General features: G+C 63.1%; 54 protein-coding genes and 1 pseudogene (1 of these 55 running past the window's edge). 20 read left to right on the forward strand and 35 right to left on the reverse strand.

Annotated features, from left to right (window positions below; all coding sequences use genetic code 11):
• On the forward strand, nt 1–2803 hold the 3' portion of the coding sequence (locus HNQ60_RS20665; RefSeq protein ID WP_184334682.1) for an efflux RND transporter permease subunit. It extends 359 nt beyond the left edge of the window; the window shows 2803 of its 3162 coding nt (coding positions 360–3162); its start codon lies beyond the left edge, outside the window; the stop codon is at nt 2801–2803.
• A 26-nt stretch (nt 2804–2829) separates the two neighbouring features.
• On the forward strand, nt 2830–4251 hold the full coding sequence (locus HNQ60_RS20670; protein ID WP_184334683.1) for an efflux transporter outer membrane subunit: 1422 nt from the start codon (nt 2830–2832) through the stop codon (nt 4249–4251).
• Between the two features lie 87 nt (nt 4252–4338).
• Here the strand turns inward: HNQ60_RS20670 and HNQ60_RS20675 are convergent, their stop codons facing one another.
• From HNQ60_RS20675 to HNQ60_RS20695, 5 genes are all read right to left on the reverse strand, one after another.
• Nucleotides 4339–5604, reverse strand: coding sequence for a serine hydrolase domain-containing protein (locus HNQ60_RS20675; RefSeq protein WP_221304342.1), 1266 nt, complete (start codon nt 5602–5604; stop codon nt 4339–4341).
• A gap of 12 nt (nt 5605–5616) precedes the next feature.
• Nucleotides 5617–7008 (reverse strand): GntP family permease, encoded by a 1392-nt coding sequence (locus HNQ60_RS20680; protein ID WP_184334684.1) that lies wholly within the window; start codon nt 7006–7008, stop codon nt 5617–5619.
• 128 nt (nt 7009–7136) lie between these two features.
• Nucleotides 7137–7964, reverse strand: a complete 828-nt coding sequence (locus tag HNQ60_RS20685) for a metallophosphoesterase family protein (RefSeq protein ID WP_184334685.1) — start codon at nt 7962–7964, stop codon at nt 7137–7139.
• On the reverse strand, nt 7964–8899 hold the full coding sequence (locus HNQ60_RS20690; RefSeq protein ID WP_184334686.1) for a diacylglycerol/lipid kinase family protein: 936 nt from the start codon (nt 8897–8899) through the stop codon (nt 7964–7966). Before HNQ60_RS20690 ends, HNQ60_RS20685 begins: the two co-directional genes overlap by 1 nt.
• Nucleotides 8900–8966: 67 nt before the next feature.
• On the reverse strand, nt 8967–9419 hold the full coding sequence (locus tag HNQ60_RS20695) for a DUF3465 domain-containing protein (RefSeq protein ID WP_221304343.1): 453 nt from the start codon (nt 9417–9419) through the stop codon (nt 8967–8969).
• Nucleotides 9420–9475: 56 nt separating this feature from the next.
• Here HNQ60_RS20695 and HNQ60_RS20700 point away from each other — a divergent pair, with 56 nt between their 5' ends.
• Nucleotides 9476–10024 (forward strand): DUF924 family protein, encoded by a 549-nt coding sequence (locus HNQ60_RS20700; protein ID WP_221304344.1) that lies wholly within the window; start codon nt 9476–9478, stop codon nt 10022–10024.
• 170 nt (nt 10025–10194) lie between these two features.
• On the opposite strand, the gene HNQ60_RS27965 is transcribed toward HNQ60_RS20700, so the two are convergent.
• From HNQ60_RS27965 to HNQ60_RS20715, 3 genes are all read right to left on the reverse strand, one after another.
• Nucleotides 10195–10527: an RNA recognition motif domain-containing protein gene (locus tag HNQ60_RS27965; RefSeq protein WP_184334687.1), complete on the reverse strand. Its 333-nt coding sequence runs from the start codon at nt 10525–10527 to the stop codon at nt 10195–10197.
• Between the two features lie 463 nt (nt 10528–10990).
• Nucleotides 10991–11530, reverse strand: a complete 540-nt coding sequence (locus tag HNQ60_RS20710) for a Spy/CpxP family protein refolding chaperone (RefSeq protein ID WP_184334688.1) — start codon at nt 11528–11530, stop codon at nt 10991–10993.
• Between the two features lie 132 nt (nt 11531–11662).
• Nucleotides 11663–12133: an RcnB family protein gene (locus tag HNQ60_RS20715; RefSeq protein ID WP_221304345.1), complete on the reverse strand. Its 471-nt coding sequence runs from the start codon at nt 12131–12133 to the stop codon at nt 11663–11665.
• 223 nt (nt 12134–12356) lie between these two features.
• On the opposite strand from HNQ60_RS20715, the gene HNQ60_RS20720 reads away from it, so the two are divergent.
• On the forward strand, nt 12357–12896 hold the full coding sequence (locus HNQ60_RS20720; RefSeq protein WP_184334689.1) for a hypothetical protein: 540 nt from the start codon (nt 12357–12359) through the stop codon (nt 12894–12896).
• Nucleotides 12897–12994: 98 nt separating this feature from the next.
• On the opposite strand, the gene HNQ60_RS20725 is transcribed toward HNQ60_RS20720, so the two are convergent.
• The gene (locus tag HNQ60_RS20725; protein ID WP_184334690.1) at nt 12995–14944 is read right to left on the reverse strand and encodes a S9 family peptidase; all 1950 of its coding nucleotides are present in this window, start codon (nt 14942–14944) and stop codon (nt 12995–12997) included.
• A gap of 219 nt (nt 14945–15163) precedes the next feature.
• Between HNQ60_RS20725 and HNQ60_RS20730 the strand changes: the two are divergent.
• Nucleotides 15164–15418, forward strand: a pseudogene (locus HNQ60_RS20730) (DJ-1/PfpI family protein); the annotation flags it as partial.
• 46 nt (nt 15419–15464) lie between these two features.
• Entirely contained in the window at nt 15465–16193 is a 729-nt protein-coding gene (locus HNQ60_RS20735; RefSeq protein WP_221304346.1) for a glutathione S-transferase, read from the forward strand.
• A 33-nt stretch (nt 16194–16226) separates the two neighbouring features.
• Here HNQ60_RS20735 and HNQ60_RS20740 read toward each other — a convergent pair whose 3' ends face one another.
• The 4 genes from HNQ60_RS20740 to HNQ60_RS20755 are packed head-to-tail and all read right to left on the reverse strand — an operon-like array spanning nt 16227 to nt 19400.
• Nucleotides 16227–17453: a type II toxin-antitoxin system HipA family toxin gene (locus HNQ60_RS20740; RefSeq protein WP_221304347.1), complete on the reverse strand. Its 1227-nt coding sequence runs from the start codon at nt 17451–17453 to the stop codon at nt 16227–16229.
• A 3-nt stretch (nt 17454–17456) separates the two neighbouring features.
• Nucleotides 17457–17831, reverse strand: a complete 375-nt coding sequence (locus tag HNQ60_RS20745) for a helix-turn-helix domain-containing protein (protein ID WP_184334692.1) — start codon at nt 17829–17831, stop codon at nt 17457–17459.
• Between the two features lie 41 nt (nt 17832–17872).
• Complete coding sequence (locus HNQ60_RS20750) at nt 17873–18829, reverse strand: cation diffusion facilitator family transporter (protein WP_184334693.1); 957 nt, start codon at nt 18827–18829, stop codon at nt 17873–17875.
• Nucleotides 18830–18839: 10 nt separating this feature from the next.
• Nucleotides 18840–19400: an NADPH-dependent FMN reductase gene (locus HNQ60_RS20755; RefSeq protein WP_184334694.1), complete on the reverse strand. Its 561-nt coding sequence runs from the start codon at nt 19398–19400 to the stop codon at nt 18840–18842.
• A 177-nt stretch (nt 19401–19577) separates the two neighbouring features.
• On the opposite strand from HNQ60_RS20755, the gene HNQ60_RS20760 reads away from it, so the two are divergent.
• Complete coding sequence (locus HNQ60_RS20760; protein ID WP_184334695.1) at nt 19578–20954, forward strand: alpha/beta fold hydrolase; 1377 nt, start codon at nt 19578–19580, stop codon at nt 20952–20954.
• 164 nt (nt 20955–21118) lie between these two features.
• On the opposite strand, the gene HNQ60_RS20765 is transcribed toward HNQ60_RS20760, so the two are convergent.
• From HNQ60_RS20765 to alkB, 5 genes are all read right to left on the reverse strand, one after another.
• Nucleotides 21119–21664 (reverse strand): glutathione peroxidase, encoded by a 546-nt coding sequence (locus tag HNQ60_RS20765; RefSeq protein WP_184334696.1) that lies wholly within the window; start codon nt 21662–21664, stop codon nt 21119–21121.
• 16 nt (nt 21665–21680) lie between these two features.
• Complete coding sequence (locus HNQ60_RS20770) at nt 21681–23489, reverse strand: carboxylesterase/lipase family protein (protein WP_184334697.1); 1809 nt, start codon at nt 23487–23489, stop codon at nt 21681–21683.
• A gap of 266 nt (nt 23490–23755) precedes the next feature.
• Complete coding sequence (locus tag HNQ60_RS20775; protein WP_407676462.1) at nt 23756–25006, reverse strand: hypothetical protein; 1251 nt, start codon at nt 25004–25006, stop codon at nt 23756–23758.
• Nucleotides 25007–25103: 97 nt separating this feature from the next.
• Nucleotides 25104–25799, reverse strand: coding sequence for an RNA polymerase sigma factor (locus HNQ60_RS20780; RefSeq protein WP_184334698.1), 696 nt, complete (start codon nt 25797–25799; stop codon nt 25104–25106).
• A gap of 117 nt (nt 25800–25916) precedes the next feature.
• Complete coding sequence (gene alkB / locus HNQ60_RS20785) at nt 25917–26585, reverse strand: DNA oxidative demethylase AlkB (protein WP_184334699.1); 669 nt, start codon at nt 26583–26585, stop codon at nt 25917–25919.
• Between the two features lie 135 nt (nt 26586–26720).
• On the opposite strand from alkB, the gene HNQ60_RS20790 reads away from it, so the two are divergent.
• Nucleotides 26721–27110: a DUF6152 family protein gene (locus HNQ60_RS20790; protein WP_221304349.1), complete on the forward strand. Its 390-nt coding sequence runs from the start codon at nt 26721–26723 to the stop codon at nt 27108–27110.
• Between the two features lie 56 nt (nt 27111–27166).
• Here HNQ60_RS20790 and HNQ60_RS20795 read toward each other — a convergent pair whose 3' ends face one another.
• The 4 genes from HNQ60_RS20795 to HNQ60_RS20810 form a co-directional block, all read right to left on the reverse strand.
• A complete protein-coding gene (locus tag HNQ60_RS20795; protein ID WP_184334700.1) occupies nt 27167–28663 on the reverse strand; it encodes a DHA2 family efflux MFS transporter permease subunit in 1497 nt (498 codons plus the stop codon).
• A gap of 53 nt (nt 28664–28716) precedes the next feature.
• Nucleotides 28717–29154: a universal stress protein gene (locus HNQ60_RS20800; RefSeq protein ID WP_184334701.1), complete on the reverse strand. Its 438-nt coding sequence runs from the start codon at nt 29152–29154 to the stop codon at nt 28717–28719.
• Nucleotides 29155–29156: 2 nt separating this feature from the next.
• Nucleotides 29157–30197, reverse strand: a complete 1041-nt coding sequence (locus tag HNQ60_RS20805; RefSeq protein ID WP_184334702.1) for an HlyD family secretion protein — start codon at nt 30195–30197, stop codon at nt 29157–29159.
• A 110-nt stretch (nt 30198–30307) separates the two neighbouring features.
• Complete coding sequence (locus HNQ60_RS20810) at nt 30308–31222, reverse strand: aspartyl/asparaginyl beta-hydroxylase domain-containing protein (protein ID WP_184334703.1); 915 nt, start codon at nt 31220–31222, stop codon at nt 30308–30310.
• 68 nt (nt 31223–31290) lie between these two features.
• On the opposite strand from HNQ60_RS20810, the gene HNQ60_RS20815 reads away from it, so the two are divergent.
• Together HNQ60_RS20815 and HNQ60_RS20820 are read left to right on the forward strand one after the other, a co-directional pair.
• Complete coding sequence (locus tag HNQ60_RS20815; RefSeq protein ID WP_184334704.1) at nt 31291–32940, forward strand: M3 family metallopeptidase; 1650 nt, start codon at nt 31291–31293, stop codon at nt 32938–32940.
• A 16-nt stretch (nt 32941–32956) separates the two neighbouring features.
• Nucleotides 32957–33631 carry a lysoplasmalogenase gene (locus HNQ60_RS20820; protein ID WP_184334705.1) on the forward strand — a complete coding sequence of 225 codons (675 nt, stop codon included), beginning with the start codon at nt 32957–32959 and terminating at the stop codon, nt 33629–33631.
• On the opposite strand, the gene HNQ60_RS20825 is transcribed toward HNQ60_RS20820, so the two are convergent.
• Genes HNQ60_RS20825 through HNQ60_RS20840 form a run of 4 tightly spaced genes read right to left on the reverse strand, consistent with a single transcriptional unit; the run spans nt 33565 to nt 37805 of the window.
• Complete coding sequence (locus HNQ60_RS20825; RefSeq protein WP_184334706.1) at nt 33565–34725, reverse strand: HupE/UreJ family protein; 1161 nt, start codon at nt 34723–34725, stop codon at nt 33565–33567. The genes HNQ60_RS20820 and HNQ60_RS20825 overlap by 67 nt on opposite strands.
• Nucleotides 34722–36014, reverse strand: coding sequence for a tetratricopeptide repeat protein (locus tag HNQ60_RS20830; RefSeq protein ID WP_184334707.1), 1293 nt, complete (start codon nt 36012–36014; stop codon nt 34722–34724). Before HNQ60_RS20830 ends, HNQ60_RS20825 begins: the two co-directional genes overlap by 4 nt.
• On the reverse strand, nt 35989–36282 hold the full coding sequence (locus tag HNQ60_RS20835) for a hypothetical protein (protein WP_184334708.1): 294 nt from the start codon (nt 36280–36282) through the stop codon (nt 35989–35991). Before HNQ60_RS20835 ends, HNQ60_RS20830 begins: the two co-directional genes overlap by 26 nt.
• Nucleotides 36283–36296: 14 nt before the next feature.
• Entirely contained in the window at nt 36297–37805 is a 1509-nt protein-coding gene (locus HNQ60_RS20840; RefSeq protein WP_184334709.1) for a DUF4331 domain-containing protein, read from the reverse strand.
• Between the two features lie 206 nt (nt 37806–38011).
• On the opposite strand from HNQ60_RS20840, the gene HNQ60_RS20845 reads away from it, so the two are divergent.
• The 9 genes from HNQ60_RS20845 (at nt 38012) to HNQ60_RS20885 (ending at nt 46354) form a co-directional block, all read left to right on the forward strand.
• On the forward strand, nt 38012–40066 hold the full coding sequence (locus tag HNQ60_RS20845; RefSeq protein ID WP_184334710.1) for a TonB-dependent receptor: 2055 nt from the start codon (nt 38012–38014) through the stop codon (nt 40064–40066).
• A gap of 67 nt (nt 40067–40133) precedes the next feature.
• Nucleotides 40134–40730 (forward strand): sigma-70 family RNA polymerase sigma factor, encoded by a 597-nt coding sequence (locus tag HNQ60_RS20850; RefSeq protein ID WP_184334711.1) that lies wholly within the window; start codon nt 40134–40136, stop codon nt 40728–40730.
• Complete coding sequence (locus tag HNQ60_RS20855) at nt 40727–41401, forward strand: anti-sigma factor (protein WP_184334712.1); 675 nt, start codon at nt 40727–40729, stop codon at nt 41399–41401. The genes HNQ60_RS20850 and HNQ60_RS20855 overlap by 4 nt, the downstream gene beginning before the upstream one ends.
• Nucleotides 41402–41525: 124 nt before the next feature.
• Nucleotides 41526–42113: an RNA polymerase sigma factor gene (locus tag HNQ60_RS20860; protein ID WP_184334713.1), complete on the forward strand. Its 588-nt coding sequence runs from the start codon at nt 41526–41528 to the stop codon at nt 42111–42113.
• Nucleotides 42110–42598, forward strand: a complete 489-nt coding sequence (locus HNQ60_RS20865; protein ID WP_184334714.1) for a cupin domain-containing protein — start codon at nt 42110–42112, stop codon at nt 42596–42598. Before HNQ60_RS20860 ends, HNQ60_RS20865 begins: the two co-directional genes overlap by 4 nt.
• A 128-nt stretch (nt 42599–42726) precedes the next feature.
• A complete protein-coding gene (locus tag HNQ60_RS20870; RefSeq protein ID WP_184334715.1) occupies nt 42727–43557 on the forward strand; it encodes a DUF3750 domain-containing protein in 831 nt (276 codons plus the stop codon).
• 12 nt (nt 43558–43569) lie between these two features.
• Complete coding sequence (locus tag HNQ60_RS20875; RefSeq protein ID WP_184334716.1) at nt 43570–44493, forward strand: acyltransferase; 924 nt, start codon at nt 43570–43572, stop codon at nt 44491–44493.
• Between the two features lie 205 nt (nt 44494–44698).
• Nucleotides 44699–45052 carry a YciI family protein gene (locus HNQ60_RS20880; protein ID WP_184334717.1) on the forward strand — a complete coding sequence of 118 codons (354 nt, stop codon included), beginning with the start codon at nt 44699–44701 and terminating at the stop codon, nt 45050–45052.
• 54 nt (nt 45053–45106) lie between these two features.
• A complete protein-coding gene (locus HNQ60_RS20885; RefSeq protein ID WP_184334718.1) occupies nt 45107–46354 on the forward strand; it encodes an RNA polymerase sigma factor in 1248 nt (415 codons plus the stop codon).
• 58 nt (nt 46355–46412) lie between these two features.
• On the opposite strand, the gene HNQ60_RS20890 is transcribed toward HNQ60_RS20885, so the two are convergent.
• Both HNQ60_RS20890 and HNQ60_RS20895 read right to left on the reverse strand, forming a co-directional pair.
• Nucleotides 46413–48443, reverse strand: coding sequence for an amidohydrolase family protein (locus tag HNQ60_RS20890; protein WP_184334719.1), 2031 nt, complete (start codon nt 48441–48443; stop codon nt 46413–46415).
• A gap of 195 nt (nt 48444–48638) precedes the next feature.
• Nucleotides 48639–49004 carry a DUF805 domain-containing protein gene (locus tag HNQ60_RS20895; protein WP_184334720.1) on the reverse strand — a complete coding sequence of 122 codons (366 nt, stop codon included), beginning with the start codon at nt 49002–49004 and terminating at the stop codon, nt 48639–48641.
• A 215-nt stretch (nt 49005–49219) separates the two neighbouring features.
• On the opposite strand from HNQ60_RS20895, the gene HNQ60_RS20900 reads away from it, so the two are divergent.
• Nucleotides 49220–50416: an MFS transporter gene (locus tag HNQ60_RS20900; protein ID WP_184334721.1), complete on the forward strand. Its 1197-nt coding sequence runs from the start codon at nt 49220–49222 to the stop codon at nt 50414–50416.
• A gap of 72 nt (nt 50417–50488) precedes the next feature.
• Here the strand turns inward: HNQ60_RS20900 and HNQ60_RS20905 are convergent, their stop codons facing one another.
• From HNQ60_RS20905 to HNQ60_RS20935, 7 genes are all read right to left on the reverse strand, one after another.
• Complete coding sequence (locus HNQ60_RS20905) at nt 50489–51364, reverse strand: MmcQ/YjbR family DNA-binding protein (RefSeq protein WP_184334722.1); 876 nt, start codon at nt 51362–51364, stop codon at nt 50489–50491.
• Between the two features lie 238 nt (nt 51365–51602).
• Nucleotides 51603–52091: a nuclear transport factor 2 family protein gene (locus HNQ60_RS20910; RefSeq protein WP_184334723.1), complete on the reverse strand. Its 489-nt coding sequence runs from the start codon at nt 52089–52091 to the stop codon at nt 51603–51605.
• A gap of 288 nt (nt 52092–52379) precedes the next feature.
• Nucleotides 52380–52856: a DUF6644 family protein gene (locus HNQ60_RS20915; RefSeq protein WP_184334724.1), complete on the reverse strand. Its 477-nt coding sequence runs from the start codon at nt 52854–52856 to the stop codon at nt 52380–52382.
• Nucleotides 52857–52865: 9 nt separating this feature from the next.
• On the reverse strand, nt 52866–53438 hold the full coding sequence (locus tag HNQ60_RS20920; RefSeq protein WP_184334725.1) for a DUF6644 family protein: 573 nt from the start codon (nt 53436–53438) through the stop codon (nt 52866–52868).
• Nucleotides 53439–53682: 244 nt separating this feature from the next.
• A complete protein-coding gene (locus tag HNQ60_RS20925; protein ID WP_221304350.1) occupies nt 53683–54141 on the reverse strand; it encodes a DUF6152 family protein in 459 nt (152 codons plus the stop codon).
• A gap of 13 nt (nt 54142–54154) precedes the next feature.
• Nucleotides 54155–55219: a hypothetical protein gene (locus HNQ60_RS20930; protein WP_184334726.1), complete on the reverse strand. Its 1065-nt coding sequence runs from the start codon at nt 55217–55219 to the stop codon at nt 54155–54157.
• A gap of 12 nt (nt 55220–55231) precedes the next feature.
• Nucleotides 55232–56110: a hypothetical protein gene (locus HNQ60_RS20935; protein ID WP_184334727.1), complete on the reverse strand. Its 879-nt coding sequence runs from the start codon at nt 56108–56110 to the stop codon at nt 55232–55234.
• Nucleotides 56111–56193 lie beyond the last annotated feature (83 nt).

Below are 56193 nucleotides of genomic sequence, written 5' to 3' on the forward strand. Positions count from 1 at the left end.
GGAAGAAGTGCGACGGCAGGGCGTCGTCGTCCGCAAGGCGTCGATGAACTTCCTGCAGATTATCGGCATCACCTCGCCGGACGGCTCGATGAGCATGCTGGAGCTCAGCAGCTACACGGCGCTGAACATCATCGATGAGCTGCGCCGCATCCCGGGTGTCGGCGATGTGCAGTTGTGGGGGCAGAACTATTCCATCCGCATCTGGATGCAGCCCGACAAGCTCGCGAAGCTCGGCATCACTCCGGGCGAGGTGGCCGCGGCGGTACGCCAGCAGAACTCACAGTTCGCGGCGGGACGCATCGGTGTCGAACCGATCGACGAGCACGTGGACTTCACTTACGCAGTGACCGCGCAGGGCCGTCTCGAAACGCCGGAAGAGTTCGAGCAGATCGTCATCCACACCGGGGAGAACGGTTCGATCGTGCGCCTGCGCGATGTCGCCCGCGTCGAACTCGGTGCGCAGAGCTATAGCTTCGACGCGAAGGTCGGCGGCAAGGAGTCGATCGCGATGGGCGTGCTGCTGCAGCCGGGCGCCAACGCGCTCGAAACGGGCGATGCGATCCGTGCGCGGCTCGAGGAGCTGCAGGCTGATTTCCCGAACGGCATGTCGTACGAGATTCCGTACGACACGAACCTGTACGTGGAGATCTCGATCAAGGAAGTCGTCAAGACGCTGATCGAAGCGATGATCCTGGTGTTCCTGGTCGTCCTGCTGTTCCTGCAGAACTGGCGCGCGACCATCATTCCGATGCTGGCCGTGCCGGTATCGCTCATCGGCACCTTTGCGGCGATGTACGCGTTCGGCTTCTCCATCAACATGCTGACATTGTTCGGCATGGTGCTTTCGATCGGCATCGTCGTCGACGACGCGATCGTCGTGCTCGAGAACGTCGAGCGCATCATGACCACCGAGAAGCTCTCGCCGATCGCCGCGACCATGAAGGCCATGGAAGAAGTCACCCGTCCGGTGATCGCGATCGTGCTCGTGCTCACCGCGGTCTTCCTGCCGGTCGCCTTCATGGGCGGACTCGTGGGCGAGATGTACCGGCAGTTCGCCGTCACCATTTCGGTGTCGGTGGCGATCTCGGGCTTCGTCGCGCTGACGCTCACTCCTGCGTTGTGCGCGCTGCTGCTCAAGCCGGGCCACACCGTGCAGTTCGGTTTCCTCAATCGCTTCAACGAATGGTTCGCCCGGGTGACGGCGCGCTACTCGCAGGGTGTGCAGTTCGTGATGCGTCGCGGCGCCATCGCCACCGGCGTGTTCGCGGCGATGGTGCTGGCCACGGTCGGCCTCTTCATGGCGCTGCCGAGTTCGCTGGCGCCGGCTGAGGATCAGGGCTACGTGTTCGTCATCGGCCAGCTGCAGGATGCGGCATCGCTCAGCCGCACGCAGGAAGCGATCGGTACGGTCGAATCAGCAGTGCGCGGCAATCCGGCGGTCAAGACTGCGGTCGCGATCTCGGGCATGGACGCGCTTACGCAGGCCTACAAGACGAACGGCGGCATCATCTGGCTGCCGCTCACGCCTTGGGATGAGCGCACGGGCGATGAATCGAAATCGCCTGGCGCTGTGGTTGGCTCGGTGTTCGCGGAAGGCAGCAAGGTCAAGGATGCGTTCTTCTTCGCCGTCGAACCGCCGCCCATCGAAGGGCTCGCAATGACGGGTGGCTTCGAGGCGTACATCCAGTCACGCGGCCGCGGATCGGCGAAGGATCTCGAGGCTGCTGCACAGAAGTTCGTCGCGGCTGCGTCGCAGCGCAAGGAACTTGCGGGCGTGCTGACGACCTTCAGCGCGAGCGTGCCGCAGATGCGCGTCGATCTCGACCGCGAGAAGGCGCTGACGCTGGGTGTGCCGGTCAGCGAAGTGTTCGAGACGTTGCAGAGCACGTTCGGCGCGATGTACGTCAACGACTTCAATCGCAACGGCCGCGTCTACCAGGTGCAGCTGCAGTCGGAGCCGCGCTTCCGTGCGTATCCGGAAGATATCCGCAACGTGTACGTGCGTGCACGCTCCGGCGAACTCGTGCCGCTCACTGCGGTGGCGAGCATCCGGCAGGTGACGGGCCCTGAGATCGTCGAGCGCTTCAATGTGTTCAACGCCGCGAAGGTGATGGGCAATGCCGCGGAGGGCTACAGCTCGGGTGATGCGATCCGCGTCGCCGAGGAAGTGGCGAAGGAAGCGTTGCCTTCGGGCTATCAGCTCGCGTGGACGGGTACGGCTTATCAGGAGAAAGTCAGCGGCGGCGCGTCCAACAGCGTCTATCTGCTCGGCGTTCTGATGGTCTTCCTCATTCTCGCGGCGCAGTTCGAGCGCTGGACGCTGCCGCTCGCCGTGATTCTCGCCGTGCCGTTCGCCGCGTTCGGGGCGTTCCTGGCGGCGACGTCCCGCGGGCTCGAGAACGACATCTATTTCCAGATCGGCATGCTGACGCTGGTCGGTCTGGCGGCGAAGAACGCGATCCTGATCGTGGAGTTCGCATTGATGAAGCTGCAGGAAGGCATGCCGCTGAAGGAAGCGGCGATCGAGGGTGCGAAGCTGCGTTTCCGTCCGATCATCATGACGTCGCTGGCGCTGATCTTCGGCGTGTTGCCGCTCGCACTCAGCACGGGTGCGGGTGCGGCCAGCCGCCATTCGCTCGGTACGAGCGTGATCGGCGGCATGCTGGCGGCCACGTTCGTGGCGACATTCTTCATACCGATGTTCTTCCGCTGGGTGGCAAGTCATACACGGGACGTGTCGCACGCGCACTCCGCGCCGACCGATGAGTCCGAGGCCGAGCCTCAGCCGAAGCCGTTGTCCTGATCGATTCTGGAAGACTGGAAATGTGCATGCGTAATGTTCTGATCGTTGCTGTTGTCTCGACGGTGCTGAGTGGATGCATCGTGTCCCGTGTCGACCCGCAGAAGCCGGAACTGCCGTTGCCTGCGGCGCTTCCGGAGCAAACCCAGACGACGACCCAGCTGCCTGATCCGTGGTGGACGATCTTCGGCGACGAGCGGCTCAACCAGCTCGTCGACGAAGCGCTGACCAACAATCCGGATGTGCAGGTTGCGGCGGCACGCGTCGCGCAGGCTCGTGCGATCCTCGGTATCACCAATGCCGATCGTCTGCCGTCGGTCGATCTGCAGGGCAATGTCACGCGGTCGAAAGACAGCGCGTACGTGAACACGACGCCGGGTATCGATCGTCACCGCACGATCTACACCGTGCAGGGCGGCGCCGCGTTCGAGCTCGATATCTGGGGCAAGTACTTGCGTGCCTCGCAGTCAGCTCGCGAACAACTGCTCAACTCGGAGTACGGTCGCGAAGCAACCAAGCTCAGCCTGACCGGCGATGTGGCGCGCAGCTACTTCGGCCTGATTGCCTCTGCGCAGCAGCTTGCTCGCGGGCGCGACACGCTGTCGACCCGCGAAGAGTCGTTGCGTATCGAGAAGGTGCGTTTCGATGCGGGTGAGAGCGACGAGTTCACGTTCAAGCGCGCTGAAGCGGATGCGGCCGCGACACGGGTTTCGGTCCACCAGCTCGAGCTCGATCTCACGCGCCGAACCAATGCGTTCGGCATTCTGCTGGGCCGCTCGCCACAGGATCTCGTGGATCGCGCAATCAAGGCCGAGCGCGACGAACTTCCATCCGTCGTGGCCTTGCCCGCGGCGCTGCCGTCGAGCGTGATGGAGCGGCGTCCGGATATCGGCGCGGCCGAAGCGGCGTTGAATTCATCCGCGTACGACATCGGCGTTGCCCGTGCGCAGATGTTCCCGAGTATCAGCCTCACCGGTGCGTTCGGTTCGGTCAGCCCGGAGCTCGACAACCTGTTCAAGCCAGCATCGGAAGCGTGGTCCGCGGCGGGCGGCATCTTTCAGCCCATCTTCCAGGGCGGACGCCTGCGTGCGAACGTGAAGCGGGCGGAAGCAGTCCGTGAGGAGCGCAAGGCTCAGTATGCTCAGACCGTGCAGAACGCCTTCCGCGAAGTGCTCGATGGCCTGCAGGGCCAGTCGCTCATAGCTGGCGTCGCGTCAGCGAATGCCGATCAGGTTGCCTCGCTCTCGCGAGCGACCGAACTGGCAGAACTGCGTTACGACCAGGGCGATATCGCCTACATCGACCTGCTCGACGTGCGTCGTGGATTGTTCCAGGCACAGATCGATCTGGTCGCTGCGCAACGCGATGCGTTGCTCAATACGGTTGATCTCGCGCTCGCATTGGGCGGGGGAATGGGAGCGAGGGCGGAAACGCTGTCGGCGGCCAGATAGGCATTCGTCATTCCCGCGAAAGCGGGAATCCATCGGATCAAGGCATGGATCCCCGCGTGCGCGGGGATGACGGATGCAGTCGCTTCTTCACTCCATCGCCTGATACACCAGGTTCCTCATGATCGAGCGGTAATACGTGCGCCGCTCGATGTTCAATTCCTGCAGCATCATGATCGCAATGAGCTGTTCCTTCGGATCGATCCAGAAGTACGGGCCGGTCGCGCCGCCCCAGAAATAATCTCCGACAGAACCTGGAACCGTGCCGCGGCCCGGTTCCAGTCGAACGCCAACTCCCAGTCCGTAGCCTTGTCCCAGTTGCGGCAGCGGCGCGGTCAATCCCAGTTCCTGCACGAAGCCGCCGTACGCCACGCCGGGCGGCAGGTGGTTGCTCGTCATGAGCTCGACGCTCTTGCGAGACAGCAGTCGCACGCCGTCGAGTTCGCCGCCATTCAGCAGCATCTGGCTGAAGCGTGCGTAGTCGTGAGCGGTCGAGACGAGGCCGCCGCCGCCTGAGAACCACTTCGGCGGACGAGCGGGATTGTAGCCGATCACGGGCGCTTTCGGATCGCGCAGCGGCTCGGCGAGTCTCGCGGCCTGCTGCGGCGAAAGCTGGAACGCGGTGTCGTTCATGCCGAGCGGCTTCGCGATTCGCTCGACCACGAAGCGATTCAGATCCATGCCGGAAACGACTTCGACCACACGGCCCAGCACGTCGGTCGACATGCCGTACTCGAACGTGGTGCCCGGCTGATAGGCGAGCGGCAGCTTCGCGAGCTTGTCGATCAGTTCGGCGTTGGTCTGCTGATCGTCCATCGTGTTCGCCGCGCGATTGGCGCGCTGGACGAGTGAGTCGCCGAAAATTCCGTAGGTGAAGCCGGAGGTGTGACGCATCAGGTCCTGAATGGTCATCTCCCTGCGAGACGGTTCAAGTGCGAGCGTCCGCTCGGAGCCCTCGGCCTTCTCCACGCCGACCTGCATCTGTTTGAGTTGCGGCAGGTACTTCGACACAGGATCGCCGAGCTGCAGCTTGCCTTCTTCCATCAGCATCAGCGCGGCGACAGAGGTCACGGGCTTGGTCATCGATGCGATCCGGAAGAGTGCGTCCGGCTGCATCGGCGCCTTCGCAGGCCTGTCGCGATCACCGAAGTGCTGGAAGTACGCGACCTTGCCGTTGCGCACGACGAGCACGACTGCGCCGGGGATCGTGCCGGCCTTCACATCGCCCTCGAACTTCTCCGTGAGGCGCTGCAGCTTCGAGGCTGAGAATCCCGCGGCTTCAGGCGACGGTGTGTCGGTTGCGGACAAGGCATTCATGGCGAACAGGGTCGCCAGCAGGGAAGGAACGACTTTCATCGACGACTCCGACTACACGAAACCGGTGAGGTAGTAGATCGCGATCACGACGAAGACCGCGAGCGTCTTGATGCAGGTGATCGCGAAGATGTCTTTGTACGACTGACGGTGAGTCAGTCCCGTCACGGCGAGGAGCGTGATGACCGCGCCGTTGTGAGGCAGCGTATCCATGCCGCCGCTCGCCATCGAAGCCACGCGGTGCAGGACTTCCGGTGAAATTCCCGCGACCTGTGCCGCCGCGATGAACTGCTCCGACATTGCCGCGAGTGCAATGCTCAGGCCGCCCGATGCAGAGCCGGTGATACCCGCGAGAGTCGTCACGGTGATCGCTTCGTTGACGAGGGGATCGGGAATCGCCGCGAGCGCATTCTTGACGAGAATGAAGCCGGGCAGGGCAGCGATCACCGCGCCGAATCCGTATTCGGAAGCCGTGTTCATCGATGCGAGCAATGCGCCACCGATCGCAGCCTTCGTGCCTTCCGCGAAACGCACGATGATCGGTTTGAACGCGAGGATCAGCACAGTGAGGATGCCAGCGATCAGCGCGCCCATCACCGCCCAGATCGCAACTACCGACGTGAGCTGCATGCTCAAGGGTTGCGCCATGCCGGCGAGCTGCGTCTGCACGCTCGGCTCGTACACGAGCGGAATCGTTCGCGTGAAAGCGAGATTCGCGATCCCGACGATCAGCAGCGGCAGTACCGCAACGAGCGGATGCGTCGCGGTCGTGACGGGCACGCTCTCTGGTTCGTTGATGTGGTCCGTGCCATATCCCTCGCCGTTGCGGAGAGCAACGCGACGTCGCCAGTCGAGATACGTAAGCCCGGAGATCAGCACGACCAGTCCGCCCGAGACGCCGAGAATCGGCGCGGCCCAGGCGTCGGTGCCGAAGAAAGTCGTGGGAATGATGTTCTGGATCTGTGGCGTGCCGGGCAACGCGTCCATGGTGAACGTGAACGCACCGAGCGCGATCGTGCCGGGGATGAGGCGCTTCGGGATGTTGCCGCGGCGGAAGATCTCCGCGGCGAACGGATAGACCGCGAACACGACAACGAACAGCGAGACGCCGCCATACGTGAGCAGCGCGCAGATGAGCACGATCGAGAGAATCGCGCGCTCCTGTCCAACCATGCGGATGACGGCGGCCGCGATGGATTGAGAGAAGCCCGACAGTTCGATCAGCTTGCCGAACACCGCGCCCAGCATGAACACCGGGAAATAGAGCTTCAGGAAGCCGACCATCCGCTCCATGAAGAGGCCGGTGAAGATCGACGGGACAGCCGCGGGCTCCGTCAGCAGTACGGCGAGCAACGCAGCCAGCGGCGCGAATAGGATGACGCTGTAGCCGCGGTAAGCCGCGAGCATGAGCAGCACCAGCGCGCCCAGCACGATCACAAAACTCATGCGATCCCCCCGCGTAGGCCCGACCCGGTCACCCTGCGCGGCCTTTTGCAGCGCAATCGAAGTGCACCGGGCATTAATTCATCAGTTGATGAGTTTCCGGTCAGCTTGCCCCGGCGGGGTGCGGGCTGTCAATTCAGGGCTTCTCTGCGCGGGCGGTCGAGCGGCAGATGCTGGCTGTCGACGGGCTCGAACCGGGTTCGGGCGGCCGAGAAATCCCAGCGTTCGGCGATACACGCGAGATAGGGTTCGTTCGCGCGCCGCAGCAGGTTGATAGAGTTCGGCGCGCTATGGCGCACGCGCCATGAAAGTGCCGTGCCAGCCTGCACAGCCCAGATGGCTCGCGGCAGATCCGGAAACCGCTCAGCGAGCGGACGCACATACGGCAGGTGGATGTGCCCACCCATCACGATGTCGGCACCTGCTGCAGCCCATCGACGTACTGCGTGTTCGTTGCCGTGAACCACGTTCTTCTCGTCCTTGCCCTTGATCACATGCACGGGCTGATGGGTGACGACGATGCGGACCCGATCGGGGGTGCTCGCATCGAGTTGCCGGGCAATCCGCTGCGCCTGGTCCGGTGATATCTCGCCGTCGACGTGTCGATACCAGCGCGTCGTGTTGACGCAGAGGATGTGGAAGTCCGCCGATTCGTAGCGCGGTTCCAGCGCTTCTCCGAACACGCGTCGATACCCGGCGTACGGAAAAAACAACCGCGCCGGAAGATTGAACAGCGGAATGTCGTGATTACCCGGCAGTGTCACGATCGTTGCCGGTCGGAGCTGCTCGAGAAAGGCTCGCGCCGCCTCGAACTGTCCGCGTCGGGCGCGCTGGGTGATATCCCCCGACCACACGATGACTTCAGGCTTCATCTCGGTCACGAGCCGCAGCAGCGCGTCGACCACCGGCGGTTGCTCCGTGCCGAAGTGCGTATCGGAAATCTGGAGCAGCACACCCATCAGCCACCGTCCGCTGCGGGAGTCATCAGCAGCAACGCTTCCGGCGCGACCTCGAAGCGCAAGGGCAATGCGGCCTGCCAGATCTCGCCGTCCGTTGCGACCCGGATCGAGCCACGCGTCGCGGAAGCGAGCCGCACCGTCATCTGCTTGAAGGAGAAATCGCGCACGTTCTCCGCCTCACCGAGTCGGCCGAGCATCCCACGCACCGCCAGCCACAGCAATGCGGCACTTCCGGTCGGTTTCACGATGAGCGCGGCAAGCCTCCGTCGTCCGATGTCGCTGGCTTCGGGCAGGCCGACCTGCTCGAGCTGCAACGCATTGTTGCCGACGAAGAGCGTCGGTGTGCGCACGAGCTCCGATCGATCGTCGTGCCAGATCTCGAGCGCTAGCTGACGATGATCCTGGAGCAGCGTCGCAAGGCCGGCCCACATCGCGACGAGCCGGTTGCGTCCGTACTGCTGCTTGAAGGCTTCGCGATCCTGCAGCAGCTTCGGGTAGAGACCGACGCTCGCATTCACGAGGAATGCGCGTCCATTGAGCATTCCCACCTGCACTCGCTTGATATTGGCGTTGATGAGCGCCTGCGTCGCTGCTTCCGTTGCGAGCGGAATGTCGTGCGCGCGGCCGGAGTAGTTGAACGTGCCCTGCGGGATGATGCCGAAGGGTCGTCCTGTGGGCAGCGCTGACTGCAGCACTGCGTTGATGGTGCCGTCGCCGCCGGCAACGACGATCGCGCCGCGATGCCGTTGTGCCTCATCAGCGGCATGACGCGCAATCGCATGCAGCTCCTGAGGGTCGGCAACAGCGAGCAGTTCATACGGCTGACCGGCCTCGCGCAACGTCGCCTCGATCCGTTCCTGCTCTTCGCGTGCGTCCGCGGAGCCGGAGGCCGCATTCATCACGATGAAGAAAGTCGAAGTGGCAGTGTCGGACATGAAGCCTCGGGCTCGAAGGCGATTGTTCTCACAATGCCGGCCCGATTCCCGTGGTTCCTCGCGGCTTCTACTCGTAGCGCCTGCCGTCGTGCTCGAGCCAGCCGTGTGCGTGCCTTCCCTGCGGATCGCGATGTGTCCAGTGGAGGACGCCGCCCTTGTTGTTCCACTCGTACTCGCCGAAGAAGGCGACACGATCACCTTCGCGCAACGAATCGATGCGCGGCGCGAGGTCGATGTTGTGCGCGACGAGCAGTGTCTGGCCGGAACCGAGCCGGATCAGGAAACGTTGATGCCGCGAACCCTGATTGTCGTCCGACAGAATTTTCTGCACTGTTCCGTGGCCGCGGACCTGGATGTTGCTGCGCTGGTTTTCATAGGCTTGCGCCAGAATGTCATCGGCGCTGGATTCGACAGCGACAGCCGGACTGGAAGGCTGCGTCGAAGGTTGGGGCAGTCCGCCCCGCATCGTGAACTGATAGGCCGCAGCAACGACGATCAGTGCCAGCAGCAGCTTCTTCATGCGCGCACCCTGCGGATGAGAGGGTGCGACTATCGCAGAAAATCGAGGTGTGTGACGTGCAAACCCTGCCCTGGATCGATGAGGTCATCCGCTTCTGGTTCGAAGAGCTGCGTCCGCAGGACTGGTTCGTCCGCAGCGCCGCGACCGATGAGACGTGCCGGGTGCGGTTCCTGGATCTTTACGAATCCGTCAGCGAGCAGGCAGCGCGAACACCGGTGGCGACGGGTCGGCACGCACTCGCCACAGTGATCGTGCTCGATCAATTTCCCCGCAACATGTTTCGTGGCTCGCCGCGTGCATTCGCTACGGATGCGCAGGCGCTGCGGATCTCGGAGGAGGCGATTGCGGCGAAGCTCGATCGCGAGCTCACACCAGCGCAGCGTACGTTTCTCTACATGCCTTTCCAGCACGCCGAGAATCGCGACGTGCAGGCGCGGTCAGTCGAATTGTTCGCATCGCTCGGCGATGCGCAGTCGCTTTCGTATGCGCACAAGCACAAGGAAGTCGTCGATCGTTTCGGCCGGTTTCCTCATCGCAACGAGGCGCTGGGCCGGGATTCGACGCCGGAAGAGGTCGAGTTCATGAAGAGTCATCCGGGGTTTTGAGGTACCGACGTCACTCCCGCGCAGGCGGGAGTCCATGCCTTGATGACAGATGGATTCCCGCGTACGCGGGAATGACTGCCCCCTCCCCCAGAAATGACTGTGGGCCGGTTTTGAGGCCGGCCCACAGTACTCATCTTCCAATCAGCGCAGCTTTATCAGCTGCGGCGTGATTACCAGCGACCGCCACCGCCGCCGCCGTAACCACCACCGCCGCCACCGCCGCCGCCGAAGCCGCCACGACCGCCGCCGCCACCACCGCGGGGCTTGTCCTGTGCTTCATTGACCTTCAGCGGGCGACCGCCCATGTTGTGGCCATTGAGCGCCTGGATGGCGCGCGCCGCATCGGCGCGGGGCATCTCGACGAAGCCGAAGCCGCGGGGGCGGCCGGTTTCGCGATCGTTGATCAGGGAGACCGACTCCACGGTGCCGTGCTGTTCGAACAGCGCGCGCACAGCGGCTTCATCGGCGGAGAAGGGCAGGTTGCCCACGTAAATCTTGCTCATTAACAAAAAGACCTTTGAGAAAAGTACCTGACGTGTCTTTCCGACTGCGTGCAGGCAAACGACAAACGACACCCTGAAGTTCCTGGTGTCTCCTGGATCGGGAACGATTCGGTTTCGGAACCTTGGACGGACGGTTGCCGATCAAGGAAGGGAAAGGAAAGATCACGAGCCGGGCGCGACTATACACCTTCACCCGCGGCCCAAAGGAGCGATTTTTGGGCGTGGAGTCGCAAACCGCGCCCCGGCGATTCCCTGAATCCGGCCGGCGGGGTGGCCCGCCAGCCCCCTGGGAAGTACCACGCCGTCGTACCAGCTTGCCCCTTGGGGGCTGTCTACCACGCCGTCACCCCCGCGAAAGCGGGGGTCCATCCCCGGTCCCTCGGATGGATTCCCGCTTTCGCGGGAATGACTTTGGCAACGTCGTCAGAGAAGGGACGCCCCTTTCCTGGCCCGACGATCGTCCCTACAGCGTCGTCGGCGCCGCCCTGTCCCGCTCCTTATGTTCACCACGCCGCTGCTCCCAACGGGCTTTGCGCTCGGCGAGGACCTGCGGGACCTTCGCCTTCTGCTCCGGGGTCAGCAGGGCGAACACCTGTGTCTGGGTGTCGCTGGCCTGCTGGATCGCCTCGGCAGCGAGCTGCTTCTTCGTGGCAATCAGCCCAGGGTAGTTGGGGTCGTCCGGCATCGTGCCGGCGAGCGAGTCGCGGTTGCTGCGTTCGCGCTCACGAAGCGCTTTACGCTGTTGGGCATTGCTGTCGAGAACAGCACGCACGCTCTGTTGCTGTTGCGCCGTGAGATCGAGCTGTTTGAGCGCTCCCATCATCGGCATTGCGTCGTGACCGCGATGGCGATGCATCGAGTCGCGGTGCATCGACTGGGGCCGCTGATCGCCATTGCTGTCAGCGCTGGTGCCGGCGTATGCGATGCCGCCAGCGATCGTCAGTGCCGCACAGCCGGCGAGCAACGAATTCCTGAGCGGGGAATTTCTGAATCGGTTCGTCATGAAAAGGTACTCCTCGAAGGGTCACCGCTATCGGGCGACATGGGATTCGACAGGTCCCGGAGCCTCCTGCTCCGGGACAATTGTAGGAACGTTGTAACCAATTGCATCGTCAATGGGCCGGGGCCCGTGACATCAGTAGAAGATGTCGCTCACTACGTTCGCCACGAGGCCGGTCGCGATCGCGGCGAGGATCACGTCATTGTCGACGCGAACCCAGTGATAGCCGCGGGGCGGAGGACGCAGGCGATACGTCGAGTAGTTGTGCACGACGTAGCGCGGTGCGTAGTAGCCCGCCGGCAGGTAGGCGCCGCGGTACCACCGGTGATGGCGGTAGTTCTTCGGCGGGTAGTAACGGATGACCTTGTAACGACCGTCATAGCGACCATCGTAGTAACGATCACTGTAGTGGCGGTGGTCGGCGCGGCGACGATCATCCCGGTCGCGGTCGTGACGATCGTGATCGCGATGATCATGACGATCATCGTTCCACGAACGCTGGTCGTGGCCGCGGTCGCGATCCCTGGAATCGGCCATTGCAGCGGTTCCCACCAGGCTCGTGAAAGCGGTGGCAGTGACGAGAGCAGCGGCAATCAGGCGGTTCATCTTCGTCTCCTCGAGCGCCGGAGCAGCCGGCTTGGGCGCACTATTGCGCGCCGGGCCTGATTTGAAGCTGAACGATTTCAGTCAGTTACGGTTCAGCCAGGGGCGGCCGGATTACGTCCTATGGCCAATGAAATTCTGCTTGGCTGACAGGGATTTGCCGCGCTAACGTACTCGCAGGCTGGCGGTGTTACCGGCAGGCACAATAAGAATCGGGAGGAAGGGAATGGCCGCGAATCTCAGCAGCGAACTTGCGATCCAGATTCAGTCAGGGACGAATTCGCCGCGGCGGCTTTCCTCCGATCCTTTCGAAACCTTCCTCGAAGCGATGCTCCAGGTGCGACAGGAATGTCATCTGTGGAAGGCGCACTTCATTCATCTCTCGGGTCACGCATTGCCCGAGGCTACGTCGGCCGAGTACCGCGACGTGTGGGACCTGATGCTCGCGAAATGGATTCCCGAGTACTCCCCGGAAAACTATCAACGCTTCGCTCCGCTGTTCGAAAACGCGCTACGCGACATGCGCGCACGCTTCGATCGCTTGAGCGTGGTGTTCAGCCGCGTACTCCCGCGCGATGTGCGCAAGCGCCTCGACAAGGCCATGCGCCAACTCGACTTCGCCGCGGCAAGCTACAGCTGGATTCCGGCGCGCGAACACATCGAAGATCCCGCAGTGCTCTTCGCTGCGAGATTCAAGGGAGTGATTCGAGTGCTGAGGCTGATTGCGAGAGATGCGGATGAGAGGTTGAGGATGATGGTGGAGTAGAGCTGCGAGCTGCGAGCGATGAGCGGCGAGCCAGAAGGGAGAAGTCCCTTCATGTCTGCCTCTGGCTCATCGCTCACAGCTCGCCGCTCATAGCCTTCTTATCCCTCTCCCGCCGGCTTCGTCTTCAGGTACTGATCCAGGAACGCCACAAACGCTTCCGACGCCTTGATCCTGTTCTCCCTCTTCGCAAATCCGTGCCCTTCGTCCGGGAAGATCACGTACTCGACCGGCACTCCATTCGCTTTTACGGCAGCAACGATCTCGTCGCTTTCCACTTGAAGGACGCGCGGGTCGTTTGCGCCCTGGACGACCAGCAGCGGGACCTTGATGTTCTTCGCATGGAACAGCGGTGAGATTGCGCGGTGGCGTTCGGCGTCGGTAGCGGGATCGCCCATCTCGTCGTAAAGCGCCTTCTTCTGCGATTCCCACCACGGCGGAATGCTGTTCAGCGTGCGCACCCAGTTCATCACGCCGAAGATGTTGATGCCGACGTCGAAGGTTTCGGGGGAGAAGGCGAGTGCCGCGCCGACCATGTAGCCGCCATAAGAGCCGCCGATGATGCCGATGCGTTCGCCATCGACCCAGTCGAGCGATGCGAGGTACTGCTTCGCCTGCACGATGTCCTTGAGATCGACATCGCCATGGCGCTTGTCGTCGGCATGGAAAAAGGTCTTGCCGTAACCCGACGAGCCGCGGTTGTTCGCCGCGAGTACCGCGTAGCCGTGATTCACGAGGTGCTGAATCATCGCCGAATAGCCCGTGCGGCTCTGACCGCCAGGACCGCCGTGGACGAACACGAGTGCGGGAACGCGCTGTGTTGCCGACGCGATCTTCGGGCGATACAGGATCGAGGGGATCTCGAGTCCGTCGTAGCTCTTGTAACGGACGACCTCGGTTGCAACGAGGTCCGATTCCTTGATCTCGGGATTCAATGCCTTCGTGAGGCGTTCGCTTCGCCCGTGCGCGAGATCGACGACGTACACATCGTTCGGCGACGTGTCGGAGCTCAGCATCAGCGCCAGCTTCGTTTCATCGCGCGAGAAGCGGATCTGAGCAATATCGCCTTGCGGCAGATCCGGCAGCGACACCTTGTTGCCCGTGCGCTGGTTCAGGATGTGAACCGCTGTGCGCGCATCCTGATTCACGCCCCACACGCGGAAATTCCCGGTTCGCGAGTAGGTGACGAATGCGACGTCCCAGTTCTCCTGCACCAGGGGCGTCTTCTGGCCCGATGCGACGTCGTAGCTCCAGGCCTGGACGAACTCGCCGTGCTCGTCGGTCGCAAAGACCAGCTGCTTGCTGTCGCGAGTGAACTCGTAGGTGCCGTACGACACGTTGCCCTGATGCTCCGTGATCAGTTTCGGCTTGCCCTTCTTCTCCTGCAGATCGAGCAGGTAGATGTCGGAGTTCGCGCTGGTCAGCGGGCGCACCAGCGCAAGCCAGCGGCCGTCAGGCGATACGGCGCCGATCTGGAACGCCTCGTCGTTCCTGTAGACGAGCGTTCGCTTGTAGTCGGTCGTGGCGTAGCGATAGAGATCGAAGGTTTTCGGATCGCGCTCGTTCGTGACGACGTTGAAGTAGCTGTCGTCCGCCGCCCAGCCGACGAATCCCGCCTTCGCCTTCTTCGACGGCGTGAGATCGCGCGTTTCGCCGGACGCTTCGCGCACGTAGAGATGCGTAAGCTCGTTGCCACCCTGATCGGCGGTATACAGAACGCGCGCATCCCCGGGGAAGAAGGAGACGGCAAACGTCGATTCAACCGTGGAAGTCGTGAGCGGTGTTTTCGCGCCGCCGGCAGCCGCGATCGAGTGCGCGTTGAAGATCCCGCTTTCGTCCGAGCTGATCAGCAGTGACTTGTCATCAGGCGACCACGCGAATCCGCCGGCGATCGAGTACGACGTCGTCGTGAAGAACGCACTCGCGGAATACGTCGCGGGCGGCTCGATTTTCGCGGCCGGTTCGGCTGCTGGCGGCGCCTGTTTACTGCAGGCCGCCAGCACGGATGCTGCCAGGATGCATACAGTGGCTGCGCGGTTGAAACTCCGCATCGTTGTTCTCCTTGAGGCCGGGTTGTTCGGGCGCGGCTAGTATGCCGATGCGCAATCGCCGGGGACACTGTCGCTGAGCGGGGCCTTGCCTCCACTCACGATGATTGATGAGGAGATGCGCCATGACAGCGATTCGCAGCGCAAAAGTAGCCATTCTCGCTACACACGGTTTCGAGCAATCCGAGCTCCAGGTGCCGCGGAGGTGACGGTCGTTTCTAGATCGTCGCTGCGGCGTGTCATGCGCCCTGGCTGCTCGTCGAGCTCGACGCCGTTCGCGGCCGCAACGTGACCTCGTACAAGTCGATCAGGACGGACGTGAAGAACGCCGGCGGCAACCGGGTCGACAAGGAAGTGGTCGTGGACCGCGGCATCGTCACGAGCCGCAATCCGGACGATCTCGATGCGTTCTGCGCGAAGATCCTCGAGGAGATCGAGGAAGGTGCGCATCGCCGGGGACACCGAAAAGCGGGATGATCATTCGTCATCCCCTCATCGCAGTGTTTCCCCCAAGCGTCCGCAAATGTACGAACTCCACTATTGGCCCACCATCCAGGGCCGCGGCGAATATGTCCGTCTCGCGCTCGAGTACGCCGGTGTCGAGTACATCGATGTTGCGCGACAGCCGGGGGATGAACGGGGAGGTGAGGAGGCACTGATCAATGCGATGGGCCGAAGCGATCTCGTCCATCCTCCCTTTGCGCCGCCGTGGCTCAAGGCTGGCATCAGGCTGATCGGGCAGACGGCGAACATTCTGCTGTTTCTCGGCCGCCATCATGCGCTGGCGCCGAAGGATGAGCCCGGTGAGCTGTGGACTCATCAGCTGCAGCTCACGCTGGCGGACTTCGTTGTCGAGGCTCATGACGCGCATCATCCGATCGGGGTCGGGCTGTACTACGAAGACCAGCGCGAGGAGGCGAAGCGGCGCGCGACGGATTTTCGCGAGCATCGAATGACCAAGTTCCTCGGCTACTTCGAGCGCGTGATCACTCACAACAGCGGCAGGAGCGGACTACTCGTCCGCGACACCCTCACGTACGCCGATCTGTCGCTGTTCCAGGTGGTGGCAGGGCTGCGCTACGCCTTCCCGCGGAGGATGCGCGCGATCGAGTCGAAATATCCCGGCGTGGTCGCGCTCCATGACCGCATCGAAAACGAGCCGCGCATCGCCGCTTACCTGCGTTCGGAGCGTCGGATCGATTTCAACCAGCAAGGGATCTTCAGGCACTACGCCGAACTGGACGGGGGCTGAGTCCAGCGGCGGCGGGAGTCGGCCGGACGGCGATCAAGTCACGTGTTCATCTCTCTGGCCCCGGAGAAATTCCCGGTCGATCTGCTCCGCATACAGTTCGATGTCCCGTTTCGATACGCCTTCGCTGCGGAAGTGTGCCTGCCATCCGTCGACGACGCGCGCGACTGTGCGTATCTCCTTCACCGCCTGGTCTGGAGTAAGCGAGAACAGGCGTGACATCGATAGTGCGTTCTCGATCGTCGAATCCGCTTCCTGCTCGCCTACGCGCATCTGCTGGAACCCGAGCGCCTGGCCGGACGGCAGCACGTCGTAGGCGGGCGAGAGCTGGTACTGCTGTGCGTCGCTCATGACGAGCGCATGGTTTTTCTCATGATCATCGGTATTGTCGATCAGGATGTTGAAGACCATGCGGCGGAAGAGCTCGCGCATATCGGCGAGGTAGCGATCCTTTTCGATCACGCCGCGACGGCGCAGCAATTGCGCCAGCTCCGGATAGCCGAAGCGTTCCGCGGCGGCGCGCAGGGCAACGTGGGCGGACAGGCAATGCAGGCGCCGCTTGCCGCTGCGATCGAAGCGCTTGATGGCGACGGCATGGCCGTCGGCAAGTCGTACGGGCATCGTTCTGGCAACGTGAATCCTGGCCTTCGCTGCGAGCGTCATGCTTGCATGTTCGATGAGCGGGGTGTCGGCCGGATCGCCTGGGGAGAACTTGATGACCCATTGCTCGCCGTCGATGTCGATCAATGCTTTTGGACGCGCGCCGCCCAGCGTGACGCCTGGGGAGATCAGGCGCTTGCGTGCTTGCGGTATTGGCTCGTTGGCAAGCACCTTCTGCACCAGTTCGTGTATCTCATCGGCCTCCCGCAGCGTCGGCAACGGACCCAGCGTGCGCGGCACGTATTCCGTCGCCGAAGTGGATACGCCGAGCGCGCCGAAACGATCTTCGCCGGCGAAGTAGAGGAACTCGAGCAGAGACAGCCGCGGCGGCTTGTCGATGAAGCGGATGACCTGCTCGCCCCAACGATCAGGGCGTGCGTCGTCGATGGCGCCGGCGGCAGTGCCTTTATCCGTCGGCAGAAACTCCTGCGTGATGAGGGGCAGGTCTTCACTCAACGGGAAACCGTTCTCGATCCACGTATCGGCGTAACGCAGCGACACGCCCTGGTTCGACCGCATCAGCCGGAGTTCGCCGACGAGCACGGGCTCCTGCGGCAGCGTGAGCAGCCACAGGTGCAATTGTTCTCCCGGTGAGTACGCCACGTGTCAGGCTCGCGGCGATCTTTTCTTGCGGTCGAGGCGGCCTTCGACGGACGCAGTCGAGCGGACCGCTCGCCGCTTGATGGCATCGCGAACATCAGACTCGAGTGCTCCGCGATCTGCCTCCGGCGCGGCCAGGGTGGGCAGGCGCTCGACGGTGCCCATCAGCCAGAGGGCGGTTGCATAGATACCGGCACTGACGGCGGGATCGCCACGTTCGAGCCGGATCAAGGTCGGCACGGAGACACCGAGCCTTGCGGCCCAGGTGCGCTGCGATTCGTGCCGCCGGGTGCGTGCAATCGCGAGGTTCTCACCCAGCGCGCGCAGAGCCTGAGCGGCGACGGGTGGCAGGGCGAGCAAAGTGGGCGATGATTTCGGCATACATATACTTTACCAAAATGGCCAAAATAGTAAACTATATGTTAGTCGAGGCTCGCCGCCTCCATCGCCGCACGCCGGGATTTCCAAGCCGCTTCCGTCTGCGGTTTCACGAAGAGCCCAGTAATCTCCGGATACGCTGCTCTTACTGACGCTTCGAGCTGCCTGACGCATTCTTCGATTTCGGGTGTCGTCAGCCGATCCTCGAATTCGGCACTCAGCATCGCGATCACCTGATTCGGTCCGAGTTGCGTGGTGATCACGCCGTTCGCGCTCGCCACGCCGGGCTGCGCGGCTGCGATGTCGAGGATCGAACGTTGCAGTTCCGGGTAGGCGCCTTCGCCGATGAGAAGTTCCTTGGTGCGCCGGGCCAGCACGATGCCCGCCATGCCCAGGACGAGCGCGATGCCAATGGAAGCGGCCCCGTCCAGCATCGGCATGTCGAATGCGTGTGCGCACGCGATCCCGATGAACGCAATCAGCAGGCCCACGAGCGCTGCGGAATCCTCGAACAGAACGGTGAAGGTCGTCGGGTCCTTCGCCACCCCAACGGCTTCGAGGTAGCTGCGCCGTCCCTTCGCCGCCCGGAATTCCCGGAAGGCCACCCACCACGAACCCGACTCGAATACGAAGGAGAGAGCGAGCACCGCGTAGTTGACCAGCGGGCTTTCCATTTCCACGGGATTGCGAATGTGGCTGATGCCTTCGTAGAGCGACACGCCCGCGCCGACACCAAACACCATCAGCGCGACGATGAAGCTCCAGAAGTAAAGCTCGCGGCCATGACCGAACGGATGCGCGAGATCCGGCGGGCGTTTCGCGCGATGCATGCCGTAGAGCAACAGCAGTTCGTTGCTCGTGTCGACCAGGGAGTGCACGGCTTCGCTCAGCATCGCCGAGCTGCCGGTCCATGCGGCGGCGCCGAATTTGGTTGCGGCAATCAGCGCGTTGCCGAGCAGCGCGGCGTAAACCACTTTGCCCGATGAGGCTTGCCGCGCCATGCAACGGCGCTTATCGGCCAGCTCTCTCGCTGACGTACTGCACGAAGCCTTCCATGAACTGTCGCAGCTGGCCGCGGACTTTATCGTCGACCAGTTCGCCTTTGTCGTTGAAGGCGGTGTTCGCGCGTGCAACGGCAAGGCGCCCTTCGAGCCAGGGGTCGGTTCGCAATGTCCGCAGTACCGACAGCCACGCATTCTGGGAAAGCAGCGTCCCGTAGGGCCCGGGCGATGCGCCGATGATCGTGACAGGCCGTCCGTGAAATACGCGCGCGATGTCGTCCGACGGCCGCGTGAGCCAGTCGATCGCGTTCTTCAGGACGCCCGGAATCGAGTTGTTGTACTCGGGCGTGACGAGCAACAATCCGCTGGAGGAGGCGATCCGGTCCTTGAGCGTCGTCACCGCGTCGGGCATGCCCTCGCTTTCGACGTCGCCGTTGTAAAGGGGAATACCGCTGATGTCCGCGATCTCGAGCGTCGATCCGTCCGGCATCATGCCTGCCGCGGCGCGCAGCAGGGCGCTGTTGAGCGACTGGCGTCGCAGACTGCCCGAGATGCCGATGAGGGTGATCACGACTTCGCTCCTGGTGCGGGCATCTTCCGGATATCGCCCGGTATCGGTATGACCGGCGGGATTCTGCGATAAAGCGCATCGCCCGCCAATGAGGGAAACACAGGGCTGCGGAACTCCATGTCCCCACGAAACGTCCCATCCGCGACGGGCCGGCATCCGCGGCTTCGAGGGCATCTCTTGATTCGTCTGCTACGTTCTATTCGTCACCTGATTCTCGGTTTGCTGGCGATGGGCTGCGCGCCGGCAATTGCGCAATCATCGCTTGCGCCGTGTGCAACCGACGCTGCATTCACACGGCTGCCGGGGCTGGACTACGCTTGCATCCGGCTGAGATCAGGCGGTCATGTGCTCGCGGCGCAAACCCCGGACAAGTCGAAGCCATCGGTGCTCCTGGTTCACGGGCTCGGCAGCAACGCGCATCGGGACTGGAGGTATGTGTACCCGACGCTGGCGGAGCAGTTTCACCTCGTCATGCTCGACTTGCCGGGATTCGGCAATTCCGCGGCACTCTCGGGCGGATACTCCTTCGACGGTCTGGCGAAGGCACTGGACGAAGTGACTGAGCGCTTCGAGCTGACTCACTTTCATGTCGTTGGGCATTCTCTTGGCGCTGCGGTCAGCCTCTTCTTCGCCGATCGACATCCGACACGCGTCGACAGGCTCGTCTTGATCGATGTCGCGGGTGTATTGCAGAAGCAGGTCTTCGCGCGACAGCTTCTGCAAGCCAATCGCTCGGCGACACTCGATGGCGTCATGGGTCTTCTCGGTCAGGGCCGCGGGGATGCATGGATCGATCTGCTCGAAGACCAGGTCGACGCGAGCTCGCAATTGCTCGCGATTCCTGCCGTTCGCAACGCCGTGCTCGGAATGCCGTTGAATGCTGATGCCGCGCTCGGTCTGGTCGAGCACGATTTCACTGCGGCGATACGCAATGTGCGCGCACCGACGACCTTGATCTGGGGCCAGAACGACACGGTGACGCCGTTGCGAACCGGACAGGTGTTGTTGGCGCGCATGCCTGATGCGCGATTGCAGATCGTCGAGGGCGCGCAGCACATGCCGGCTGTCGAGCGGCCTGAAGCGACGAGTCGACTGTTGCTCAGCGCGCTGGGCTCGCCCCTGCAGCCGCGGCAGGTGCACGTCCGCGACAAGACGCAAGGCGATGTCAGTTGCAAGGACCAACCCGGTGCGACCTACACTGGAACGTTCGATCGCCTCTCACTGACCAACTGCGCGAACGCCCGCATCGAGCGCGCGTTCCTGAAACAGCTCGTGGTGGAAGGTGGATCCGTGGATCTCGTACAGGTCGCGATCGACGCGGATGCAGTGGCATTGCAGGCGTCGAACGCGTCGGTGATGGGAACAGGAATGACGATTGCTGGTGACACTGCTGTTCGTGCTTCGAACAGCAGGGTGGATCTGGCGGGGGTCTCCGTGCGGGCGCGGAAGCAGGCGGTCGAGATGGCGGGGAGCCGGGTCTATTTTTCCGTGAGCGACATCGACTCGCCGGAATATCGGGGCGACGCACACTTCAGGTGGCCGCCGCCGAGGTAATGCTTCGCTGTTGCGGTTTGGTTGCGGCCGCTCTGACTGTGGGTCCGACTTTAGTCGGACGTCATCGCCGCAGGCGATCCGATGCGAGATCGCCTAGCGGCGATGACGTCCGGCTGAAGCCGGACCCACAACCAGATACGGACCAGAACCAGACGCGACGCTCGCTATCCCTTCGCCAGCGCCGCTTCGATCGCCTTCGTGATCTCCGGGCTGTCCGGTTCGACCTTGGTGCCGAAGTGCGCAATGACTTTGCCATCGCGACCGACCAGGTACTTGGTGAAGTTCCACGCTGGCTCTTTGCCTGTCTTCGCGCTCAGTCCCTTGAACAGCGGATTCGCGGCATCGCCCTTCACCGACGACTTGCTGAACATCGGGAAAGTGACGCCGAAGTTCTGTTTGCAGAACTTGGCGATCTCGGCTTCGTCTTCGAACTCCTGTCCGGCGAAATCGCCCGAAGGGAAGCCGAGCACGACGAGACCCTTCGCTTCGTAAGTCTTGTAGAGCTTCTCGAGCCCGTCGTACTGCTTGGTGAATCCGCAGTGGCTCGCGACATTCGTCACCAGCAGCACCTTGCCTCCATACGTCTGGCAGATGTTCTCGGCCGGCCCCAGCAGTCGGCGCTGGCTCTGGTTGATGTCGGAAGAGGCGCAGTCGATGGCGTGTGCGCTCGCGGCGAACAGCGAGAACAACACAAGTGCAGTCAGGCGCATGCAAATTCTCCTCGTTTCAGAAGCTGGGTTTGAAGCTCTCCGGCGGGTACTGCCTGCAGCCCTTGCCGCCGAGCGCCGCATATTCCTTCTTGTCGAACTGTTCCGTCGACAGGAAGGCGAGTGCATACGCCTCGCAGTGAAGCTGCTGATCGTCGAACCGGTCGGCGAGCATCTGCTGCTTGACGCTGGTCTCGACGACCTCGTCGGCCATCATGCGGATACCGCCGCCTTCCTGAGTGTCGAGAATCAGGGTCTTCGGTTCACCGGCCCCATTCTTCCATGCGGCCCACTCGACTTCACTACCGTCGCGACCCTTGCCGGGGTTGCCGGTATACGCGAAGTTCGCCCAGTAGGACATCATGCTCTTCGAGAGGGCATCGCGGGCAGCGTGGCGTTCCTGGGGGTACATTGCCTCGGGCGGAAGGAAGCCGATGGTCCATTCGCCGAAGGCGAAGGCGATCTCGGTGGAGTGCGCCGCACCCACCGCCACGGAAAGGTCGACGTCGCCCACCTTGCCGCTCTCGTCCCAGTCGAACCGGTATGCGTAGACCGCCGGCTCATGCGGGCTGATGCCGCGTGCGAGTGAATCCACGCCGGTGTACTTCCACTGCAGGCTGGGATAGTTCGCGTACTTCGTATAGTCAGCCGGCGACTTCTTCATGACGGCCTGCCAGCGCGGCAGCCTATACATGTAGATGCGACGTTCGTCGCGATTGGTGCCGAGGATGATTGGCACGCGATTGAACTCACCCGACGCCAGCACTTCGCGAACACTGCGCGATGGGAAGACTGTGTCGTCCGCGATCTTCTGCGTGGACGGGTAATTCCGTGCGCCCGACGGGTTGTAGAGCTTCAGGAAATCCGTGACTGATTGCGCGTGCAGCAGTTCGCTGACCTGCGCATCCGTCATTTCCATCTGGAGTTTCTTCGCGGCGGCACCATCCGCCGCCTTGCCGTCGCGGATCAGGATCTTGTTCACGATCTCGCGACTGCTGAATGCGGAGCCTGCTTCCGCGTCATCCGTGAAATTGACGGCGGATGCGACAGACGTCGTACGCAGGCCGCCGCTCTGGACGATCGCCTTGTGGAAGAGTCCCTTCGCCGGCGGGGAGATCACGAGGCTCATCACATTCAGGCCGCCCGCGGACTCGCCGAAGATGGTGACGTTGCCCGGGTCGCCGCCGAACTTCGCGACGTTGGTCTGCACCCACTTCAATCCCAGCTGCAGGTCGAGATCGGCCCAGTTGCCGGATCGCGCTGCGCCTTCAGGCCCGCTCGAATGCAGCGCCGGATGACGGAACCATCCGAGCGATCCAAGGCGGTAGTTCACGGTCACCACGACGACGTCGTGGGTCTTTGCCAGCGTCGAACCGTTGTAGTCGGCGGCATAGCCGCTGTTGTTGCCGCCGCCGAAGATCCAGAACATCACGGGCAGGGGCTTCTCGGCGCTCGCGTTCGCAGGTGCGAACACGTTGAGGTACAAACAGTCCTCCTCGCCGACGATGCCGTCGCCATCCGTGTCGGGAACACCTTGCGTCAGCGGCGACACGAACTGCGGGCAAACATGCAGCTTCTGATTCGCTTCGAAGACGCCCTGCCAGGGAGCAACAGGTTGCGGCGCCTGCCACCGCAACTCATTCACGGGCGGCTTTGCAAAAGGAATCCCGAGCCAGGCAAGGCTGCCGTTCGGCTGCTCTACGCCGCGAACCGTGCCGGCGTCGATGGTGCGAACCAGTGGATCGGGAGGTGGCGGCGGAGCCTTCTGCGAGCAACCAGCGACAAAAGCAGTCGCAGCGACGAGAGCAAGCGGACGAATGAACGACATGAAGCGATCCCCCGGAATGCCGCGATGCTGCTCGCGGTCTTGTGCCGACGGTATCGCCTTCGGGTCGAGGCGTTTGTGAAGTCTTGTTTGCTTGGGGTTGTTCTGCGTGGAAGAAGGACCAGAACAAAGGGCCGGGATTCTCCACGGGGTGCGCGGGAGCCACGGGGTTAGAAGAGAGCCGAATATCTGTTCGGAGACCTCATCGCTTCTTCCCCGTGTTCGCCCCGTACCCCCGGTGGAAACTCCTGGTCTCCTCTCTGTGCTGCCTACAGTGACTTCAAGTACTCGGCCAGATCGCGCTTTTCCCCTGCGCTGAGGCCAAGCCCGAAAGTCCCATCGTAGTGCGCGATCACATCACCGAGCGTTGCGAAGCGACCGTCGTGGTAGAAGCCGCCGCGAGTGTGAGTCCACAGTCCTTTGAGCGGCGCCGTGCGATAGCGGCCATCGGGCGCACGATCCGCCTGGAAGGAATCGATGCCGATCTCCTCCGGCGTGTGCATGTTGTAGCCGGGCTCAGTGAAAATCGGTGGTACGTGGCACGTCGAGCATTCGGCTTTACCGTTGAACAGCGTCTTGCCTCGCGCTGCCGCATTGGCGTTATAGCTGCCGCGAGGCGGGCGCGGCGCGGCGAGCGCGAGCTGATACAAATGCAACGCGCCGAGCGCCGGCGTGATCTGATCTTCCGTCGCCGTGATATGACCGAAGCCCTCGCGGGCGGCGATCGGGAACTTCGTCGCATCGTCGAGTCGCGGATCGTAGAACGTGCCTTTCCCGTGCATCTCGAGGTTCGCGACGAAGGCGTTCCAGTGCGTCACCGAGCCCCAGCCTGTCCACGTGTGCAGGTTCACGCCAGCGAGGCCGAACGCCGGCGGAATGAGAGTGGCGGCGGATCGGCCATCGGGCCGGAACGCCTTGCCGTCCAGGAACAGCTCGGCGTCGAACTTTCCCGGACCCCACGAAGCCAGGACCGCGCGCACGGTCGCGACATCGACGCCGAGGAGTTGCGCGACGGGCTCTAGGCGCGGTGCCAGCCCGATGATGGCGCCGACGTTCAGATCGCGATTGGCCCAGCCGTCGCGTCGCTGGCCGATGCCGGGCGCAAAAGAGTCATCGACGACGGAATGACACAGCGCGCACTGAATACCGACGGAACGCAATCGATTGGCATCGTCGAAGAACCCCGTCACGCCAACGACCGCGTTGAGCCGCAGCAGATCGAGTGTCACGGCCGGATCGTCGAGATTGAGAGCGCCCGCACGCAATGCGCGTTGCACACGTTTCGGCAGTGCTTCGGAGTCCACTTTCAGTCCGACTGCGAGCGCGGTTCGTGGGCTGACGCCAGGTCCCACACCGCCGTTCGCCGCGCCTGCGATGGCCAGATGCAATCCCAGTACGTCGCCCCAGAATTCCTCGTCGCCGAACGTGGCGTAGCGGAAGGTTTGCCGTCCCTCCGAGATCTGGCGGAACGCATGAATCTCGGTGGCGAAGTCGTGCGAGTCACCCGCTGATGCATCCATGCCGATGCCGGAAAGCAGGCCGATCGAAATCATTGCGATGTGCCGAGGCAGTTTCATGGGGCATCCTCCGCGTCGGTCGACGCAATCATCCGTGCGCTCAGGTGCGCAATGGCTGCAGTCGATGCAGTACGGCGACAACGATGCGATCGCAGCGCTGACCGCCGAACTCGAACAGCGTGAGTTGTTCGTTCTGCAGTCGTCGTGTGATGTCTTCGCGCAGGCGAATCTGCGCGCGATGCAGGCGGGTCTTCACCGTCGCTTCACTGATCTCAAGGCACTGGGCCGTTTCGGCGATGCTCAGTTGCTCGACGGAGCGCAGCACGAAGACGAGCCGGAACGCCTCGGGCAACGCATCGACGGCGAGCTCCAGCAGTTGGCGTGCGCTCGCGGCATTGGAGCTGTCGGGCGTGGAGAGCCAGTCGGCCAGCGAGTGATGCGCCGCGTCGGTGACGTCGTCGTCGAGCTGGTCGAGTGACACCATCTCGCGACGGTTGCGTCGCTTCTGCAGCAACGCTTCGTTGATGACGATGCGGGTCAGCCACGCGGCAAAGCTGCCGATCGGTCGATAGCTGTCGAGATTCGAGAAGGCGCGTAGGTAGGCTTCCTGCACGGCGTCTTCCGCGGCATCGTCATCGCGCAGCACGCTGCGGGCGGCGCGGAACAGTCGGCGGTTGTAGCGTCGCATCAACGTTTCGAATGCTTTCGCATCGTTGCGTTGAGCAGCGGCGACCAGTTCGCTGTCCGGCCAGGATATGCGCGGCGTGTCTGTACTCGGCGAGACGGTTGCGATCACACAAACCTCGTGGCGTGCGCGTGGGTAACGGCGGTGCCTGCGAAAGTTCAATGCCATCACGAGAGCGAAAGGTTCCCGGCCGTGCATTGCACACGGCTGAGCCGGCTTGCTTGTGGGCTACCGCGCTTTGCGGAAGGTGAGATTGATGCGCAGCGGTCCGGTGGCGGGATGATCGCCTTCCGCGAGCGCTGCGATGCCGTGATACACGAAGCGCGATTCACCGCCCCATACGACGACATCGCCGCTCTCGAGCCGCACACGCCGGGTGCGATCGTTGCGTTTCAATCCACCCCATTGAAACGTGGCCGGCACTCCGATGGAGACCGACACGATCGGCGCAGCGACATCGCGTTCGTCGTAGTCGCGATGCAGCGAGAGTTTCGTGCCGGGCTCATAACGATTGATGAGGCACGCGTCGGGCACGAAGTGGTCGAATCCAGCACGCGCGGCGGCCGTGAGCGCCAGGCCCAGGAATGCGTCAGGCAGTGCAGGCCACGGTCGGCGGGTCTCGGGATCCATCGGGTCGTAGCGATAACCCGTTCGATCGGACACCCAGCCGACTTCGCCGCAGTTCGTCATCGCGACGGACATACGAAACCCGCCCGGGGTCACCAGATGTCGAAAGGGCGAGAGGGCCACGATCTTCGCAACTTCCCCGAGCAGCGCGGATTCCTGCCCGCGAACGAATCCGCGTAGGATCGTCGCACCGGGCCCCAGAGTCTCCGTTGCAGAGGAAGCGGCGTCGGAAAAGAGGTCGCGCGGGGGATGGTTGGCGATGCGCTTCATGGATCGGATTCGAGGAACCGGAACTCGGGTACCGCAATTTACGCAGATACTGCCGTTGCTGGAGGAGTCGTCATGAAAACCGTGCGTATCGCCCCGTCATTCCCGCGCAAGCGGGAATCCATCTTGGCAGAAGGCATGGATTCCCGCTTGCGCGGGAATGACGATGTGCGTGGGGACAACGTCATACCCAAGACAGTTCTTGCTTGCATCCTGGGCGCGTTCGCCGTCGCTGCCGCCGCCCATCACGGCTGGAGCGGCTACGACAGCAAGCTCGTTCCTCTCGAAGGCACGATCGAGTCGTCGTCCTACGGCAATCCGCACGGCTCCATTGCACTGAAGACCGCGGATGCTACCTGGAATGTCGTGCTCGCTCCCCCAGGCCGGATGGAGAGTCGGGGCCTGACCCGCGAAATGCTGCAGCCGTCCACCGAAGCGAAGGTCGAAGGCTACGTCCATCTACAGGACAAGAGCGAGATGAGGGCGGAGAGGATCACGATCGGTGGCAAAACGGTCGAGCTGCGATAGCTCTACCGGGTCATTCCCGCGTTCGCGGGAATGACGAGGTGCGCGGGAATGACGGGTCACTCCGCCGCCGCGTGCGGCGTAGACCCTGCTGGCCTCGTGGGCTTCCGCAACAGCAGCAGCAGCGGCAGCATGAAGACGTAACTGACCGTAATCAGCTTGAACACATCCAGCATCGCTCCCATCTGCGATTGCTGCGCGACCTGTCGGGCCAGGACGGCGAGGCCGCGAGGATCGGTCGGTGAGAGATGCAGTTGACGCAGGTACTCGCCCACTGCATCGCGATAGACGTTGATGTGCGCACCCAGTTCGTTCCAGATCACCTGTGTCTGGTGAGTGAGAACCGTGGTCGCGATCGAGATGCCGATTGCCGAACCGATCGTGCGGATCAGGCTGTAGATGCCGGCGGCCTCGGCCATCCGTGAGCGATCCATCGTTGCGTACGCGATGGTGGACAGCGGCACGAAGATCAGTCCGAGGCCGATGCCCTGGATGAACGCCGGGACGACGATGTTGATGGTCGTGATGTCGAGTGAGTAGAAGGTCATCATCCACGAGCCGAGCGCGCTGAAGCCGATGCCGACCAGCACGAGCAGTCGCGCATCGATGACGCTGACGAGCCTTCCCACGAACATCATGGTGATGGCGGTCGCGATGCCGCGGGGTGCCATGACGATGCCGGTCGTGACGATCGGATAGCCGAGCAGTCCTTCGAGGAGGATCGGTTGCAGCACGAGGCCGCCGAACATGCCGAGACCCATCGCTGCCATGATGAGGCATGACATCGCGAAGTTCCGGTCCTTGAAGATGCGGATATCGAAGATCGCCTTCTCGCCCTGGCGAAAACTGTAGAACGCGAAACACGCGATGCCGATCACCGCGAGGACCGCCGAGATGCGGATGTCGTCCGCGTCGAACCAGTCCTGCTGGTTGCCGCGGTCGAGCATGTACTGCAGGCCCGCGACGCCGATCGCGAGCATGCCGAAACCGTTCCAGTCCATGCGCCGTTCGCGCCGGTCAGTGTCCGGGACGAACTGACTCGCGAGGAAGAGCGAGAGCGCGCCGACCGGCACGTTGATATAGAAGGTCCAGCGCCAGCTTGCGATCTCGGTGAGCCAGCCGCCGAGCGTGGGCCCCAGCACGGGGCCCACCATTACACCCATGCCCCAGATCGCCATCGCTTTGCCGCGTTCTTCCGGCGGATAGGCATCGGCCATGATCGCCTGCGACAGCGGCACGAGGGCGGCGCCGAAGACTCCCTGCAGCAGGCGGAAGAGCACGATCTGCGTAAGGTTCTGCGAAACGCCGCAAAGCGCCGATGCAATGACGAAGCCGCCGATGCAGATCAGCAGGAAGCGTTTGCGTCCGAGCGTGTCGGCGAAGTAGCCGGTGAGCGGCATGCAGATCGCCGCCGACACGAGATAGCTCGTGAGCACCCAGCTCACCTGGTCGGATGTCGTGCCGAGCTCGCCCTGCATGTGGGGCAGGGCAACGTTGACGATCGTGGTATCGAGCACCTGGATCAGCGTTGCCGACATCACGGCCAGCGTGATCATGAAGCGCCCCGCTGTGGCGACGGGCGGCGAATGCACTGTTGAAGCTGTCGCGCTCACGAGTTCGGCGTCGCGACCGCGACGAGGATGCTGCAGTTGAGTTTGTGAAGCAGCGAAATCTCTTCCGACTCGCTCCACCAGCGCGCGAAACGACTGCGATAGCGATAGCCGACAACCACGAGATCAGCGCCGATCCGCGTAGCCACTTCAGGAATGTGAATCAGCGGATCGCCGTAGATCAGCGAACCTTCGCTCTCGACGTCGTGATCGCGCAGCCACTGGATACCTTCGGTCAGCAGCTGCTGCGCCGTGCCTTGCTCGGTTGCGATGAGCTCGGGCGTCACGCCTTCGGGCACGGCGGTCGCGACCATGTTGCGGCAGATCGCGAGCAGATAGGCGCGCGACTTCATTGCCATCGCGACCTCGGCGCCCTGTCGCAGGGCACGCCGGCCTTCGACCGTGCCGTCGTAGCAGAGCAGTATCTTCTGATACATACCTACTCCACGCTCACGCGGACGGTCGCCGTCGTGCCGACGCGCAATGGATACGCCGGGTCAGGATTGAGGATCTTGATCTTCACCGGCACGCGCTGGGTCACCTTTACCCAGTTGCCGGTCGCGTTCTGCGCCGGCAGGAGCGAGAACGCCTGGCCGCTGCCGCCGCTCAGGCTTTCCACTTCGCCGTCGAACGGATGATTGCGGTACATGTCGACGATGACGCGGGCCTTCTGTCCCACCTTGATGCGATCGAGCTCGGTCTCCTTGAAGTTCGCATCCACCCAGTACTCTTCGTCGCTGATGATCGTGAACAGCGGCACTTCCTTCTGGACCGTGCTGCCGGGCCGCAGCGTGAAGTTGGCGATCAGTCCGCCGGTGGGAGCGATGATCTTGGTGTAGTCGAGATCGAGTTTGGCCTGATCCTGCTTCGCGAGCGCCGCGCGTACGGCAGCGTTGCGATCGCCTGCCTTGCCGAGTGCGCTCATTGCCTGCGACAGATTCGCCTCTGCCGCCTTCACCGCGGCGTCCGCGGTTTCAGCCTGTGTGCGTACCGACTCCGCGTTCTGCTGCGAGACGAGATTGCGCTGTACGAGATCCTGGATGCGCCGCTCATTCGATTGGGCATTTCGAAGCTCCGCGCCACGTTGCGCAACCTGGGCGCGCGCAGCCTCGACAGCGGCGCTTTCCTGGGACGTCGACTGGCGCGAGATTTCGAGTTGCGCATCCGCGGAAGCCAGCGCGAGCTCATAGGGCCGCGCGTCGATCTCGAACAGGGCGTCGCCGACCTCGACGGTCTGCTGGTCCTGCACGTGGATCGCCGTGATCGGGCCCGAAACCTGCGCGGCGATCTCGACCATGTGCGCATTCAGGTAGGAATTGTCCGTCGTGACGTACCGCTGGGATTCCCGCCAGTAGTGGACGCCGGCCGCGATGGCCCCGACGAGCACGAGGAGGGCGATGGCCCACTTGATGATCTTGCCGACCGATACCCTCGGCCGGCTTGCTGGAACGGGGTCGGCGACGGGTTCGGTCGATGCCATTGTTCGGTGCTCGTTATTGGAAATCAGAAAGTCTCACACACGAGACGGGGTCGCGGAGAGAGGAGATAACGGCAAGATGCGCTGGGGGAAACCGGTTCATCGGCGGATCTTCAGAGGAAGAGGAGGTAGAGGATCCCCGCGATCAATGCCCACTTCAGCGCATAGTAGAAAGGCTTGTTCCATTGCTTGATGCGCACGCCGAGCAGGCGGATCTTGTAGATGTACTCGAAGGCATGGTTGAGCACGCCGACGTGCTCGCCCGGCACGTTCTCCGTCGCCGCGGCCTTGGCCATCCGCCGACCGATGGCGCGATTGATCCAGCGCATGACCGGATTCGAGAGCGGCCGCTCGATGTCGCAGAAGAGAATCACGCGCGTGACATCCGTCCGGTTCTCCGCGGTGTGGATGTACGTTTCATCGAACATCACCGCTTCGCCGTCTTTCCAGTAGTAGCGCTCGCCGTCCACGACGATGAAACAGTCGGGGGAGTTTGGCGTGACGAGACCGAGGTGATAGCGCAGCGAGCCGGCGAACGGATCGCGATGTTCGCCGAGCCGCGAGCCCGGCGGCAGGACTGTGAACATCGCCGCATTGATCGACGGGATGTCGGCGAGCAGAGCGGCAGTCCTCGGGCACAAGGCCTCTGCCGAAGGCAGGAAGTCGCCATACCACTTCAGATAGAAGCGTTTCCAGCCCGTCCGGAAGAACGAGTTGAACCCGATGTCGTTATGCTTCGCCGCAGCCCGGATGTAACCCTCGTCGAACAGCTTCAGCGCCTCTTCGCGGATCATCTGCCACTGCGCGGTCACCTTGCTCAGTTCCGGAAACTCCGCCACGTCCGCGTAAGGCTTTGCCTTCACGGCGGAGAACAGGTACATGAGGGTGTTGTAAGGGGCGAGCAGGTTCGCGTGATCGGCGATCAGGCGGGAGAACTTGTGATGCACACGGCCGCGCAGCTGCACATAGACGGCCGTCGACAGGAAGATCGCAAGGAGGATGTTGCGGGCAGTGAAGAATCCGTTCATTTCGGCATTTTACAGGCCCCCTCGCGGGGTGCGTCCATCGCGGCAAATCATTACACGAACGTAAATTCATGAACGAAGGCATCGCTGGACGAACGAACCGACTCGCGACCGTATCCTTGTTCGGACTGTTGCTGCTCGGCGCCACAGGCTCGGCGGGCGATCGCTCACTCGATGCCGCGGAGCAGGCATACGCCGACATGAATGACGCCTATGGCGCCATGTCGCTGATCGATTCAGGACTGCAATCGACGTGGGAGGGACGCGATCGCGCGCAATGGCTCGAGCGTTATTCCGCAAAGCGCGCGGCGGTACTGGCGTCATTGCAGAAGATCCCGGCCGATCGCCTTGCCGGCGTCGACGCGAGAGCGGCACAGGTCATGCGCGAGGCCATTGACGCGGCGGGATCGTCGCCGGATTCGATGGCGCCGACCGCTCGTTGCAGTGACGCGCAGCGACGCGACCTTGCGCCCGATGCGCTGAGGCAGTCGCTCTATGGTTGCTTCGCCGAACTCGCGAACAGCCTGCGGTTCGAGAACGGACTCGTGACTCGAGTCGGCGCGTTCGATCTGCTGACTCGCATGGAGGAACCCGCGCGTCGCAAGGCGTTGTTCTTCGCATTCGTTCCGCTATGGCAATCCCTCAATGGGAACAGCGAGCCGCAGAGTCCGTATCGCCGGATGATCGCAGCTACGTCCGCAGCGATGTCTCCCGAAGATTCGCCGATCAATGCAGCCGCACGTACTGTCGGTGCCGACGCCGCACGGATCGAGCGCTGGCTCGAGCAGATTCTCGATACGTGGCGCCGCGTCACTGACGATGAACCCATCGAGCCCTGGGACTATCGCTTCGTTCACGGAGCCGCCGAGCGTGAGCTCGGACCGGCTATCGCACGCGAGGCGATGCAGCCGATCAACGAGCGCTTCTATCTCGATCTCGGCGCGGATCTGAAGCGATGGGGCGTGCTCTACGATCTCGATCCGCGCACGGGCAAGGCTCCCCTTGCCTATACCGATTACGTTCGTCGCGGCCGCGAAGCGAACGGAGCGTGGCAACCGACACTCGTGAGAATCTCAGGCAACTACGCGCACGGCGGATTGGGATTGCTCAATGAACTCGTTCATGAGAACGGTCACGCCGTCCACATGATGGCATTGCGTACGCGGCCGGCCTTCATGGATCTCGGTGACGCGGTGTTCTACGAGGCGTTCGCGGACGTGCCTTCCTGGAGCGTCTACGAACCGGCGTGGCAACAGAAGTATCTTGGCGTAAGCGCCACCCAGGAGCGGTCGCTTCGATCGCTCTACGCTACAGTGATGCTCGATGTCGCGTGGGGCCTGTTCGATCTGCGCATGCTGCGCGAGCCGCAGCGCAATCCGAACGAAGTCTGGACGGAGATCACGCATCGCTACCTGCACATCGTGCCGCACCCCGAGCTCTCGTGGTGGGCCGTTCGGGTGCAGCTCGTCGACTCGCCCGGCTACATGATCAACTATGGACTCGGCTCCGTGATCACAGCCGATATCCGCAAGCAGATTACGCAGAACCTGGGATCGGTCGATGCAGGCAACGCCCGCTGGTATCCGTGGCTCGCGGAGAAAGTGCTCGCCAGCGGACAGACACAGGAAACGTCGCAACTGCTGCGCGATTTTCTGGGCCGGCCCGTGTCTCCTCAGGCGCTGCTGGAGCAGCTCGAGCGACTGAGAGTTCCGTCGAACTGAAGCGGGAGTTCCGTCAATGAATGCGACATCGTCCACGCGCTTCGGCCTTTTGTTCTTTGCTGCATTCGCCGCAGGCGCGTTGTACACGCTGCTGCTGCCCTGGCAGCCGTATCCAGGCTCGGTGGTGCTGAAGACCGCGATGTGTGTGCTGCTCGCGGGGTATGCGTGGCAGGCGCAGCAGAAGCTGCTTGTCGCCGCGTTGCTGTGCTCAGCAGCGGGTGATGCATTTCTCGGCATCGACGGCGAACGATTGTTCGTGCCCGGTCTGGCCAGCTTTCTCATTGCGCACGTGTTCTATGCGACGATCTTCGTACGCAGCGGCAGCCCGGTGCTGTCGCGTCGTCGCAAGATCGTCTTTGCAGCGATCGTTGCGTTTGCCGTGGGCTACGCGACGATCCTGTGGCCAGTGCTCGGCGCCTTGCAATGGCCCGTCACCGCGTACATGACGGTGATCACGGTGATGGCATTGTGCTCGCTGCGGATGCGATCGCCGTTGCTGCCGCTCGGCGCGATCCTCTTCATGATCTCGGACAGCCTGATCGCGCTGGGGAAATTTCTCTCGGCCGCCGAATGGCTCGGGCCCTCGGTCTGGATTACCTACGCAGCCGCTCAACTGCTTCTCACCTACGGATTGGTCGGCAGGCCCGTAGAGGCCACCATCACCGGGAACGCGCGCGTCACTGCCCAGTAGATTGCAAGGCAGCCGATTGCGGTTGCACCTGCAGGAAGCGCGACTCGCCTGTAGAACGCAGTGCTGCGCATCAGATAGACGGCGGGCATGACGACGGCAACGATGGCGAGCTGGCCGAGTTCGACGCCGATGTTGAAGCCGATCAGTGCTTCGAGCAGATGTCCTGCGTCGAGACCCAGGTCGGCGAGCACGGCGGCGAAGCCGAGGCCGTGAATCAGCCCGAAGCCCAGCGCCAGCAACCAGCGCCGCTCCCGTACCACCGGGAAGAGAATGTTCACTGCGCCGAGCAATACCGTCAGCGCGATGAGCGACTCGACGAGGCGGCTGGGCAGATTGACGAGCCCCAGCGCCGCGAGCGACAGCGTGAGTGAGTGAGCAAGAGTGAATGCGCTGACGACCTTGACGATATCGATCGCGCTCTCGCGCAGTGAAGCGCGCGGCTGCCAGCTGCCATTGCGGAACACGACGACCGAAGGCAGGAGCAGGGTGAACAGGAACAGCAGGTGGTCGTAGCCCAGCCAGATGTGACGTACACCCTCTGCAACGAATGCGCCCAACTGCTGCCATCGATCCGGTCGCGCCACATCGAGCTGCTGCTGGATGCCGCTGTTCTCAAGCACGGCGGATTGCTGATTCGCCGATGACTGAAGGCTCAGGAGCCCGCGGTGATTCGGGTCGAGCCCCGACAGCAGCGAGTAGGCGATGCCGATCCTCTCAGCGTTGCCAGCGCAGTCGGCGTTGAATTCGATCACTGCATAGGCGCCGTCGACATGTTCATCGACGAGGAGATTGCGCGGTGAGATGCTGCAGGCCTGCGCTTCATCGCTACCGATGCGTCGCAGTTGCAGATGCGAGAAGGCGTAAGCATGAATGGCATTGGCGCTGCGACGCGTCTCGCCCCAGGTGATGCTGCCGTCGGCATTCGTGTCCAGGCCGATCGCGAAGTCGAGATCGCGCAGCGCAATATCCCACCGGCCCTGAATGCTTGTGTCAGCGAGTGACAGGGTGAGGTAGCTGTCGCTCGGCTTGTGCGCAAAGGCACAGAGCGGGGCGCAGGCCAGAAGCGCGAGCAGCCAGCGGGTGTGACGGCTCATCTCGTTTCTCCGGGAGGCAATCCGAGCAGCGCATCTTCATAGTGATTTCGCACCAGCCAGTCTTTGAGCGCGGTTCGCGCGTCTGTGTCGGCTGCGCTCGCTCGCCAATAAATGCGTATGTCGGCGGGCTCGCGTTGCGTCTTCCAGTTGAGTCGGGCGGTATCAAGTGCTGCTGTCGTGTCGCCGCGGACTTCCAGGAGGTACCGGGCGATTTCGCGCAGGTGGAGCGTGTCGTTGTCGCGCTGGGCTGCGCGATAGCGAGCGTCGTAGGCGACAACCCAGCACGGGTTGTCGTCCCCGGGAACCGTCTCGTCATTCCCGCGCACGCGGGAATCCATCCGTTTGGACAAGATGGATTCCCGCTTTCGCGGGAATGACGACGCGGCGGTCGAACACGTCTTCCCCAGGCGATGCTCCGCAATCGCAAGTCGCAACAGCAACGCATCCTGCCCCGCATCCTGTTCGAGCAGCGTCATCACTTCGTCGTACCGCGCTTCACGCAACAGCAGGTCGGCCAGTTCGCCTTTGGCGTAGCTGTTGACGGAGTCCGCTGCCAGCGCCGCTCTGAAATACCGTTCCGCTGTCCGCGCTTCATTCATGCGCACGGCCATCTCGCCGAGCACACTAAGCAACCAGCTGTGAGTCGCGGGATCATCAGGAGGAGATGCGTCCACCATCCGGGAGAGCGACCGGAACGACGGATGGAGGTGGCCGCTCATGCTCTGCGCAGCAGCGATGCAGCCGAGAGCGACAGTTGCGTCGACGAGCCGCAGCAAAGGAGTGCACGTGGACCGCGCGCCAGTGAAATCGCCCTGGACTTGCAGCAGTGCAGCCTTCGTCAGCCACGCTTGCGCATTCTGTGGTTCCGCAAGCAGCGTTCGATCGAGAAGTGCTTGCGCTTCGGAGAAGCGATGAAGTCCCTGTAAGGCGGTCGCCATCATTACGCGCGTTTCGGCGCGAGCTTCGGGGCGCTCCATCCACGGCGCGAGCGTCGCTTGCGCATAAGAGAAGAATCGGGGATCGCCATCGCGACGCGCGAGGTCGAGCCAGGTGCGGGCAAGGCGCAGCGCGGCGTCCTGATCAGTCGGTTGAGCTGCGATTGCCTCACGCTCGGATTTCAACTGCTGAACCGCACGAGGCACGGTTGCGAGCACGACGTCGTCGCTCGCAGGCCGATAGGGCTCAGCCTGCGAGAAACCGCAGAGAGCGAGCAGCAAGGCGACGGACCGCCATGGAGCGGTCCATCGCTGGCCTGCAGCGCTGTTACGGCGATGTGGCAAGGAGGTCATCGTAGACCGTCTCGCTTTCGCCATCGGGAAACACCCAATCGATCTTCTCGATTTCGACCGGGTCGGCGCTCTCCGTCATCGCCGTCACGGTGACCTGATCACGCGTGAAGACGGTGAAGTTGGTCTGCGAGACCGGCGGCGGTGCAGGCGGCGCGGGCGACACAGGTTCGTCGCCGCTTCCTCCGCTCCCGCTTCCGCCGCCGCAGCCCGTCAGAACGACGGCCAGTGCTGCGGTGGCAATTGCCACTGCGTGTTGCAACGGTTTCATGATCGTCTCCTTCTTCAGTACGCAGCTTCGTTCGGTGAACCCGGCAGCGGTGTTGCGAGGTACGGGAACGTATCGAGATAGGTGTCGGCCGCGAAGACCGCGCCACTCACCATCGACGTTGCTGCCGTGGGCCCGGCTGCACGCGATCCGTCCGTATACGGAATGCCGTTGTTCGGATCGGCCGTCTGATCCCCGCACTTCAACGCGGCGCTGCAGAGCACGCCCTGCGCAACGCGCAGTTCGATGTCGACGACGTCATCGACCGGCCGGCGTCCATTCGGGAAGCCTGCGTTGTCGCCGCCGAGAACGCCCAGGTCCTTCTGAGCCGCAACCGGTGTCGGTGCGATCGACGTGTTGAGTCGCAGCATCTCGGCTGCCCTCACATTCGCCGGCTGATTCAGACCGGGCACGCCGGTGAGGAATGCCGCCACGAGATCGTTGCGCGGTGTCTGCGGAGGAATCGCCGCATTGCCGAACAGCACGTTGAGCAGCACCGGCAGCGTCGGATTGGTCACGTACGTCGCGAACTGCCCATCGTCACGCGGCTCACTGCCGTTGAAGCGATCCTTGTCGGGCAGGCCGACGACGACCTCGTTCACCAGCGGGCTGCCGAGGCGGGAGACCTGAGTCCAGGCGCCGGCTTCGACAGTCGTGCGCCGCGGGCTCGAGGGCTTCGGATTGATCAGCCGGACCTGTCGCAGGCTGGCCGTCGTCCATCCGCCGATGACCGGTTCGCTGCTGCGAGTCAGGCAGCTGATCGGCACTTCAAGAGCGAGCGTCGTGACGTTCTTGTCGGCGATCGTGTTGGGCTCGCCATCACGAGGGCCGGCGGGATTGGTGTTCACGAGATCGAACACTTCACCGAGATTCACGACGAAGCCTTCCTTGCGCTGCCCGGCGAAGACCCGCGCAGGCGTGCTGCAGCCGGGAATATTCGCCGAGTAGATGAAGTTGCCGGCGTAGCTCGCGTAGTCGGGGATCGACTTGTTGCCGATGTTGTCGGCGGGCTTCTGGAAGCGGTCGCCGCCCGACGTGGCGTTGCCGAGAAGCTGCGGAATGCTTCCGCGTCGATTGCCGCGCACGATCGCCACGCTGTAGCTCTGCGACATGTTGAGGTTTGCCGCATTCGTGTCCACCTGGCCGATGTTGATCAGCGGTACGGCAACGTTCTTGCCGCCGGCGGGCACAGTGAGGTTCTTGTACATGTCGTCGAAGCGGAACTGGAATGTGATGTCTTCGCGCGCATCGCCGTTGTTGTCGATGTGGATTTCGTACAGCGCCTTCTCGTCGAGGGCGAAGTAGTTCGGACCACCGTACGCGTCCTGCAGCGGCAGGTAGTTGGCGATCAGCGTCACGTAGCCCTCGCGACCTGATTCGTAGCTCCGGAACATGTAGAAGTCCGTGCCGTCGACTCTGGGCGTGCCGGCGATGAAGGGTGCTTCGCGATGGCTCGAGCCCAAGGCGAGCAGAGGCAGCGTGGCTGCCGTGAGAAACAACGCGATTCGAGGCAGAGGCGTTTTCATGACGAACTCCCTTTGTGAGCTGGAATGAGCTGCTGCTGTGGGCAGCGCAGGGAGTCATACGAGGGCAGCGGTGGATCGGATTCATGCACTTTGGGGAGAACGACGTATGGCGCGGTGCATCGACCGGTTTCAGGCTCACGCCTCGCATCCGATTCGCGGATCGATTCGTATGCATGGAAGCGCATCAATCCGAACAGGGGACAGCGATGAGATATCGAGTTGCGACTGGTTGTGGGGCGGTGCTGCTGGCGACGTCGTCTGCGGTTCTCGGCGGTGGCATTCCGACGTCGGTCCTGGAGGAGGTGACTGTCGTCGGCCAGTTGGCGCGCCTCAACGGCAGTCCGGTGTCGGCAAGCCAGGGCGTCGTCACCAGCGAGCAGCTGGAGCTTCGCCCGACATTGAGAACCGGCGAGATGCTCGAAGTCGTGCCTGGCCTGATCGTCACGCAGCACAGCGGCGACGGGAAAGCGAACCAGTATTTCCTGCGCGGCTTCAACCTGGATCACGGCACCGATCTCGCCACCAGTGTCGATGGAGTGCCGGTGAACATGCCGACGCACGGCCACGGCCAGGGTTACACCGACATCAACTTCGTGATCCCGGAGCTCGTCGAATCGGTTGCGTATCGCAAGGGGACGTACTACGCCGAGACCGGTAACTTCTCGGCGGCTGGTGCCGTCGACTTGCGCTACCGGAAGAAGGTCGACGGTGCACTCGCCGTTTTCGAAGGCGGCGAGAACGATTTCATGCGCGGCCTGTTCGCCGCCTCGCCCGAAGTGGGCCCGGGCGTGCTGCTGGTGGGACTGGAGTACGCGCACATCGACGGGCCCTGGGTGCTCGAAGAGAACTTCGAGAAGATCAACGGACTCGTTCGCTATACACAGCCGCTCGCGACGGGACAATTCAGTGTCACTGCCCAGGGCTACGATGGCGACTGGCGCTCGACGGACCAGATCCCGCAACGCGCCGTGGACAGTGGCCAGATCGACCGGTTCGGTTTCGTCGATCCCACCGATGCTGGCGCCTCGCATCGCTACGGGCTGTCTGTCGATTGGGACGGTGCAGTGGCAGGCGGCACGCTCAGCGCACTTGCTTATGCGGTGGACTATCGGCTGAACCTGTTCTCCAATTTTTCCTACTTCATCGATCAGGAGAATGGCGACCAGTTCGAGCAGTTCGATGACCGGCGCATCTACGGCACCGACATCGCGTGGCGCAACGGCTTCGAACTCGCCGGCCGACCGCAGGAGCTGCTGCTCGGAGTGCAGGTTCGCAGCGACGACATCGACAAGGTCGGTCTGTACCGCACCATCGCCCGCGAGCGCTTCCAGACGATCCGCGAGGATTCGGTGACGCAGACGAGCTATTCCGCCTACGCCAGCATCGATACCCGCTGGAGTGATCTCGTACGCACGACGATCGGTCTGCGCGGCGATGCATTCGAGTTCGGCGTCGACGCCAGCCTCCTGGAGAACGCCGGGAGCGCCAGCGATTCCATCGTCAGTCCGAAGTTCGCGATGGTGATCGGGCCGTGGCGTCAGACGGAGCTGTTTCTCGACGTGGGCAAGGGCTTCCACAGCAACGACGCGCGCGGCACCACGATCACGGTCGATCCGGCGGATGGCGTAACGCCCGCGGATCGCGTCGATCCGCTCGTCGATGCTCTCGGCGCCGACATCGGCATACGCACGGCCATCATTCCAACGATGCAGCTGAGCGTGTCGGTCTGGTCGCTCGATCTCGACTCCGAACTGCTGTTCGTCGGTGATGCCGGAACCACCGAGGCGAGCCGTGCGAGCGAGCGACGTGGCGTCGAACTGGCGGCGATCTGGAATCCGGTTTCCTGGCTGATCGTCGACGCGGATCTGGCCTGGTCACGCGCGCGCTTCACGGACGACGATCCAGCGGGCGATCGCATTCCCGGCGCGATCGAGAACGTGGCATCGCTCGGCGTCGCCATCGACCATCCGAGCGGCTGGTTCGGGGGCGCACGCTTCCGTCACTTCGGCGAAGCGCCGTTGATCGAGGACAACAGTGTGCGCTCCAGTCCCACCACCCTGGTCAACCTGGAAGCCGGCTATCGATTCAGCAATCGCTGGCGCGTCAGTGCCGGTCTCTACAACGTCTTCGACAGCAAGGACAACGACATCACCTACTTCTACGAGTCGCAGCTCGCGAACGAGACGGAGCCCGTGGAAGACATTCATTTTCACCCCGTGGAGCCGCGGACGGTGCGGGTGAGGGTAGGAACGGCGTTCTGAAGACGCCGAGGTCACATTTTTTTGTCCCAGCCGCATCCGCTGCCGCATCTGCTACGTAGATGGATTCATGGAGGACGCACGCTCGATAGCGTCGCCGCAGCGCGGTGACACGCTCCTGACGCCGACAGGCGAGGTCGAAGCGCTGCTGGGGCGTTGTGCGCTGCACGATCAGCGGGCTTTGGCGGAGCTGTACGAAGCGGTGTCAGCCCGGGTCCTCGGCCTCCTGCTGCGCATGCTCAGGAACCGCGCTGTGGCCGAGGAGGCCCTGCAGGACGTGATGGTGCGGGTCTGGCAGCGATCGGATCAGTACGCCGCCTATCGAGGGCGGGCGCTCACCTGGATCCTGTCAATCGCACGATACCGGGCAATCGATCTGCTCCGGGCGCAGCGGCTGCAGGTCACGCTCGATGAAGTGCCCGAGGAAGCGCTGGCAGATCCGGATGCGGAGGAGTTCTCGCAGGCGGTGTCGTCGCAGCGATCACGTCGTGCACTCGACGATTGCATGCAGCGCCTCACGCCGGAGCAGCAGCGCTGCCTGTCGCTCGCATATGTCGATGGATACTCTCAGGATGAGATTGCGACGGCGATCGAGAGTCCGCTGGGAACGGTCAAGAGCTGGGTGCGGCGCGGGCTGGCAAGCCTCAAGCGCTGCATGGACGCATGAACTACAACGCGAGAGCAATCGACGAACTTGCGGCACAGTACGCGCTGGGCACGTTGCGCGGCCCGGCGAGAGCTCGCTTCGAGCGCGTGTGTCGCGACGATCGCAGGGCACTCGAAGCGCTGCATCGATGGGAGGATCGCTTGCTCGATCTCGCCGGTGCGGTGAGTCCGGTTCATCCGTCGGCTGCCGTGTGGCGAAGAGTCCAATTGCGTCTCGGGCATTCGCGCAGCGCGCGCTCGTCCTGGAGATCGACAACACAATGGGCAATGGCCGCGGGTGTTGCAGCGCTGACGGCGGCAATCGTCTGGTGGACGGCGTTGGCGCCGGCGCCGGAGATCATTGCAACGATTGCCGATCAGCAGCAGGCGCAGATGTGGCGGATCGAAGCCCGCCCCGATCGCGAGGAACTGCTCGTCGCCGCTTTGCCTGCGTTGCCGCAGGATGCACAACACGCCTATGAGCTTTGGGCTCTGCCGCCGCAAGCAGGCGGAGCCCCGGTATCGCTTGGCTTGATGCCGCAGACCGGGAGCCGCGAATTGCGCCTGACCGATGCGCAGCGTGCCGCGCTGGCAAGTGCAACGCAGGTGGCGGTCAGCCTCGAGCCGGTGGGCGGATCACCGACAGGTGCGCCGACCGGACCCGTGCTGTTCGTCGCCAGCGTCGCGAGCTGAGACCGCGATGGTCGTGGTATTCCCTTGCGATGCGATGGAGATTGCGGACGGACAATCGCTTTCGTCCGATGGACCGCGAATGCGCAGCGACTATGATCGTGCGACGCGCAGGGAGGGAGCTACTGTGGAAGCGCTGGCAGAAACAAGGCATGTCTTGCAGGGTGCGCCCACTGCTGAGCTCGTGCAGCTCATCGAGGCGATGGCTCGCGGCAACGAGCGTGCACTCGAGCAACTCTACGATGCGACGGTGGGCAAGCTCTATGCGCTGGCCTCCGCGATCCTGCGCAGTGTCGAGGATGCGGAAGAGGTCGTTTGCGCGACCTATGCCTATGCCTGGGCGAACGCCGCACGTTTCGATGATGTGCGCGGGAATGTCCTCGGCTGGCTGCTGATGCTTTGTCGCAGCCGCGCGCTCGATCGCCTGCGTCAACGACGCGCCGCACAGCTTCCTGAAGGCTCGACCGAGATCGAGAGCATCGCCGCCGAAGATGATCAGCCCGACGATCTGCTTGCGCTGCTGCAGCAGCGCAGTCGTGTGCGAACGGCGGTCGCGCAGCTCACACCCGTGCGGCGTCGACTCATTGCGCTCGCATTCCTGCAGGATCTCTCGCATCAACAGATCGCAGAAAAAACCGGCCTCGCGCTGGGTACCGTCAAGAGTCACCTGCGGCGCGCATTGGCGCAGCTGCGCGAACACCTGGAGGCCACATGAGTGCGCCGCGCCGATCAAGAACAACACGTCTGCTGGCGAACTCCGTGGAGCGTGCGCTCGTCGCCGGTGTCGCCCCCGCCGAGCTGGGGACTGAACAGCGCGATCGACTGCGCAGTCTCGTGCTCGAAAGGGCGCGAGATGCGACGCCCGAAGGCACGGTCACGCTGCGCTCGGCGGAAACACCGTGGGTGGAGTGGGGGCCGCACATTCAGATCAAGGTGCTGCGGCGAGACCCCATCGCGGGCATGCAGACGATTCTCGCGAGGATGCAGCCCGGCGGCGTGATGCCTGCCCACCGGCATCGCCGGGACGAAGAGTTCGTCGTACTCGAAGGGGAATGTCACATCGGGACGCACCGTCTCGCCGCAGGTGATGTGCATCTGGCGCAGGCCGGGTCCTGGCACGAGGCGATCACGACCCAGACCGGCGTCGTCGTGCTGCTGCGGGGCGAGTACCTGCCCGCCGACGATTCAGCGCATCCCTGATCGAGCCGGCCAAAGTCCGATCAGCCGAGCGCCAGGCAAGGCGAGCCGCGGAACGAACCCACTGACAGGCGGTCCCAATTTCGGGCACAGTGAAGCTGCTCGAAGAACTTCAAAGGCTGCTGGTTCGCATGTTCGCCACGAAACTCCGCTGGATCGCGCTGTCGGTCATCGGCACCGTATTCATTGCCGGCTGCATTACGCACAGCGCCGGCCGCGACTGGCGGACCGCTTCGCGTGAACCGGCCGGTCTCGCGCCGAGCCCGGCAACGACGCCGGAAGCAGTGGTACAGGTCTACGCGGCGCGCACGGTGAGCTGGCGCGGTTACTTCGGCGTGCATACCTGGATCGCGACCAAGCCGAGCCATGCCGATCAGTTCACCGTCCACGAAGTCATCGGCTATCGATTGAAGCGCACGGGGAACGTGGTCGTGGTCCATCACCGGCCGGCGGACGGCTACTGGTTCGGCGCCCGCCCGGAACTGCTGAGCGATCTTCGCGGCGAAGGTGTCGATGAAATCATCGGCCGCATCGAAGGCGCAGTGAAACGTTATCCGTATCCCGACAAGTATCACGCGTGGCCGGGCCCGAATTCGAACACCTTCGTCGCCTTCGTGACGCGTGAGGTACCGGAGCTGCGCGTCGATCTTCCGCCCACTGCGATCGGCAAGGACTATCTCGGACTGAATCCGCTTGCGATGACGCCGAGCGGCACCGGAGGCCAGCTCAATCTGTTCGGGCTCGCCGGTGTGCTGGTGGGTGTGGAAGAGGGTGTCGAGGTGAACCTGCTCGGACTCACCTTCGGGCTCGATCCCAAGAGCCTTTCGCTCAAGCTCCCTGTCGTCGGTCGCATCGGACCGGGCGGCGATGCCGATCCGGTGATCCTCCCTCCGGTCATCAATCCCGATACGACTGCTGCGAATGCAGCGCCGGCTGTTTCGGTCGGCGACGCCGCAGAGTAGCATCGCGCGCCAATGCGCATTTTTCTCAACCGGCTGCGGGCCGTGCTCGCACTGGTGCTGGTTTTCGTCAGCACTGTCGTTCACGTCACTCCCCTGTTCGTCGTCGCGTTCGTCAAGGCGTGCCTGCGGATCCGGCCGATCCGGCAGGTATGCGACTGGATGCTGATCGGAATCGCCGAGAGCTGGATCGCCGTGAATACGGCGATGCTTCGGCTGATGACGCACACCCGTATCACGATCGAAGTCGAAGGCCAGTTGCGATACGACGGCCGCTATCTGGTGCTGGCCAATCACCAGACGTGGACCGACATTCCGATCCTGCAGGCGGTGTTCAATCGCCGCATCCCGTTCCTGCGATTCTTCCTGAAGAGCCAGCTTTTCTGGGTGCCGCTGCTCGGACTCGCCTGGTGGGCGCTCGACTTCCCGTTCATGAAGCGCTATTCGAAAGAGACGCTGGCGAAGCATCCGGAGCTGGCCGGTCGCGACATCGAAGCAACTCGTCGCGCATGCGAAAAATTTCGCCACATTCCCGTGTCGGTGATGAACTTCGTCGAAGGGACGCGGCTCACGCCCGCAAAGCATCGCAAGCAGGAATCACCGTATCTGTATCTGCTGCGCCCCAAGGCCGGCGGCGTCGCCTTCGTCATCAACGCGCTGGGGGATGCGCTGCAATCCGTGCTCGATGTGACGATCGTATATCCCGGTGGGCGCTCGACGATGCAGGACCTGTTCGGCGATCGCATCCCCGAAGTGCGGGTGCATATTCGCGAGCTGCCGATTCCCGAAGCGCTGAAGAACGGCAGCTACGAGAGCGATCCGGCGGTTCGCGAGCAGGCGCAGGCATGGATCAACGGTCTGTGGGAAGAGAAGGACCGGCGGATTGCCGGGATGAGAACACCGGCGCAGCCGCCGCGGCGGCCGTCGCCGTTTGGGTGATGCCGTCACTCCCGCGAACCGCGTCCGTCACTCCCGCGAAAGCGGGAGTCCATTCCGGGATTTCAGAGGGATTCCCGCTTTCGCGGGAATGACGTCTTTCCGGGCGTGAGGCCCATGTCGATTTTCCCAACCCCCGTTCGTCATGGCTGCGAACCGGGCGATATGCAGCCCGCGGTTACAATCCATCGCTTCAGGAGATCCCGCCATGAGATCGTTCTTCGTCCTGTTCCACGAAACCCCCCGCACCCTGACCGAGATGAGCCCCACCCAGATGCAGGAGGTCATCGCGCGGTACAGAACCTGGTTCGACCGGGTACACGCCGCGGGTCACATTGGCGTGCGGGCCAAGCTGAAGGATGACGGCGGCAAGCATCTGAACCGCGAGCGCGCCGCGATCGTCGCCAGCGATGGGCCGTTCGTCGAAGCCAAGGACGTCATCAGCGGCGTCTTCGTTCTGAACGCTGCGAGTCACGAAGCAGCCCAGGCGCTGCTCGCGGATTGCCCGCACTTCGATTTCGGCTGGATGGAAGTGCGCGAGATCGACTTCATCAAGCAATAGGTCTTTGCGGAGGCAGGCTCACGACGCCGATCGTGAGCTTGCTTCGAATCGCCCATGAGCACCGAACATGCTCTGATCGCCGATCTCTTCCGTCACGAAGCGGGCCGTCTGACTGCGCTGCTCGCGAAGCGCGTCGGTGCCTCGAAGCTGGACATGGTCGAAGATGCGGTGCAGGACGCGCTCGTCTCGGCGATGCGCACATGGCCGCTGCAAGGGATTCCACGCAATCCCGCCGGTTGGCTGCACACCGCTGCGCGAAACGCGCTCATGGATCGGTTGCGGCGGTCGCGGTTCGAGGTGCCGGGCGATGTAGAGACTGAGCTGATCGAGGCCGCCGACACATCGTTTTCGTCTGAGGCGGCGCTGCAGGACGAGTTGCTGAACTTGATTGCGTATTGCTGTCACCCAGCGTTGTCGGGGCCGGCGCAGATCGCACTCACGCTGCGCCTCGCATGCGGCTTGAGCGTGGAGGAGATCGCGGGCGCCCTGCTCACCAGTCCCGATTCAATCGCCCAACGCATCGTGCGTGCGAAGCGTGAACTGCGCGATCTCGAGATCTCCCTGGAGTTGCCGCCGGCACGCGAGCTGGTGGAGGAACGACTCCCGACGATCCTGCACGCGATCTACCTGCTGTTCGATGCGGGCTATCTCAGCAATCATCACGAAGAGTGGCAGCGGCCTCTGCTCTGCAAGGACGCGCTGCGGCTCTCGAGAATCCTCGCGGCGCATCCTGCGACGGATGAACCGCAAACGCATGCGCTCGCGGCGCTGCTGCATTTCTGTTCGGCGCGCCTGCCCGCGCGTTGCGATGACGAGGGGCGGCCTGTCCCGCTGGCGCGACAGAATCGGGAGATCTGGGATCGGGGATTGATCGCCGAAGGCTTCCGGTACCTCGATGCGGCCATCGGCGGCGACACGATCTCGCGCTATCACATCGAAGCCGCGATCGCTTCGCTGCATGCCCAGGCCGACAGTGTCGAATCGACGGACTGGGCCGGCGTTCTCTCGCACTACGACGCGTTGAGCGAGCTGTACCCAAGCCCGGTCGTCAGTCTCAATCGCATCATTGCCATGCGTTATGCGCACGGCGCGGACGCCGCGATGGATGAACTGACCGCGACGGCATCACTGCGCGATCTGCAGGATTCATTGCTGTATCACGCGACGCTCGGAGAGCTGCATTCGGCGCGAGGCGATACTTCGCAGGCTGCGGCTGCGTATAACGCGGCTGCGGAGGCGGCGGGCAACGATGCGCTCGCAGTGCTGTTTCGGGATCGTGCGCGTGACTTTGATCGCGGCTGAGCGCACGGCGTTGCTGCTCTAGTTGTGGGTCCGACTTTAGTCGGACCCACAGTCAGAATTACTTCACCGATGCGGCCACCACCGTCGGCGCTTCCACGAACGGCTTGATGCCGAATTTCGGATAGATTTCGCTCGGGAAGTACACGACGCCATCCTTCACGACCATGCGGATGGTCTTGATTGCTTTCAGGTCGGTGGTCGGGTCGCCCGGGATCAGGAAGAAGTCCGCGAGCTTGCCTTTCGCGATGGAGCCGAGCTGCTGATCCTGGCCGACGTACTGAGCCATATCGAATGTCGCACGCTTGAGGATCTGTGCTGGTGTCATGCCGGCGCGCTGATACAACTCGAGTTCGCGGTGGTACGTGAACGAACCGCCGAGGTCCGTTCCCGGCACGATGAAGACGCCGCGCTCGTTGAGCGTCTTCACCGTTGCGATGATCTGTTCGAACGCACGGCGGTAAGCCTTGCCGTCGGCGGGCGCGGACGCGTCGATGAGTGCCTGCTTCGAGTTGCGTTGAACGCCGATCGGCATGTGATCGAGATAGTCGACTGCACCGGGCGGAACCTGGCCGTTGCGGTTCTGGGTCAGCGCTTCGTGGATGGCGACCGTCGGATCGATGGCGGTCTTGTGCGCGACCATCAGGTCGATCGTGCGCTGAACAGCGGGACTCTTGAGATCGAGTTCGGGCAGTCGCTTGAGAGCATGCAGACGCAGCAGCGTGCGCGTGTCTTCACCGGGCTTCAGCACCCAGCCGAGCATGAACTGATTGATGTGCGTGATTTCGTCGTAGCCCGCTTCGATCATCTGATCCGCTGTCGCGAAAGCGGGTACGTGGCCGGCGACGCGCAGGCCAAGCCGATGAGCTTCCTTCACGACGGCAGGCACCCACGCGGGATTCATGCTGTTGTAGACCTTGACCTGCCAGAAGCCGCGCGCGGCGTACCAGCGCACTGCGTCGACGGCTTGCGCTTCGCTTTCGACGACGAAGCCGTTGTTCGCGCTGAAGGGGCTCTTGCCCTCGATGAAGCCGCTGCGGATGACGCGAGGTCCGGCGAGCGTGCCGTTCTCGATGTTGGCGATGAGCTTCTCGAGCACTTCGTTGTCGTTGCCCATGTCGCGAACGGACGTGATGCCCGCGAGCAGGTTCATGAATGCGTCCGATTGCGAGATATGCGCATGCATCTCGTACATGCCGGGCACGAGCGTGCCGCCCGCGCCGTCGATGGTGACTTCACCCGGCGTGGCCGGGCTGTCGAGCGGCTCGACTGCGGCAATCGTGCGACCGTGGACAACGACGCTGACCGGGTCGGTGAGAGCAGCCTTCGCAGGATCGAATACGCGAACGTTGCGAATCCGGACAGGTGATTCGTAGCGATGAGCCGAGGCCTTCTGGATCGCGACGAAGCGCTCGGCGGACCATTTCGCGGCGAGCGCACGCAGGCGTTCTTCTTCGGCTTCGTAGCCCGCGCGGATGATGATGAACTCCGGCGTCAGGAACGCGAACATCTGGCCGCTGCTGTCGAGCAGCACGTCATCCGGCTGCAGGTCGATGCCGCCGACGGAGTAAGCATTGACCTCCGCGGTTGCGCCGCTGGCGTTGCGGACCGATACGGCTTCGCCCTTCTCGAGGCGCAGCGTGCCGGCAGGAAGCGCGGGCAACTGGCCTTCAGGAGCCTTCAGCAACGCACGTGCGTAGAGGCCGAGTGACCACGGGCTTGCACTCTGCGCAACGTAGATCGAAGGCTGCTTGATCGTCGCGCTGCCCTTGCCCGTCGAATCGGTCCAGCTCGCCTTGCTGCCGGCGAGACGGAAGTTCTCGTCGACCTTGTTGCCGAACGTCGTCGTGCCCTTGACCGTCCAGGCCGTCGGAAATCCCGCGCCATCGAGGCGGACCGTTTCGGCCATCGTCGGCCCGCGCCCGTTGTTCTTGAAGTCGAAATCGATCTTCGTCGTATCGCCGTCGGTGCTCGTCTTCAGATGACCGACGTTCTTGCCGCCGAAGATGACGGTGAACGTTTCGGTACTGGCGTTGGCGGCGGAGGCGGCGAGGAAGGAGGCAAGCAGCAGGGCGAGTGCGTTCAGTTTCATGGATGTCGTGACCGGCCAGGAAGGCGAGGGGGTCACAACCTATCATCGAACTCGCCGGCGAGCATCCGTCGGCGGAGGCGCCGCGGTTGTATACCGGCGAAGGATGAAGCGGTCGAGCGATGAGCGGCGAGCCGGAACCTGGCCCTCTTGCTGTGGGTCCGGCCGAAGCCGGACCCACAAGGAGATCTCACCGCATCACTGTCCCTTCGGATTCGGTCCGAAGCGATTGTCGCCGGGCGTGCTGTCCATGACGAAGAAGACGATGAGCACGATGACACCGATGAGCGGAACGAGCCCGATGAGGAGCCACCAGCCGCTGCGATCCGTGTCGTGCAGGCGACGCACGCCGACCGCGATGCCCGGAATGAGTACGAGCAGCGTATAGATGCAGCCCAGCAGCCCGATGCCGTAAGTCATGTTTACGGTGCCCAGCATGCTGTCGACGATCGCGAGGACGATGCTTGCAATGAAGTTGAACAGGAAGAAAAACCAGTACTCCTTGCGCCGTGCCCGGCCGCTGAACACCGCGTACTTCTTCAGGACATCAAGATACCAGTTCATGCATCTCTCCCTTGTCGCTTGTGTTGTTGATATTTGCGAGCCCCAAGGCTTGAAAAGGCTTGGCTGCCGAGGGCTTATAACAGGACTTGCCGCCGAACCCCAGCGGCGCAAAGGGCTGTTTCGCCTTTCCCGATGGCTGCCTTCGCCACATCCCGTGGCTGTTTGATGGATCGGCCTATCGCGCCCGCTCGGGCCGGCATGATGAAATCGGCCCCATGAATACCGCTGCGGAGACTCACTACCGGCCGGAGGCGACCGCGATCGCCGTGCTCGGTGCGCTCAGCTTCTGCCATTTCCTCAATGACATGATGCAGTCGCTGCTGCCGGCGATGTATCCGATGCTGAAGACGGGCCTGGCACTGGATTTCGGGCAGATCGGTTTGATCACACTCGTGTACCAGCTCACGGCTTCTCTGTTCCAGCCGCTCGTGGGCCTCTACACGGACAAGCGGCCGCTGCCCTATGCGCTCGCGTGCGGCATGGGCTTCACGCTCGTCGGCTTGCTGCTGCTGTCGAAGGCGGCGAGCTTTCCGATGCTTCTCGTCGCGGCCGCGGTCATCGGCATCGGTTCGTCGATCTTTCACCCGGAATCGTCGCGTCTCGCGCGACTCGCATCGGGCGGCCGGCATGGATTCGCACAATCGTTCTTCCAGGTGGGCGGCAACGCAGGCACTGCCGTCGGCCCGCTTGCCGCGGCGTTCATTGTGCTGCCGAACGGTCAGCGCAGCGTCGCGTGGTTCGCGCTTGCAGCGATGATCGGCATCGTGCTGCTGGCGAAGGTTGGCAGCTGGTATGCGCGGCACAACGAGCGTCAGGCGACACGCAAGCAGCCCGTCGCTACGACGCCCCCGTTCAGCCGCGGGAAGGTGTTCACGGCGCTCGCGATTCTGGTCGCGCTGATCTTCTCGAAGTATTTCTATCTCGCGAGCTTCAGCAGCTATTACACGTTCTACCTGATTCACAAGTTCAACGTGTCGGTCTGGACTGCCCAGGTGCACTTGTTCGTATTCCTTGCAGCCGTGGCGGCGGGCACGTTGCTCGGCGGACCGATCGGCGATCGCATCGGCCGCAAGTACGTCATCTGGTTCTCGATCCTGGGCGTGCTGCCATTCACGCTGATCCTTCCTCACGTGAACCTTTTCTGGACCGGCGTGCTGAGCGTGCCGATCGGACTGATTCTCGCGTCCGCATTCGCGGCGATTCTGGTTTATGCGCAGGAATTGGTGCCCGGCAAAGTCGGCATGATCTCAGGCCTGTTCTTCGGGATCGCGTTCGGCATGGGTGGCCTCGGCGCCGCGGTGCTCGGCCATCTCGCGGACGTGACGAGCATCGAGTACGTCTACGGGTTGTGTGCGTATCTGCCGATCATCGGCATTCTGGCGGCGTTCCTGCCCAATCCGAAGAGGGCCTGAGAAAAGAATTCTCCACGGGGCACACGGGGAGTCACGGGGAAGACGAAGAGGAACAACGTATCGGAAGCTCTTTCAGGATCGGCGGGTTTTGCGATTTACTGTCTTCCCCCGTGCACCCCGTGTCCCCCGTGGAGATCTTGTTCCGCTTTTTCGCTTTGGGGCTGCAGTCTCCAGCGACGGGTGCGCATCCAGGGCCGCCGCCAGCCGCTTCGGCGCGAAGTGCCGATAGCTATTGAGCATCAGCCCGCGGATCTCATCCCAGTTCGCGTCCTTCGTCACGTCGATCGAGATCCAGCCGTTGTGGCCCATGTAGGGCGGAATGCTGTAGCGCTTGTCGCTCATGTAAAGCGATTGCTGCTCGACGCCGACCCAGAACAGCAATGTCAGGCGCTCGCGACCGTGACCGGCGCAAACGAACGTTTTCTTGCCGACGCGCCATACAGGCACGCCGAAGGCGCTGGACTCGTTCGTCCCTTGAAGCTCCAGACACATCCCGCGCAGCTTATCGAGCAGGGTTCGCGCGCGTTTGCTCTGCAGCGGATCGATGTCTTCGGGTTTGAGCTTCGCGGTCGGGGGCTTGATGTCGATGGTTGCGCCTAACGTGGCCGACAACGCCCGCGGAGCGACCTTCTCATAGGCTTCGCGAACGAGCTTCGCAACGCGCTTCCAGGAAATGCCCTTGTCGAGATTCACGCCGAGCCAGCCGCGCGGGCCGACGTAGGGCGGCACGAAGAAGTGCTTCGGCTCTTCTTTGGTGTAGAGCGCCTGCGCGCCGGCAGGAGAGCTCAGCCACAAAGCAATCCGGCCGTCGCCGTGATGATTGACGCAGTAGGCCGCGAAAGTCTTGCCGCGTACCCGGAAGTTCGGCGAGCCGTGCGACAGGAATTCTTCGGCTTCAGGCAGCCAGAGGCAGACTTCGCGAACGGCTGTGCCGATGTCCTTGGGCATGCCGCGAGGCTACTCCGGCGGTCCTCGTGGTCGCAAGACGGGAGAGGAAGAGGAGGTTTCACACGGAGTTCACGGAGATTGGGCCTGGTCTCCCTGTGGGTCCGACTTCAGTCGGACGTCATCGCGCGAGCGACAGCTCCAAGACTCGCAGCCGGACGGCAGCGAGGCGTCGCTGTCGCGATGACGTCCGGCTAAAGCCGGACCCACAGGCATCTCTCCGCGTGAAACTTCGAGGCGCTTACTTCGGCGCCTGCTGAGCCGGGGCAGTCGGAGCCGCTGCGGCGTCGCGAGCGATCGTGCGCTTCGAAAAGCGCCAGCCTTGTGCCGTCTTCACCAGCGTGTCCTTGTAGACGCCGGTGCTGAAGATCGTCTTCGTTACCGAGTCGACCAGCATCAGGTACACGCTGCCTTCGGCCTTCGTCGAGTCGCCGGTGATGCGCAGGTTCGAGTTCCAGTGACGGCGCGGGGTGCCGCCCATGCGCTCATGCCACTGCTTCACGAAACCAGCGAGTGCTTCGTGGCCGGTGAAGCTCAGGAAGTTGCCGTCCGGCGTGAATGTGTTCGCCCAGCCGGTGGGGTCGTTGAAGTCGATCGCGTGGTTGTACGTTGCGTACAGCTGCTCGATCTCGGCGTAGTCCTGCGCGGTGAGCGGATCCGCGTGAGAGAGCTGCGGCATGAGCATCGCGGCGAGCACTGCCGCTGCGGTGGCGAGCATTCCGGTTTTCATCATTTCCCCTGGTTCGTCGTTGTGGAAGAAAAAAGTCAGAGCGGAGTTTCACACGGAGTTCACGGAGTGCACGGAGTCAGAGAGGTGACTTTTCGCCTTCTATCTCCGTGCACTGCGTGAACTCCGTGTGAAATCCGGCTCCGGTTTCCTGTCAGCCGTACGCCAGTCGCAGCATCTCCATCACACCCCGGATCTGCACGATCCAGTAGATGGCGGCGGTGAGGATGATCGCGACAGAAAACGCGGCGGCGATTTTTTCACGCAATCCCATGAGCGGCGTCCTCGAGATCAGGAGAAACCGATCCAGCGGCCGCAGGCGGCGACCGTGAACCAGACGGTGATGGAGGCGATTGCCACCAGCTTGAGCAGCCAGGGCGGCAGCAGCGAATGATCCTTCCTGAGCAGAGGGCGCTTCACCGCGAACACGAACAGGATGCCGGTCGCGAGCGCGGCCATCTTGGCCCAGTAGAAATCGTTGTAGTACGCCTTCATCGCGACGCCGGCGACCATGAAGACGCCGGAGAGAAGGATCACGGCAAGCGCGACTTTGAACCACTTGTGCGCGCCTTCGGAGACGACATTCGAGGGCACGTCGCGCAGCGCCACGTTGAGCAACCGCAGATCGGTGATGAGCACGGTGCCGCCGAGCAGCGCCATCGATGCGAGGTGCACCGTCTGCGCCATCGCGTAGACGCCGCCGTAGGATTTCGCAATGTGGCCGAGCGTCGAACCCTCGAGCCAGGTGAAGAATGCCATGACGTCCATCGCGGCCTCCTAATGTGCAGCGACGTCGGCTACGCAGCCGGCCGCCCAGTTGAGGAACGCCGACTGATCCTTGCCGCAGTCGAACCAGTCGTAAGCGATCGCGCGGCCTGCGAAGATGATCGCGATCCACAGCGTGAGCGACAGCCCGGCGCCGATACGCACGTTCTTCGGCGGCACCGGATCGAGATCCCACGTCGGCTTCGCGGCCTTCATGCGGTTGCGGAAGATCCAGGCGTTGATGCCGGCCGCAATGAGCAGGATGACTTTCAGCCGGAACCAGACGCTCTGCGTCGTGCGCACCGGAATCGCGTAGAAGAGCAGCAGGCCGGTGATGATCATCACCGTGAAGCCGATCATCATCGGCAGATCGAGGCGCTCCGCGATCTTCGAGGCCGGTACGTCGGTCAGTGCGACGCCGAGCATGCGCAAGTCGATGACGAACAGCATGCCGAGGAACACCGTCAGCGTCAGGACGTGTGTCGTCTCGATCCAGTTGTACATGTAGAACGATTCGTGCAGGCCGGTACTCCATTGCTGGGCACCGAGCCATTGCGCGAACGTGAGCAGAACTTCATTCAGCACGCGTATGAACCTCGCTGACCGGGCCGGCACGAAGGCCTGTGATCGTTGAAATCGTGGCCCGGTAAAGGACGGCGGCAGTATACGGGCGCCGCTGCGCGGGCCCCATCGGGGCAGCGTGAAGAATTATTCGCGGTTTGAAGGGAAGTGCAGTCGTTCGTGAATGCGACTGCGAGTGAATCAACGAAGCCGTCCCTGGCTTCGTTGGCAGCGGGCCGGAAGGGGGCCCGGCCGCTGCCGCCATGCGTTACTGCTTCGACGCGTCTTCCGGATCGCTGCCGTCCTTCGGCGCGCCCGTGCCCGAGGAGCCCATGAACAGCTTGCGGCCATCGGGGAACGTCACGTCACGGCCGTTCGCGCGACACTTCGGCTTGCACAGCCCGTCCTTCGACTGGTAACCGCGAACGACGATCACCGTGCCGATGGTGAGCGAGTCCTTCGTGATCCCGCGACGCAGCAGCGTGTTGGGCGTGCCGCCTTCGACCATCCAGCCGGTCGTCGTGCCGTCCGTGTTCTTCACATCGATATGAATCCAGGCGTGCGGGTTGATCCATTCGATGCGCGTCACCGGACCGGTCAGGTTGACCGGACGGTTGCCGTCGAACTCCGCCGCAAAAGCGTGATGCGCCACGGAGGGCGCGGACCCGGCCATGAGTCCACCCAATCCGGCCGCAACCACACCGCTCAGCAACAACTTGATGCGCATTACATTCCACCTCTCATTTCGAGCCATCTTTTCCGGCTGCCGCCAGTTTTTCCTGTTCGCGCGCACCGGCGAGAATGCCCGGCAGGGCATAGTTGCCTTCGTGACACGCGTATTCGTACATCAACTCGTCGGTCCTGTGCATCGCGACCTCGCCGCTGAAGGCCTGCGTGAACGCTTGTCGGTCCTCGACAGTGAACCGGTATTCGATCGTGTCCGGGCTGACACGACGGAAGCGTTCGGTCACCTTCACGTCCTTCGTCGCGCCGCGGAAGCTTTCCTTGTCGGTGAAGTTCGTCGTCTCGACGACCAGGGTGTCGCCTTCCCAGCGACCGATCGAATCGCCCATCAGCTTGCGCACGTTCGACGGCACATGCTGGCCGCCGAGCCGCACGATGCGGGCGTCGTGAACCATCTCGACGAGAATCACGACCGTGTCGCGGTTCTGAACGATCTGATAGTTGTTGTTGTACAGCACCGGCAGCATCGGCGGACCGGAGCTGGACCCGAAAGCGAGCAGACAACGTTCGCCCAGCGGCCGCGCCTCGGGCCCGTCGTAGTTGCCGCGCATCTTCATGCGCTCGGCCACCACTTTCTGACGCTCCGGCGTCAGCGGCGGCACCTTGCCGTTCGCGGGCTCGACGAGGAGCGACGTGCGCTTCTCGCCGCCGATCGTCGTCACCTGCGATCCGCGATCCAGCCAGAAATTGTTGTAGCCGCAGGTCGCACCGGTGCCGCTGCGGCACGTTGCGAATTCGTCCGGCTTCGACAGGTCCGTGGGCCTGGAGCGCTCGTCGTTGTACTGAACTTCCGCGTGTTCCAGCTTTGCTGCCTGTTCGGCAGTCAGAGCGCGACTATCGCCAAACTCCGCGGGTCTTTCGAACGGCGTGATCGTCGCGTTGGTCCAGATTCCCTGCAGATCCGGATGACCGTCCGCGGTACGCGGAAGCTTCCATGCCGACGTCCTGCCCGCGCCTTCGCCCGCAAGCGCTTCAGGCAGCGCGAGAAGGCTCGTCATCACGAGCAACGAAGCGGCGCCCGCAAAGCGGGCGCCGTGTGAGGGAAGGTGTCGGAACGTCATGGCGCGAGCGCCTTATTCCGTCTTGCCCTTTTCAGCAGCAGGCGCTGCAGCGGGCTTCTTGCGGTACTCGCCGTACATCAGTTCCTCGACGAACTCGACGCACTTGAACTGACCGAGCTGCGCATTCGGTTCGACGCGGCGATACAGCGGCATGCTGATCTTCCACGGCCGCGTGAAGACATTGGGATCTTCGATCGTAGCTTCGTACAGCAGATGATCCGGACCGCGCTGCGTGTAGCGCTCCGTCACCTTCAGCTTGTCGCTGTGCCAGTTGCCGGCGCGATCGAACCAGGTCTGGTCGTTGAAGCCCGTCGCTTCGATGACCAGTGTGTCGCCTTCCCATTTGCCGGCGGACTGACCCATCCACGAGTCGGCGGGCGGCGGACCCGGATCTTTCATGTAGATGTTGCGGACGGCACCGGCGTACTCGTAAGCGAAGAACACGTGGTCCTTGCTCTGCACGATCTGGAAGGGATACGGCATGTACGTCGCGCGGGGGACGCCCGGCAGGTAGCACTTGATCTCGGGGTCGCTCGTGAGCCAGTTCTTCTGGTTCTCTTTCTTCTTCTCGAGCGCTTCGGGCTTGTACGGAATCGTGCCGCCTTCGACGACGCCGAGGCCGAAGGGCACGGAGCCGACGGCGCCGAGCGCGACGACCTGGGGAGCGGGCACCGGGACGAACTGGCCTGGAACCATCGCCATCGCAGCGCTCGCGGCATGCGGTTCGAGGTTGAAGTTCGCGCTGTTCATTGCCTGCCAGATGCCGTTCAGATCCGGCTTGCCATCGGGCAGTCGCGGACCTTTCGCCGGTGCATTCGCAGCAATCGCCGCCGAATGGATCACCGCAGCCGCAGCGGCTGCCAACAGGACGCGTGAGAATGCACTTCGCATTTAGTTTCCCCCAGGACGTGCGGAACCAGACTCTATGGGCAATTCAGGGACTTATGGGTGTTCTTCCCATGCGTGCCGTGAGC

Origin of the sequence: Povalibacter uvarum (assembly GCF_014202975.1) — a bacterium.
Lineage (GTDB): Bacteria > Pseudomonadota > Gammaproteobacteria > Steroidobacterales > Steroidobacteraceae > Steroidobacter > Steroidobacter uvarum.

Coding starts and splice junctions, on each gene's coding strand:
- HNQ60_RS20775 (WP_407676462.1), bottom strand. CDS start 25,006: ATGGATGCATCAGCGGGTGACTCGCACGACTTCGCCACCGAGATTCAT.
- HNQ60_RS20745 (WP_184334692.1), bottom strand. CDS start 17,831: ATGCCGAAATCATCGCCCACTTTGCTCGCCCTGCCACCCGTCGCCGCT.
- HNQ60_RS20735 (WP_221304346.1), top strand. CDS start 15,465: ATGTACGAACTCCACTATTGGCCCACCATCCAGGGCCGCGGCGAATAT.
- HNQ60_RS20875 (WP_184334716.1), top strand. CDS start 43,570: ATGCGCATTTTTCTCAACCGGCTGCGGGCCGTGCTCGCACTGGTGCTG.
- HNQ60_RS20720 (WP_184334689.1), top strand. CDS start 12,357: ATGGCCGCGAATCTCAGCAGCGAACTTGCGATCCAGATTCAGTCAGGG.
- HNQ60_RS20900 (WP_184334721.1), top strand. CDS start 49,220: ATGAATACCGCTGCGGAGACTCACTACCGGCCGGAGGCGACCGCGATC.
- HNQ60_RS20935 (WP_184334727.1), bottom strand. CDS start 56,110: ATGCGAAGTGCATTCTCACGCGTCCTGTTGGCAGCCGCTGCGGCTGCG.
- HNQ60_RS20835 (WP_184334708.1), bottom strand. CDS start 36,282: ATGAAACCGTTGCAACACGCAGTGGCAATTGCCACCGCAGCACTGGCC.
- HNQ60_RS20910 (WP_184334723.1), bottom strand. CDS start 52,091: ATGAAAACCGGAATGCTCGCCACCGCAGCGGCAGTGCTCGCCGCGATG.
- HNQ60_RS20680 (WP_184334684.1), bottom strand. CDS start 7,008: ATGAGTTTTGTGATCGTGCTGGGCGCGCTGGTGCTGCTCATGCTCGCG.
- HNQ60_RS27965 (WP_184334687.1), bottom strand. CDS start 10,527: ATGAGCAAGATTTACGTGGGCAACCTGCCCTTCTCCGCCGATGAAGCC.
- HNQ60_RS20895 (WP_184334720.1), bottom strand. CDS start 49,004: ATGAACTGGTATCTTGATGTCCTGAAGAAGTACGCGGTGTTCAGCGGC.
- HNQ60_RS20885 (WP_184334718.1), top strand. CDS start 45,107: ATGAGCACCGAACATGCTCTGATCGCCGATCTCTTCCGTCACGAAGCG.
- HNQ60_RS20790 (WP_221304349.1), top strand. CDS start 26,721: ATGGATTCCCGCTTGCGCGGGAATGACGATGTGCGTGGGGACAACGTC.
- HNQ60_RS20820 (WP_184334705.1), top strand. CDS start 32,957: ATGAATGCGACATCGTCCACGCGCTTCGGCCTTTTGTTCTTTGCTGCA.
- HNQ60_RS20670 (WP_184334683.1), top strand. CDS start 2,830: ATGCGTAATGTTCTGATCGTTGCTGTTGTCTCGACGGTGCTGAGTGGA.
- HNQ60_RS20675 (WP_221304342.1), bottom strand. CDS start 5,604: ATGAAAGTCGTTCCTTCCCTGCTGGCGACCCTGTTCGCCATGAATGCC.
- HNQ60_RS20710 (WP_184334688.1), bottom strand. CDS start 11,530: ATGACGAACCGATTCAGAAATTCCCCGCTCAGGAATTCGTTGCTCGCC.
- HNQ60_RS20815 (WP_184334704.1), top strand. CDS start 31,291: ATGAACGAAGGCATCGCTGGACGAACGAACCGACTCGCGACCGTATCC.
- HNQ60_RS20715 (WP_221304345.1), bottom strand. CDS start 12,133: ATGAACCGCCTGATTGCCGCTGCTCTCGTCACTGCCACCGCTTTCACG.
- alkB (WP_184334699.1), bottom strand. CDS start 26,585: ATGAAGCGCATCGCCAACCATCCCCCGCGCGACCTCTTTTCCGACGCC.
- HNQ60_RS20770 (WP_184334697.1), bottom strand. CDS start 23,489: ATGTCGTTCATTCGTCCGCTTGCTCTCGTCGCTGCGACTGCTTTTGTC.
- HNQ60_RS20880 (WP_184334717.1), top strand. CDS start 44,699: ATGAGATCGTTCTTCGTCCTGTTCCACGAAACCCCCCGCACCCTGACC.
- HNQ60_RS20845 (WP_184334710.1), top strand. CDS start 38,012: ATGAGATATCGAGTTGCGACTGGTTGTGGGGCGGTGCTGCTGGCGACG.
- HNQ60_RS20930 (WP_184334726.1), bottom strand. CDS start 55,219: ATGACGTTCCGACACCTTCCCTCACACGGCGCCCGCTTTGCGGGCGCC.
- HNQ60_RS20690 (WP_184334686.1), bottom strand. CDS start 8,899: ATGTCCGACACTGCCACTTCGACTTTCTTCATCGTGATGAATGCGGCC.
- HNQ60_RS20800 (WP_184334701.1), bottom strand. CDS start 29,154: ATGTATCAGAAGATACTGCTCTGCTACGACGGCACGGTCGAAGGCCGG.
- HNQ60_RS20825 (WP_184334706.1), bottom strand. CDS start 34,725: ATGAGCCGTCACACCCGCTGGCTGCTCGCGCTTCTGGCCTGCGCCCCG.
- HNQ60_RS20685 (WP_184334685.1), bottom strand. CDS start 7,964: ATGGGTGTGCTGCTCCAGATTTCCGATACGCACTTCGGCACGGAGCAA.
- HNQ60_RS20750 (WP_184334693.1), bottom strand. CDS start 18,829: ATGGCGCGGCAAGCCTCATCGGGCAAAGTGGTTTACGCCGCGCTGCTC.
- HNQ60_RS20905 (WP_184334722.1), bottom strand. CDS start 51,364: ATGCCCAAGGACATCGGCACAGCCGTTCGCGAAGTCTGCCTCTGGCTG.
- HNQ60_RS20695 (WP_221304343.1), bottom strand. CDS start 9,419: ATGAAGAAGCTGCTGCTGGCACTGATCGTCGTTGCTGCGGCCTATCAG.
- HNQ60_RS20915 (WP_184334724.1), bottom strand. CDS start 52,856: ATGGACGTCATGGCATTCTTCACCTGGCTCGAGGGTTCGACGCTCGGC.
- HNQ60_RS20890 (WP_184334719.1), bottom strand. CDS start 48,443: ATGAAACTGAACGCACTCGCCCTGCTGCTTGCCTCCTTCCTCGCCGCC.
- HNQ60_RS20850 (WP_184334711.1), top strand. CDS start 40,134: ATGGAGGACGCACGCTCGATAGCGTCGCCGCAGCGCGGTGACACGCTC.
- HNQ60_RS20925 (WP_221304350.1), bottom strand. CDS start 54,141: ATGCGCATCAAGTTGTTGCTGAGCGGTGTGGTTGCGGCCGGATTGGGT.
- HNQ60_RS20795 (WP_184334700.1), bottom strand. CDS start 28,663: ATGATCACGCTGGCCGTGATGTCGGCAACGCTGATCCAGGTGCTCGAT.
- HNQ60_RS20840 (WP_184334709.1), bottom strand. CDS start 37,805: ATGAAAACGCCTCTGCCTCGAATCGCGTTGTTTCTCACGGCAGCCACG.
- HNQ60_RS20810 (WP_184334703.1), bottom strand. CDS start 31,222: ATGAACGGATTCTTCACTGCCCGCAACATCCTCCTTGCGATCTTCCTG.
- HNQ60_RS20765 (WP_184334696.1), bottom strand. CDS start 21,664: ATGCGCCTGACTGCACTTGTGTTGTTCTCGCTGTTCGCCGCGAGCGCA.
- HNQ60_RS20865 (WP_184334714.1), top strand. CDS start 42,110: ATGAGTGCGCCGCGCCGATCAAGAACAACACGTCTGCTGGCGAACTCC.
- HNQ60_RS20855 (WP_184334712.1), top strand. CDS start 40,727: ATGAACTACAACGCGAGAGCAATCGACGAACTTGCGGCACAGTACGCG.
- HNQ60_RS20805 (WP_184334702.1), bottom strand. CDS start 30,197: ATGGCATCGACCGAACCCGTCGCCGACCCCGTTCCAGCAAGCCGGCCG.
- HNQ60_RS20870 (WP_184334715.1), top strand. CDS start 42,727: ATGTTCGCCACGAAACTCCGCTGGATCGCGCTGTCGGTCATCGGCACC.
- HNQ60_RS20830 (WP_184334707.1), bottom strand. CDS start 36,014: ATGACCTCCTTGCCACATCGCCGTAACAGCGCTGCAGGCCAGCGATGG.
- HNQ60_RS20725 (WP_184334690.1), bottom strand. CDS start 14,944: ATGCGGAGTTTCAACCGCGCAGCCACTGTATGCATCCTGGCAGCATCC.